This is a genomic window from Enterobacter sp. Sphag1F, assembly GCF_014193275.1.
Taxonomy (GTDB): domain Bacteria; phylum Pseudomonadota; class Gammaproteobacteria; order Enterobacterales; family Enterobacteriaceae; genus Pantoea; species Pantoea symbiotica.
The window spans coordinates 115,344-173,014 of the sequence record NZ_JACHZD010000003.1 but is presented as its reverse complement, the minus strand read 5'-3'; the positions used below and the strand labels follow the sequence as shown (position 1 = coordinate 173,014).

General features: G+C 55.3%; 46 protein-coding genes and 1 riboswitch (2 of these 47 cut by a window edge). Of the genes, 28 read left to right on the top strand and 18 right to left on the bottom strand.

Annotated features, from left to right (window positions below; translation table 11 throughout):
• The 4 genes from carA to folA form a co-directional block, all read left to right on the top strand.
• Positions 1-277: the 3' portion of a glutamine-hydrolyzing carbamoyl-phosphate synthase small subunit gene (gene carA, locus FHW71_RS11585; RefSeq protein WP_179451953.1), read on the top strand. 872 nt of this gene lie to the left of the window's left edge; the window shows 277 of its 1,149 coding nt (coding positions 873-1,149); its start codon lies off the left edge, out of view; its stop codon occupies positions 275-277.
• A 13-nt stretch (positions 278-290) separates the two neighbouring features.
• Positions 291-3,512, top strand: a complete 3,222-nt coding sequence (carB, locus tag FHW71_RS11580) for a carbamoyl-phosphate synthase large subunit (protein WP_008108652.1) — start codon at positions 291-293, stop codon at positions 3,510-3,512.
• 240 nt (positions 3,513-3,752) lie between these two features.
• On the top strand, positions 3,753-4,895 hold the full coding sequence (locus FHW71_RS11575) for an autotransporter domain-containing protein (RefSeq protein WP_179451954.1): 1,143 nt from the start codon (positions 3,753-3,755) through the stop codon (positions 4,893-4,895).
• 285 nt (positions 4,896-5,180) lie between these two features.
• Complete coding sequence (gene folA / locus FHW71_RS11570; protein ID WP_061718145.1) at positions 5,181-5,663, top strand: type 3 dihydrofolate reductase; 483 nt, start codon at positions 5,181-5,183, stop codon at positions 5,661-5,663.
• A 53-nt stretch (positions 5,664-5,716) separates the two neighbouring features.
• Here folA and apaH read toward each other — a convergent pair whose 3' ends face one another.
• From apaH to lptD, 6 genes are read right to left on the bottom strand one after another with little or no spacing between them, the layout of a single operon-like run.
• Positions 5,717-6,586 (bottom strand): bis(5'-nucleosyl)-tetraphosphatase (symmetrical) ApaH, encoded by an 870-nt coding sequence (gene apaH / locus FHW71_RS11565; protein WP_008108649.1) that lies wholly within the window; start codon positions 6,584-6,586, stop codon positions 5,717-5,719.
• 49 nt (positions 6,587-6,635) lie between these two features.
• Positions 6,636-7,013, bottom strand: coding sequence for a Co2+/Mg2+ efflux protein ApaG (gene apaG / locus FHW71_RS11560; RefSeq protein WP_061718143.1), 378 nt, complete (start codon positions 7,011-7,013; stop codon positions 6,636-6,638).
• A 4-nt stretch (positions 7,014-7,017) separates the two neighbouring features.
• Positions 7,018-7,842 (bottom strand): 16S rRNA (adenine(1518)-N(6)/adenine(1519)-N(6))-dimethyltransferase RsmA, encoded by an 825-nt coding sequence (rsmA, locus tag FHW71_RS11555; protein ID WP_061718142.1) that lies wholly within the window; start codon positions 7,840-7,842, stop codon positions 7,018-7,020.
• On the bottom strand, positions 7,835-8,824 hold the full coding sequence (gene pdxA, locus FHW71_RS11550) for a 4-hydroxythreonine-4-phosphate dehydrogenase PdxA (RefSeq protein ID WP_179451955.1): 990 nt from the start codon (positions 8,822-8,824) through the stop codon (positions 7,835-7,837). The genes rsmA and pdxA overlap by 8 nt, the downstream gene beginning before the upstream one ends.
• Positions 8,814-10,109 carry a peptidylprolyl isomerase SurA gene (gene surA / locus FHW71_RS11545; RefSeq protein ID WP_061718140.1) on the bottom strand — a complete coding sequence of 432 codons (1,296 nt, stop codon included), beginning with the start codon at positions 10,107-10,109 and terminating at the stop codon, positions 8,814-8,816. The genes pdxA and surA overlap by 11 nt, the downstream gene beginning before the upstream one ends.
• 54 nt (positions 10,110-10,163) lie before the next feature.
• Positions 10,164-12,545: an LPS assembly protein LptD gene (gene lptD, locus FHW71_RS11540; RefSeq protein ID WP_286176188.1), complete on the bottom strand. Its 2,382-nt coding sequence runs from the start codon at positions 12,543-12,545 to the stop codon at positions 10,164-10,166.
• A 182-nt stretch (positions 12,546-12,727) separates the two neighbouring features.
• On the opposite strand from lptD, the gene djlA reads away from it, so the two are divergent.
• Positions 12,728-13,540, top strand: a complete 813-nt coding sequence (djlA, locus tag FHW71_RS11535; RefSeq protein WP_061718138.1) for a co-chaperone DjlA — start codon at positions 12,728-12,730, stop codon at positions 13,538-13,540.
• 57 nt (positions 13,541-13,597) lie between these two features.
• Here djlA and rluA read toward each other — a convergent pair whose 3' ends face one another.
• The 3 genes from rluA to polB form a co-directional block, all read right to left on the bottom strand.
• On the bottom strand, positions 13,598-14,257 hold the full coding sequence (rluA, locus tag FHW71_RS11530) for a bifunctional tRNA pseudouridine(32) synthase/23S rRNA pseudouridine(746) synthase RluA (RefSeq protein WP_154154246.1): 660 nt from the start codon (positions 14,255-14,257) through the stop codon (positions 13,598-13,600).
• A gap of 19 nt (positions 14,258-14,276) precedes the next feature.
• The gene (rapA, locus tag FHW71_RS11525; protein WP_154154243.1) at positions 14,277-17,183 is read right to left on the bottom strand and encodes an RNA polymerase-associated protein RapA; all 2,907 of its coding nucleotides are present in this window, start codon (positions 17,181-17,183) and stop codon (positions 14,277-14,279) included.
• A 152-nt stretch (positions 17,184-17,335) separates the two neighbouring features.
• Positions 17,336-19,696 carry a DNA polymerase II gene (gene polB / locus FHW71_RS11520; protein WP_179451957.1) on the bottom strand — a complete coding sequence of 787 codons (2,361 nt, stop codon included), beginning with the start codon at positions 19,694-19,696 and terminating at the stop codon, positions 17,336-17,338.
• Positions 19,697-19,960: 264 nt separating this feature from the next.
• Between polB and FHW71_RS11515 the strand changes: the two genes are divergently transcribed.
• The gene (locus FHW71_RS11515; protein WP_008108634.1) at positions 19,961-20,725 is read left to right on the top strand and encodes a DedA family protein; all 765 of its coding nucleotides are present in this window, start codon (positions 19,961-19,963) and stop codon (positions 20,723-20,725) included.
• On the opposite strand, the gene thiQ is transcribed toward FHW71_RS11515, so the two are convergent.
• The 4 genes from thiQ to sgrR all read right to left on the bottom strand — a co-directional run bounded on the left by thiQ (position 20,722) and on the right by sgrR (position 25,819).
• Positions 20,722-21,423: a thiamine ABC transporter ATP-binding protein ThiQ gene (gene thiQ / locus FHW71_RS11510; RefSeq protein WP_061723453.1), complete on the bottom strand. Its 702-nt coding sequence runs from the start codon at positions 21,421-21,423 to the stop codon at positions 20,722-20,724. The two genes, FHW71_RS11515 and thiQ, sit on opposite strands and share 4 nt — an antisense overlap.
• Positions 21,407-22,993, bottom strand: a complete 1,587-nt coding sequence (gene thiP, locus FHW71_RS11505) for a thiamine/thiamine pyrophosphate ABC transporter permease ThiP (protein ID WP_179451958.1) — start codon at positions 22,991-22,993, stop codon at positions 21,407-21,409. Before thiP ends, thiQ begins: the two co-directional genes overlap by 17 nt.
• Positions 22,993-23,979, bottom strand: coding sequence for a thiamine ABC transporter substrate binding subunit (thiB, locus tag FHW71_RS11500; RefSeq protein ID WP_179451959.1), 987 nt, complete (start codon positions 23,977-23,979; stop codon positions 22,993-22,995). The genes thiP and thiB overlap by 1 nt, the downstream gene beginning before the upstream one ends.
• A gap of 47 nt (positions 23,980-24,026) precedes the next feature.
• Positions 24,027-24,122: riboswitch (TPP riboswitch) on the bottom strand.
• Between the two features lie 35 nt (positions 24,123-24,157).
• The gene (sgrR, locus tag FHW71_RS11495) at positions 24,158-25,819 is read right to left on the bottom strand and encodes an HTH-type transcriptional regulator SgrR (RefSeq protein WP_179451960.1); all 1,662 of its coding nucleotides are present in this window, start codon (positions 25,817-25,819) and stop codon (positions 24,158-24,160) included.
• A 255-nt stretch (positions 25,820-26,074) separates the two neighbouring features.
• On the opposite strand from sgrR, the gene FHW71_RS11490 reads away from it, so the two are divergent.
• On the top strand, positions 26,075-27,253 hold the full coding sequence (locus FHW71_RS11490; RefSeq protein WP_179451961.1) for an MFS transporter: 1,179 nt from the start codon (positions 26,075-26,077) through the stop codon (positions 27,251-27,253).
• Between the two features lie 34 nt (positions 27,254-27,287).
• Here the strand turns inward: FHW71_RS11490 and leuD are convergent, their stop codons facing one another.
• The 5 genes from leuD to leuL form a co-directional block, all read right to left on the bottom strand.
• Positions 27,288-27,893, bottom strand: coding sequence for a 3-isopropylmalate dehydratase small subunit (leuD, locus tag FHW71_RS11485; protein WP_179451962.1), 606 nt, complete (start codon positions 27,891-27,893; stop codon positions 27,288-27,290).
• Positions 27,894-27,896: 3 nt separating this feature from the next.
• Positions 27,897-29,303, bottom strand: a complete 1,407-nt coding sequence (leuC, locus tag FHW71_RS11480) for a 3-isopropylmalate dehydratase large subunit (RefSeq protein ID WP_008108626.1) — start codon at positions 29,301-29,303, stop codon at positions 27,897-27,899.
• 4 nt (positions 29,304-29,307) lie between these two features.
• On the bottom strand, positions 29,308-30,399 hold the full coding sequence (leuB, locus tag FHW71_RS11475; RefSeq protein ID WP_008108624.1) for a 3-isopropylmalate dehydrogenase: 1,092 nt from the start codon (positions 30,397-30,399) through the stop codon (positions 29,308-29,310).
• A 2-nt stretch (positions 30,400-30,401) separates the two neighbouring features.
• Positions 30,402-31,964 (bottom strand): 2-isopropylmalate synthase, encoded by a 1,563-nt coding sequence (leuA, locus tag FHW71_RS11470; protein WP_179451963.1) that lies wholly within the window; start codon positions 31,962-31,964, stop codon positions 30,402-30,404.
• Positions 31,965-32,057: 93 nt separating this feature from the next.
• Entirely contained in the window at positions 32,058-32,141 is an 84-nt protein-coding gene (gene leuL / locus FHW71_RS24130; protein ID WP_099686952.1) for a leu operon leader peptide, read from the bottom strand.
• Positions 32,142-32,874: 733 nt separating this feature from the next.
• Here leuL and ilvI point away from each other — a divergent pair.
• The 21 genes from ilvI to secA form a co-directional block, all read left to right on the top strand.
• Complete coding sequence (gene ilvI, locus FHW71_RS11460; RefSeq protein ID WP_008108621.1) at positions 32,875-34,599, top strand: acetolactate synthase 3 large subunit; 1,725 nt, start codon at positions 32,875-32,877, stop codon at positions 34,597-34,599.
• A gap of 2 nt (positions 34,600-34,601) precedes the next feature.
• Positions 34,602-35,093, top strand: a complete 492-nt coding sequence (ilvN, locus tag FHW71_RS11455; protein ID WP_007885011.1) for an acetolactate synthase small subunit — start codon at positions 34,602-34,604, stop codon at positions 35,091-35,093.
• A 197-nt stretch (positions 35,094-35,290) separates the two neighbouring features.
• Complete coding sequence (gene cra / locus FHW71_RS11450; protein WP_061718128.1) at positions 35,291-36,301, top strand: catabolite repressor/activator; 1,011 nt, start codon at positions 35,291-35,293, stop codon at positions 36,299-36,301.
• Positions 36,302-36,793: 492 nt separating this feature from the next.
• Positions 36,794-37,252 (top strand): division/cell wall cluster transcriptional repressor MraZ, encoded by a 459-nt coding sequence (mraZ, locus tag FHW71_RS11445; RefSeq protein ID WP_007885013.1) that lies wholly within the window; start codon positions 36,794-36,796, stop codon positions 37,250-37,252.
• 2 nt (positions 37,253-37,254) lie between these two features.
• Positions 37,255-38,196 (top strand): 16S rRNA (cytosine(1402)-N(4))-methyltransferase RsmH, encoded by a 942-nt coding sequence (gene rsmH, locus FHW71_RS11440; RefSeq protein ID WP_008108618.1) that lies wholly within the window; start codon positions 37,255-37,257, stop codon positions 38,194-38,196.
• Positions 38,193-38,513, top strand: a complete 321-nt coding sequence (ftsL, locus tag FHW71_RS11435) for a cell division protein FtsL (RefSeq protein ID WP_008108617.1) — start codon at positions 38,193-38,195, stop codon at positions 38,511-38,513. Before rsmH ends, ftsL begins: the two co-directional genes overlap by 4 nt.
• A gap of 16 nt (positions 38,514-38,529) precedes the next feature.
• Entirely contained in the window at positions 38,530-40,296 is a 1,767-nt protein-coding gene (locus FHW71_RS11430; protein WP_179451964.1) for a peptidoglycan glycosyltransferase FtsI, read from the top strand.
• The gene (murE, locus tag FHW71_RS11425; RefSeq protein WP_179451965.1) at positions 40,283-41,770 is read left to right on the top strand and encodes a UDP-N-acetylmuramoyl-L-alanyl-D-glutamate--2,6-diaminopimelate ligase; all 1,488 of its coding nucleotides are present in this window, start codon (positions 40,283-40,285) and stop codon (positions 41,768-41,770) included. Before FHW71_RS11430 ends, murE begins: the two co-directional genes overlap by 14 nt.
• On the top strand, positions 41,767-43,128 hold the full coding sequence (gene murF, locus FHW71_RS11420; RefSeq protein ID WP_179451966.1) for a UDP-N-acetylmuramoyl-tripeptide--D-alanyl-D-alanine ligase: 1,362 nt from the start codon (positions 41,767-41,769) through the stop codon (positions 43,126-43,128). The genes murE and murF overlap by 4 nt, the downstream gene beginning before the upstream one ends.
• A complete protein-coding gene (gene mraY, locus FHW71_RS11415) occupies positions 43,122-44,204 on the top strand; it encodes a phospho-N-acetylmuramoyl-pentapeptide-transferase (RefSeq protein WP_008108613.1) in 1,083 nt (360 codons plus the stop codon). The genes murF and mraY overlap by 7 nt, the downstream gene beginning before the upstream one ends.
• A gap of 2 nt (positions 44,205-44,206) precedes the next feature.
• Entirely contained in the window at positions 44,207-45,523 is a 1,317-nt protein-coding gene (gene murD, locus FHW71_RS11410; RefSeq protein ID WP_179451967.1) for a UDP-N-acetylmuramoyl-L-alanine--D-glutamate ligase, read from the top strand.
• A complete protein-coding gene (gene ftsW / locus FHW71_RS11405) occupies positions 45,523-46,737 on the top strand; it encodes a cell division protein FtsW (RefSeq protein WP_008108611.1) in 1,215 nt (404 codons plus the stop codon). The genes murD and ftsW overlap by 1 nt, the downstream gene beginning before the upstream one ends.
• Positions 46,734-47,792, top strand: a complete 1,059-nt coding sequence (murG, locus tag FHW71_RS11400) for an undecaprenyldiphospho-muramoylpentapeptide beta-N-acetylglucosaminyltransferase (protein WP_179451968.1) — start codon at positions 46,734-46,736, stop codon at positions 47,790-47,792. Before ftsW ends, murG begins: the two co-directional genes overlap by 4 nt.
• Positions 47,793-47,861: 69 nt before the next feature.
• Positions 47,862-49,337, top strand: a complete 1,476-nt coding sequence (murC, locus tag FHW71_RS11395; RefSeq protein WP_179451969.1) for a UDP-N-acetylmuramate--L-alanine ligase — start codon at positions 47,862-47,864, stop codon at positions 49,335-49,337.
• Entirely contained in the window at positions 49,330-50,250 is a 921-nt protein-coding gene (locus tag FHW71_RS11390) for a D-alanine--D-alanine ligase (protein ID WP_179451970.1), read from the top strand. The genes murC and FHW71_RS11390 overlap by 8 nt, the downstream gene beginning before the upstream one ends.
• 1 nt (position 50,251) lies before the next feature.
• A complete protein-coding gene (ftsQ, locus tag FHW71_RS11385) occupies positions 50,252-51,091 on the top strand; it encodes a cell division protein FtsQ (protein WP_179451971.1) in 840 nt (279 codons plus the stop codon).
• Entirely contained in the window at positions 51,088-52,344 is a 1,257-nt protein-coding gene (ftsA, locus tag FHW71_RS11380) for a cell division protein FtsA (RefSeq protein WP_007888634.1), read from the top strand. Before ftsQ ends, ftsA begins: the two co-directional genes overlap by 4 nt.
• 71 nt (positions 52,345-52,415) lie before the next feature.
• Complete coding sequence (gene ftsZ / locus FHW71_RS11375; RefSeq protein ID WP_008108602.1) at positions 52,416-53,570, top strand: cell division protein FtsZ; 1,155 nt, start codon at positions 52,416-52,418, stop codon at positions 53,568-53,570.
• A 101-nt stretch (positions 53,571-53,671) separates the two neighbouring features.
• The gene (gene lpxC / locus FHW71_RS11370) at positions 53,672-54,589 is read left to right on the top strand and encodes a UDP-3-O-acyl-N-acetylglucosamine deacetylase (protein WP_007888639.1); all 918 of its coding nucleotides are present in this window, start codon (positions 53,672-53,674) and stop codon (positions 54,587-54,589) included.
• 274 nt (positions 54,590-54,863) lie between these two features.
• Positions 54,864-55,364, top strand: a complete 501-nt coding sequence (gene secM / locus FHW71_RS11365; RefSeq protein ID WP_353620990.1) for a secA translation cis-regulator SecM — start codon at positions 54,864-54,866, stop codon at positions 55,362-55,364.
• A gap of 76 nt (positions 55,365-55,440) precedes the next feature.
• On the top strand, positions 55,441-57,671 hold the 5' portion of the coding sequence (gene secA / locus FHW71_RS11360; protein WP_179451972.1) for a preprotein translocase subunit SecA. It continues 475 nt past the right edge of the window; 2,231 of the gene's 2,706 nt are visible here — the first part of the coding sequence; it begins with the start codon at positions 55,441-55,443; its stop codon lies off the right edge, out of view.

Below are 57,671 nucleotides of genomic sequence, written 5' to 3'. Positions count from 1 at the left end.
CGGCGGCAACCATCCGGTGAAAGATCTCGACAACAATACCGTGATGATCACCGCGCAGAACCACGGTTTTGCGGTGGATGACAGCCAGTTGCCGGCCAATCTGCGCGTGACCCATGTGTCGCTGTTCGACCAAACCGTGCAGGGCATTCATCGCACTGACAAACCGGCCTTCAGCTTCCAGGGACACCCGGAAGCGAGCCCAGGCCCGCACGATGCGGCGCCACTGTTCGATCACTTTATCGAACTGATCGAAGCATACCGTTCTAACGCGAAGTAATCAGGAGCCCACGATGCCAAAACGTACAGACATAAAATCCATCCTGATTCTTGGTGCTGGCCCGATCGTTATCGGCCAGGCATGTGAATTTGACTACTCCGGTGCGCAGGCGTGTAAAGCGCTGCGTGAAGAGGGCTACCGCGTCATTCTGGTGAACTCGAACCCGGCAACCATTATGACCGACCCGGAAATGGCTGATGCGACTTACATCGAGCCGATTCACTGGGAAGTAGTGCGCAAGATTATCGAAAAAGAGCGTCCGGATGCGGTGCTGCCAACCATGGGCGGCCAGACAGCGCTGAACTGTGCGCTGGAGCTGGAGCGTCAGGGCGTGCTGGCTGAGTTCGGCGTCACCATGATTGGTGCGACTGCCGATGCCATTGATAAAGCCGAAGATCGTCGTCGCTTTGATGTGGCGATGAAAAGCATTGGTCTGGGTACCGCACGTTCCGGTATCGCGCACACCATGGAAGAAGCACTGGCGATTACCGAAGTCGTTGGCTTCCCATGCATCATCCGTCCTTCCTTTACCATGGGCGGCACCGGCGGCGGTATCGCTTATAACCGCGAAGAGTTCGAAGAGATTTGCGAACGCGGTCTCGACCTGTCGCCAACCAATGAGCTGCTGATTGATGAGTCGCTGATTGGCTGGAAAGAGTACGAGATGGAAGTGGTGCGTGATAAAAACGACAACTGCATCATCGTCTGCTCGATCGAAAACTTCGATGCGATGGGCATCCACACCGGTGACTCCATTACCGTGGCACCGGCGCAAACCCTGACTGACAAAGAATACCAAATCATGCGTAACGCCTCGCTGGCGGTACTGCGTGAAATCGGTGTCGAAACTGGCGGTTCTAACGTCCAGTTCTCGGTGAACCCGAAAGATGGCCGCATGATCGTCATCGAAATGAACCCGCGCGTATCGCGTTCGTCAGCATTGGCCTCGAAAGCGACCGGCTTCCCGATTGCCAAAGTGGCGGCGAAACTGGCGGTGGGCTTCACCCTCGATGAGCTGATGAACGACATCACCGGCGGCTTGACGCCTGCGTCGTTCGAACCTTCTATCGACTATGTCGTCACCAAGATTCCTCGCTTCAACTTTGAGAAGTTCGCCGGTGCCAACGATCGTCTGACAACGCAGATGAAATCAGTCGGTGAAGTGATGGCGATTGGCCGTACCTTCCAGGAATCGATGCAGAAAGCGCTGCGCGGTCTGGAAGTGGGTGCCAACGGTTTCGACCCGAAAGTCAGCCTTGACGATCCAGAAGCGTTAACGCGCATTCGTCGCGAACTGAAAGATGCCGGTTCTGACCGTATCTGGTACATCGCCGATGCGTTCCGTGCAGGCATGTCAGTTGATGGCGTGTTCAATCTGACCAACATCGATCGCTGGTTCCTGGTGCAAATTGAAGAGCTGGTGCGTCTGGAAGAGCAGGTTGAGCGCGAAGGTGTGAACTCGCTGAACGCGGAATTCCTGCGTGCGCTGAAGCGTAAAGGCTTTGCCGACCTGCGTCTGGCTGCATTGGCGGGCGTATCTGAAGGCGAAATTCGTAAGCTGCGTCAGCAATTTAACCTGCATCCGGTTTATAAGCGCGTTGATACCTGTGCGGCTGAGTTCGCCACCGACACCGCTTATATGTACTCAACCTACGAGGAAGAGTGCGAAGCCAATCCAAACCAGGATCGTGAAAAAATCATGATTCTGGGTGGTGGTCCAAACCGTATCGGCCAGGGCATCGAGTTTGATTATTGCTGCGTGCATGCGGCGCTGGCGCTGCGTGAAGACGGTTACGAGACCATCATGGTTAACTGTAACCCGGAAACCGTATCAACCGATTACGACACCTCTGATCGCCTCTACTTCGAGCCGGTCACGCTGGAAGACGTGCTGGAAATCGTACGCATCGAGAAGCCGAAAGGCGTCATCGTACAGTACGGCGGCCAGACGCCACTGAAACTGGCACGCGCGCTGGAAGCGGCTGGCGTTCCGGTGATTGGTACCAGCCCGGACTCGATTGACCGTGCAGAAGACCGCGAGCGTTTCCAGCAGGCGGTTGATCGCCTGAGCCTGAAGCAACCGGCTAACGCCACCGTTGCCACGCTGGAGCAGGCCGTTGAGAAAGCGGCTGGCATCGGCTATCCGCTGGTGGTGCGTCCTTCTTATGTGCTGGGCGGCCGCGCAATGGAAATCGTCTACGACGAAATCGACCTGAAGCGTTACTTCCAGACGGCGGTTTCGGTCTCTAACGATGCGCCAGTGTTGCTGGATCGCTTCCTCGATGATGCGGTTGAAGTGGATGTTGATGCAATTTGCGATGGCGAACGCGTGCTGATTGGCGGCATCATGGAGCACATCGAGCAGGCGGGCGTGCACTCCGGTGACTCGGCCTGTTCACTGCCAGCTTACACGCTGAGCACTGAAATCCAGAACGTGATGCGTCAGCAGGTGGAAAAACTGGCCTTCGAGCTGAATGTTCGTGGCCTGATGAACGTACAGTTCGCAGTGAAGGACAATGAGGTTTACCTGATTGAGGTGAACCCACGCGCCGCGCGTACCGTACCGTTCGTGTCTAAAGCCACTGGCGTGGCGCTGGCGAAGGTTGCCGCGCGCGTGATGGCAGGTAAAACGCTGGCTGAGCAGGGCGTCACCAAAGAAGTGATTCCACCGTATTACTCGGTGAAAGAAGTGGTGCTGCCTTTCAACAAGTTCCCAGGCGTTGACCCAATCCTCGGCCCAGAAATGCGCTCTACCGGTGAAGTGATGGGCGTAGGTCGCACCTTCGCTGAAGCCTTCGCGAAAGCGATGCTGGGTGCGCAGAGCAACATGAAGAAAACCGGTCGTGCGTTGCTGTCAGTGCGTGAAGGCGATAAGAAACGTATCGTCGACCTGGCAGCAAAACTGCAGAAGTTTGGTTTCGAGCTGGATGCGACGCACGGTACCGCAGTGGTGCTGGGCGAAGCGGGCATCAATCCACGTCTGGTGAACAAGGTGCATGAAGGTCGTCCGCACATTCAGGACCGTCTGAAGAACGGCGAATATACCTACATCGTCAACACCACTGCAGGACGTCAGGCAATTGAAGACTCCAAGCTGATTCGTCGTAGCGCGCTGCAGTACAAAGTGCATTACGACACCACGCTGAACGGCGGCTTTGCCACGGCGATGGCGCTGAACGCGGATCCGACTGAGCAAGTGATTTCGGTGCAGGAAATGCACGCGCAAATTAAATAATCATTGGTTTGATAGTAATAAAGCGGCTCCTGCGGGAGCCGTTTTTTTTGGCCTTTTACCCGCAGCTGAATATCCTTATCTGTAAAAATCCTATTGATTTGACATATGTTTTATCAGTTGATGCGGAAAGGCTTACACCTCGGAATATCCGCACAAATTTATAAATAAGATCCCAGTCAGCGCACCGTACTATTTCGCTCGCTCATCAATAGAGCGCTCACCTTAACTGGGATATAAAAAATGCAAATGCGTGCTTTCACTCTCAGCGCTATTGCTGCGTTACTCGCAGCGGCGCCACTCGCCAGCCAGGCGGAAATTACTTTACTCAAGCAGGATCCACAGGCGGGCGATGCGCTGAGCCGTCTCGACTTCAAAGTGGGCGGCAGTATTCGTCCGCAGTACCTGCATCAGAATGGCGTCAACGACAAGTCATACAAACGTAATGGCTATGACGGCGGATCACGTTTCCGTTTCACCGCCAATTATTACCTGTTCGACGACGTAAGCTGGGTGGGTTACTACGAGCTGGGCGTTAACTTCCCAGCCTGGTGGGGTTGGGACAATCATCATGCGGATGGTGCGAATAACACCTCGCGTCGCCAACTCTATACCGGCTTCAAAAGCGCTACCCTGGGTGAACTCTACTTTGGTCAGCAGAACAGCGTTTACTACGATGTAGTTGGTGCGAAAACCGATATCTGGGATTACGACATGCTGGCCCAGGCACCGGGCAACGGTATCAATGGCGACTACGACGGCTCTTACCGTTCGCGCAAAATGCTGAAGTACAAAAACACCTTCGGCGATGCAGATGTGTATGCGTCTTACCTGTTTGAAGATAATGAATTTCTGCCAGGTAACGGCCTGCGCTATAAGCGTAAAGGCGGCGGTTCGCTGGGCGTGAACTACCACATCACCAAAGATCTGGCTTGGGGCACCGCGTGGAACTACACCCGCGCCGATATCCGTAATCCAGGTAATGGTGACAGCAAACGTTATGACCAGAATATCTATGGCACTGCGCTCAGCTGGACACCGGATAACTGGACGCTGTCAGCCGGTGCCGGTTGGTATGAGAACTTCTCACCAACCAAACGCAACACCGTTAACAACTACTTCGCGGATGACGCGTGGGGCATCGAATACTTTGCTGGCTACAAATTCCCAATCGGTCAGTATGCGGTGAAATCTATTCAGCCTTACTTCATGGGCGACCGTCTGGAGTTCGTCAACGGACGTGACTACAAACGTATCGATAACGGCGTCGGCGTGAGTGCGCAGCTGGATTACGGCTTCCGTGTCGACTACGAATATGTCATCACCTCCAGCACCGACAAGTCACTGGGCAACGTGAACCTGGTGCGTCTGCGCTACGATTTCTAAAGCGTCTCAACGGCTCCTGCGGGAGCCGTTTTCTTTTGTCGCACAGAGTGCGCTTTTCTTTACACTACGATACCGATAATGCGACGTTTCGCGCGGAGTTGTGCCGCCTCGTCAGCAATTTCTGGCTCCTCGCCCCGCTATTGCCGGGAAAGTCGGTGTAAAACTCTGTCCAATAACAAAAGTGCGGTGGCATCGGAGCTTTACGCAAATAGCGGGGTCGGCCTATCGACGAAAGTTTCGCCTTTACGTATGATGGCGCCAATTTTTTCCAGTAGGTCTTTTAACATGATTAGTCTGATCGCGGCACTGGCAGCGGATCGCATTATTGGTATGGAAAACGCCATGCCATGGAACCTGCCAGCAGATTTGGCGTGGTTCAAACGTAATACCCTGAATAAGCCGGTGATTATGGGTCGTCTGACCTTTGAATCGATTGGCCGTCCGCTTCCCGGACGCTTGAACATTGTGGTCAGCAGCCAGCCGGGCAGCCACGAAGGCGTTACCTGGGTGACATCGCTGGAAGAGGCGGTAAAAGCGGCAGGTGATGTTGAAGAGATGATGGTGATTGGTGGTGGACGCGTTTACGAGCAGATGCTGGATCGCGCGGATCGTCTTTACCTGACCCATATCGATGCGGAAGTGGAAGGGGACACGCAGTTCCCGGATTACGAGCCGGACGAATGGCAGTCAACCTTCAGCGAATTCCACGATGCCGATGAGCAGAACTCGCACAGCTACTGCTTCGAAATCCTCGATCGCCGCACGTAGGGTTGCTATTTACCGCGACCAATAAAAAACCCCGCTGAAGCGGGGTTTTTTATTTACGGCGTATCACTTAACGGCGGATGCGCACTCACTGCGCTCTCGGCCATCGCCTGTTCGCGGTTGGATGCCTGCACGTAATACTGTTTGGTTTCCCAATGCAGCAGCGTCAATGTTCCGCCCCAGCAGCAGCCAGTATCCAGCCCAATCACATGTTCCGGTGTGCCTTTACCTTCCAGCGATGCCCAGTGACCAAAGATCTGCGTATAGTCGCTATCGATTTTGCCCGGCACGTTAAACCACGGCTTAAGCGGTGGCGGGGCCGATTCAGGCGACTCTTTGCAGATCATATCCAGCTGGCCATTCGGGAAGCAGAAGCGCATGCGCGTCAGCGCATTGGTGCTAAAGCGCAGTCGCGCCAAGCCGCTGAGCTCTGGCGTCCAGTTGTTTGGCATGTCGCCGTACATCGCATCGAGAAACAGCGGATAGCTATCGCTGGAGAGCACCGCTTCTACTTCACGCGCGCACATCTGCGCTGTCTCCAGATCCCACTGCGGCGTAATGCCCGCATGCGCCATCAACAGCTTTTTCTCTTCATCCACCTGCAACAGCGGCTGACGACGTAACCAGTTGATCAACTCATCGGCATCATCAGCTTCCAGCAGCGGCGTCAGGCGATCTTTCGGCTTATTGCGGCTGATACCGGCAAACACCGCCAGCAAATGCAGGTCGTGATTACCTAGCACGAGGCGCACGCAATCACCCAGCGATTTCACATAGCGCAGCACATCGAGCGAGCCGGGGCCGCGCGCCACCAAATCGCCGGTAAGCCATAAGGTGTCCTGCTGCGGATCGAAATCAACCTGCGCTAACAGCGCACGAAGCTCGTCATAACAGCCATGAACATCGCCAATCAGGTATGTACTCATTGTCAGTCCGATTAAAACGCGCCGCCCGGACGGGCCGGGCGGAGGAGGATTAGTGAATGTGGGTTTGCACCGCGAGTCGGAACACCGGAATCTCGACGTGGAACTCTTCGCCCGCATCATCGACCATCACATAGTGACCTTGCATGGTGCCCATCGGCGTCTCCAGAATCGCGCCGCTGGTGTACTGATACTCGCCGCCGGCAGCAATGTGCGGCTGCTCGCCGACCACACCTTCACCTTGCACTTCAGTCTCGCGACCGTTGCCGTTGGTGATCAGCCAATAGCGGCTGCGCAGCTGTACGTTGCTGCGCCCCAAATTGCGAATGGTGATGGTGTAGGCAAACACGTAGCGATCCTCGTCGGGCAAGGATTGCGACTCCACATACTGACTATGTACATGGATACAGACGCGGGCCAGTTCACTCATGCACTCAACTCTCCGGAGTTTCAGCCTGATGCTTGCTCAACCAGTTTGCCAGTTGGCAATATTGCGCCACAGAGACGTTCTCTGCACGCAGCGAGGCATCGATTTCTAATTGATCCAGCGCACCAGCCGCAAACATATGAGCCAGGCTGTTGCGCAGCGTTTTACGGCGTTTACCAAAGGCTTCAGTGGTAATGCGGCTCAGCAGACGAATATCGCTAACCGGATGCTGCGGTTGCATATACGGTACTAAACGCACCACGGCCGATTCCACTTTCGGTGCCGGCGTGAACGATTCTGGTGGCACTTCGAGCACAGGAATCACCTGGCAATAGTACTGCGCCATCACGCTCAAACGACCGTAGGCTTTGCTGCCCGGACCGGCGACTAAACGATTCACCACTTCTTTCTGCAGCATGAAGTGCATATCTTTAATCGAACCAGTATAGCTGAAAAGGTGGAACATCAGCGGCGTCGAGATATTGTACGGCAGGTTGCCGAACACGCGCAGCGGCTGGCCTTTCTCTTGCGCCAGCGCAGAGAAATCAAAGGTCATCGCATCCTGCTGGAAAATGGTCAGCTTAGGACCGAGGAACGGGTGCGTTTGCAGACGCGCGGCAAGGTCGCGGTCCAGCTCGACTACGGTCAGCTCATCCAGACGTTCACCTACCGGCTCGGTTAATGCGCCAAGGCCGGGGCCGATTTCCACGATAGCTTCACCTTTTTGCGGGTGAATGGCGGAGACGATGCTATCGATAATGTACTGATCGTTCAGGAAGTTCTGCCCGAAACGTTTACGGGCGTAATGCCCCTGATGGACGCGATTATTCATTACTGCTCTTGATCATAGTGATGGCGAGATTAAGCGCCGTGATAAAGCTGCCCGGTTCTGCCTGGCCGAGACCGGCTAATTCAAGCGCGGTGCCGTGATCGACAGAAGTCCGGATAAAGGGCAGGCCAAGTGTGATATTCACCGCGCGGCCAAACCCCTGAAATTTTAGCACCGGTAAGCCCTGGTCGTGATACATCGCCAGAACCGCATCGGCATGTTGCAGGTATTTCGGCTGGAACAGCGTATCGGCTGGCAGAGGTCCGGTGAGTTGGATGCCTTGCTGGCGCAGTTCGTTGAGAGCCGGAATGATGGTATCAATCTCTTCGCGGCCCATATGGCCGCTTTCGCCAGCATGCGGATTAAGGCCGCAGACGAAGATATGAGGATTCGGTAAACCAAACTTCTGCTGCAGATCACGGTGCAAAATGGTGATCACTTCATGCAGCGTGTCGCGGGTAATCGCGGCAGAAACATCTTTCAGCGGCAGATGCGTGGTAGCCAATGCTACGCGCAACTCTTCCGTTGCCAGCATCATCACTACTAAATCGCCACCGGCGCGGTCGGCAAAAAACTCGGTATGACCGGTAAACGGAATGCCGGCATCGTTGATCACGCCTTTATGCACCGGACCGGTAATCAGCGCGGCAAATTCGCCGTTCAGACAGCCGTCACAGGCGCGTGCCAGCGTTTCCAGTACATAGTGGCTGTTCGCAACGTTGAGTTCACCGGCGGTCACCGGCTGAGCGGTATCGACCTGCAGCAGCGTTAGCGTTCCGGCCTGCTGCGGTTGCACTGCTGCAGGTTGATAATCACGCAGCGTCAGCGGCAAACCCAATAAAGCAGCGCGACGGCGCAAAAGCTCGCCGTCGCCGCAGACCACCAATTCAACTGGCCAGTTTTGCTGCGCCAGTTGAACGGTGAGGTCGGGACCAATCCCGGCGGGTTCGCCGGGCGTGATCACCACTCGATAATTACTGACCATTGTTATCCAGAATCTTCACGTAAGCACTGGCGCGCTGTTCCTGCATCCAGGTTTGCGCTTCTTCCGCGAATTTACGATTGAACAGCATGCGATAGGCGCGCTCTTTCTGCGCGGCATCGGTCTTATCAACCTGACGCGTATCCAGCAACTGAATCAAGTGCCAGCCAAATGAGGAGTGAACCGGCTGACTGACCTGGCCTTTCTGCAGCTTCAGCAATGCATCGCGGAATGCCGGATCGTAAATCTCCGGAGATGCCCAACCGAGATCGCCGCCCTGATTAGCTGAACCTGGATCGTCTGAGAACTGTTTGGCCGCTGCGGCAAAAGTGGTTTTGCCACTTTTAATGTCGGCCGCGATCTGTTCGATCTTCGCCTGCGCCTGCGCGTCAGTCAGGATCGGTGACGGCTTCAGCAGAATGTGACGCGCATGAACCTCCGTTACAGAGATGCTTTTGCTTTCGCCACGCAGGTCGTTCACCTTCAGGATGTGGAAGCCAACACCCGAACGGATTGGACCAACGATATCGCCTTTCTTCGCGGTGCTCAGCGCCTGCGAGAACAGCGTTGGCAGTTCTTCGATTTTTCCCCAGCCCATGTTGCCGCCTTTCAGCGCCTGCGGATCGGCCGAGTAAGTCACTGCCAGCTTGCCGAAGTCGGCGCCGCCTTTCAGCTGAGCAACCAATTGGCGAGCCAGCGTTTCCTGGTCGTCAACCTGCTGCTGCGTCGGGTTTTCTGACAGCGGCAGCAGAATCTGGCTGATATTCAGTTCAGTACCTTGCGTGTTCTGCGCGCCGACCTGCGAAGCCAGCGTATCCACTTCCTGCGGCAGGATAGTGACGCGGCGACGCACTTCGTTGTTACGCACTTCGGCAATCGTCATCTCTTTACGGATCTGCGCACGATAAACGTTGTAGTTCATACCGTCGTAGGCCAAACGGCTACGCAGCTGGTCGAGGCTCATGCGGTTTTGTGCGGCAATGTTCTGAATCGCCTGATCCAGTTGCTGATCGTTAATCTGCACGCCCGCTCTTTCACCCATTTGCAGAATGATGGCATCCATGACCTGGCGCTCAAGGATTTGATGACGCAAGGTTTTGTCATCCGGGAGTTGCTGGTTTGCCTGCTGCGCCTGTGATTTCACGGTGCGCATCATGTTATCAACGTCACTTTCCAGTACCACGCCGTTGTTCACGACTGCGGCAACTTTATCAACCACTTGTGGGGCTGCGAACGCAGTGTTAGCGGTAATCGCTACACCAAGAATCAGCATTCTCCAGTTCTTCATACTTTATCCATTGTTGTTTCCGCACTGCGGGAGAGCCTGTCAAACATCACAACATCAGAAAGCGCGCTGGTAAGGAATGATGCCCTGACGCAGCATTTCATTAGTGCCTAAGCCATAGTTGGAACTCAGACCACGCAGCTCAATGTTGAATGAGATTTGGTTGTCATACTTACTGTCGTTGTTTTCCCAACCGTTGATCTTGCGTTCGTAACCCAGACGAATGGCATAGCAGCACGAGCTGTACTGCAGGCCAACCAGCTGTTCAGCCGGACGACTGTTGCGGGTATCGTAGTAATAACCGCCCACCAGTGACCAGGCATCCGCAATCGGCCAGCTGGCAGTGGCGCCAACCTGTGAAATCCCGTTTTTGTAGATCGGGTCAGTCACCAGGTTAGAGTTATTCAGCGCCTGCGCCACGTATTCCGGGCTGCTGTAGCGATAGCTCAGCTGCACCATACGATCGGCATCCTGACGATACTCGACCACTGCATTGCCCTGCGCGACGTTATCAAGACGGGTGTCATATTGCAGACCGCCACGCGCGCCCCAACGATCGCTGATTTTCCAGTAAGTGTCGCCGGCCCAAACGAGGCTGCCGGTGTCATCTTCTTTGTTCGTCTGGTTTACGCCGGTACGAGACGGGGTAAACGAGTAGATTTGACCCACAGAAACGTTAAAACGTTCCACCAGATCGTTATCATAAATACGTGAGGTTACGCCGGTCGCCACTTCGTTAGACGAAGCGATGCGATCGAGGCCGCTGTAAGTACGATCGCGGAACAGGCCAGTGTAGTCGGTTTGCAGCAGCGTCGAGTCGTACGGATAGATATTGCTCTGGTTACGATACGGGATGTAAAGGTACTGAACACGCGGTTCCAGCGTTTGCGTATAGCCTGGTTCCCAGTCCATCGCGCGGTCAAACACTAAGCGGCCATCCACTTTGAACTGTGGCAGCGTACGGTTGACGGAATCGTCAAGGCGTCCACTTGCACCACCGACGTTTGGAATCTCGCCATTATTATAACTATTGATATTCTCTTGCTGGTAATGGGTTGCCAGGAACTTAGCTTCAGTATCAAGGCTTGCCCATCCGTTTGATAGCGGCAGATTTAATGTTGGCTCAATATGCAAACGTGTTGCTTCCGGCATACGGCTATTAACATTAGTGAATTTCACTGCCTGGGCAAAGACGCGACCATCAAACGGCCCCATATCGTTCTGATAAAAGTTCAGATCGAGCTGTGGCATTGCACGATAGACGTTGCTGTTGCTGGTATTGCCAAATACCTGGAAGTCTTTGGTCGAGAGCGTCGCGTCCCAATTGGTATCAGCGTAACCAAAGCTAAATTTCTGCGTGGCATAGCCATCGGTAGAGCTGTAGTACTTCGAGTCGAGATCGTTGAAGTAGTAAGGATCGCTTACCTTGGTGTAGTCAGCGTTGAAGCGCCAGTGTTGATCGTAAACACCTGAATGACGCCAGAAGAATAGCCAGCGATCATCGTTAGTATCATTTTGGACTAAAGGACGAGAGGCTTTATCTTTGTTGTATTGATTGTCCGATTGCAGATAATCCAGTTCCATCAAGCCCGCACCAAACACCGTCAAATAACGGAATTCGTTCTGCAATTGCAGACCACGTTTTTCCATATAGTGCGGCGTGATAGTGGCATCGGCTTGCGGCGCGATGTTCCAGTAATACGGCAGCATGAATTCAAAGCCGTTATTACTGCCGTATTTCGCATTCGGGATCAGGAAACCCGAGCGGCGACGATCGCCAATCGGTAACTGAAGATAAGGGCTGTAGAACACCGGCACATTGCCGAGCTTAAAGCGGGCATTCCAGATTTCCGCGACTTCTTCTTCGCGGTCCTGAATCACTTCGGAACCGACCACGCTCCAGCTGTTGGAGCCCGGCAAGCAGGAGGTAAAGCTGCCGTTTTCCAAAATGGTGTAGCGATTATTGCCGCGCAGTTTCATCTGATCGGCATCGCCGCGGCCCTGACGGCCAACCATCTGATAATCACCGTTCCACACGTTAGTGTCTTTGGTGTTCAGATTTGACCAGGCTTTCGGACCTTTGAGGATGACCTGATTGTCGTCATAGTGCACATTACCCAGCGCATCCACGGTACGAATCGGCGTGGTTTGGCCATCTTGCTGACGCTGATGCAACTGCATTTCGTCGGCGCGCAGGCGGCTATTGCCCTGCTGCACATCGACGTTGCCGGTGAACACCGCATCATTCGGATAGTTGCCTTTGGCTGAATCAGAATGGATGGTGACCGGCAGCGAGTTGGTGTCGCCATTGACCAGCGGGCGGTTGTAACTCGGCACGCCCAGCATGCACTGCGACATCAGATCGTCGGCGAGTGATGACTGGCTATAAAGCGCTGCACCAATCATGGTAGCCAGCAAGGTAGGTATACGTTTTTTCATACGCGGTTTCGATAATTCCATGAAAACTGGCATCATGCCGACAATCCGGTCAGAGACTAACTTACTGCCCGGCGTTGCGCCAGTGTTAATCCTTGTCTGTCCGCGTTGCCGTTAGGCGCTGAGATAAATGACAGGTATGATAATGCAATTTTCAGCCGCAAGCATGGCGAATTGAGGAGTTTATGCGCTACTGGGGAAAAGTAATTGGTCTGGCGCTCGGGATATTTTCCGGGGCAGGCTTTTGGGGCATTGTACTGGGTCTGATCATTGGTCACATGTTTGACAAAGTGCGCAGCGTAAAAGGACAGGGCTACTTCGCCAATAATCAGGCGCGTCAAACTCTGTTTTTCAGTACCACCTTCCAGGTGATGGGCCATTTGACCAAGTCAAAAGGGCGCGTCACCGAAGCGGATATCCAGATTGCTTCCTTATTTATGGATCGCATGCAGCTGCATGGCGATGCGCGTACTGCCGCGCAGCGTGCGTTCCGTGAAGGTAAGCAGAGCGACTATCCATTGCGTAGTAAATTGCGCGAGCTGCGCAGCGCCTGCTTTGGCCGATTTGATCTGATTCGGATGTTTCTGGAAATCCAAATCCAGGCTGCATTCGCCGATGGTTCACTGCATCCCAACGAGCGTCAGGTGCTGTATGTAATAGCTGAAGAGTTGGGCATTTCACGCGCGCAGTTCGACCAGTTCCTGCGCATGATGGAAGGCGGTCAGCAATTTGGCGGCGGCGGTTCTTCACGTGGCGGCGCCTATCAGCAGGCGCAACGCGGTCCAACGCTGGAAGATGCCTGCAGCGTGTTGGGCGTGAAAAGCAGCGATGATGGCACTACAATCAAGCGCGCCTACCGTAAGCTGATGAGCGAGCATCACCCTGACAAGCTGGTGGCGAAAGGTTTACCGCCGGAGATGATGGAGATGGCGAAGCAGAAAGCGCAGGAGATTCAGGCGGCTTACGATTTGATTCGTAAGGAGAAGGGGTTCAAATAATCGTCTTCCAGGACGATTATTTTGTAGGGTCGTCATTTATGACGACCTTTTTTATGGCTAAAATTCCGCCGGCTGCCTGAACGTCATGCTATTGCCAAACGCCGGATGCGTGATCGTCAGCGACTCCGCATGCAGCTGCAAACGCGGCGCCATCGCTAGCGCCTCTTCATGCGCATAAAAGCGGTCGCCAAGAATCGGATGCCCCAGCGCCAGCAGATGCACGCGCAGCTGGTGTGAACGTCCGGTAATTGGCTTGAGCTTGACGCGCGCGCTGTTCGTCGCTTCATACTCCAGCACCTGATACTCGGTTTGCGCCGCTTTGCCGTTCTCAAAACACACCATCTGCTTAGGCCGATTCGGCCAGTCGCAAATCAGCGGCAGATCGATCAAACCCTCTTCTGCCGCTGGATGGCCCCACACGCGCGCCACATAGTATTTAGAGGGCTCGCGCTCACGGAACTGGCGCTTGAGCTCACGCTCAGCCGCTTTATTCAGGGCCACGACGATCACGCCGCTGGTGGCCATATCAAGACGATGCACCGATTCCGCCTGTGGGAAATCACGTTGGATACGCGTCATCACGCTATCCTTATGCTCCTCCAGACGGCCCGGCACCGACAGCAACCCGCTCGGTTTATTCACCACCATAATGTGCTCGTCCTGATACAGAATATGCAGCCAGGGTTCGAGCGGCGGGTTGTAAGCTTCCATCAGCATGATGTCGCGGTCCTGAATATTATTGGTGCGTGACAACGATCAGGCGCAGCGCATCAAGACGCCAGCCTGCATCGCCCAGGCTTTCCAATACCTGCTCGCGATTGCTTTCCAGCGCTTCAACCTCATCATCACGGATGTTGGGGTTAACCGCGCGCAGCGCTTCGAGACGTGACAGCTCAGCGCCGAGCTTCTCTTCGGCTTCCACTTTCGCTGCCGCGATAATCGCCTGCGCTTCTGGCACGATCGCTTTCTCCGCCTGAGTCAGAATCTCATGCACATCTTGCTGCACCGCATTCACCAGCTTGCTGCCGGTATGGCGATTCACCGCATTCAGTTGACGGTTAAAGCTTTCGAACTCAACTTTGCCTGCCAGATTGTTGCCGGCACGATCCATTAGCAAACGCACCGGCGTTGGCGGCAGGAAGCGGGTGAGCTGCAGGCTTTTCGGCGCTTGCGCTTCAACCACATAGATCATCTCGACCAGCAGCGTACCGACCGGCAGCGCCTTATTCTTCAGCAGCGACAGCGCACAGCTGCCGGTATCGCCCGAAAGAATCAGGTCTAGACCGTTGAGGATCAGCGGATGTTCCCAGGTAATAAACTGGGTATCTTCGCGCGACAGCGCCTGGTTGCGGTTAAAGGTCACGGTGCAACCCTCTTCCGGCAGGCCAGGGAAATCAGGTACCAGCATGTGATCGGAAGGTGTCAGCACGATCAGGCTATCGCTGCGGTCTTCCTGATTGATACCGACGATATCGAACAGGTTCAGCGCAAAGTTAACCAGATCGGTATCGTTGTCCTGCTCGCCGATGGCATTCGCCAGCTCCTGAGCCGCATCTCCGCCGTTGGAGTTCAGTTCCAGCAGGCGATCGCGGCCCTGTTCCAGCTGTGATTTCAACGCATCGTGCTGCTTACGGCTTTCGCTGACGAACTCATCGAGCCCCTGCGGATTTTCCGGCGCAGCAAGATATTCAATCAGCTGATTGTACTCTTTGTCATAAATGGCGCGGCCGGTTGGGCAGGTGTGTTCAAACGCATCCAGCCCCTCGTGATACCAACGCAGCAGCACCGCCTGCGCGGTTTTTTCCAGCCACGGCACCAGAATCTGGATGTCATGCATTTGTCCGATACGATCGAGACGGCCAATACGCTGCTCCAGCAGATCCGGATTGAACGGCAGATCGAACATCACCAAACGGCTGGCGAACTGGAAGTTACGGCCCTCAGAACCGATTTCGGAACACAGCAACACCTGTGCGCCATCCTCTTCGGAGGCGAAGAAGGCCGCTGCGCGGTCGCGTTCGATAATCGACAAGCCTTCGTGGAACACGGCGGCGCGGATGCCTTCGCGCTCACGTAATACCTGTTCCAGCTGCAGCGCGGTGGCGGCTTTGGCGCAGATCACCAGCACTTTCTCTTTGCGGTTGCTGGTGAGATAACCCATCAGCCACTCAACGCGCGGATCGAAGTTCCACCACGTGCCGCTATCGCCTTCAAATTCCTGATAAATCTGCTCAGGATACAGCATGTCACGTGCGCGCTCTTCTGCGCTTTTGCGTGTGCCCATGATGCCGGAGACTTTAATCGCGGTTTGATACTGCGCGGGCAGCGGCAGACGAATCTGGTGCAGCTCACGTTTCGGGAAGCCTTTCACGCCGTTACGGGTATTACGGAACAGCACGCGGCTGGTGCCGTGGCGATCCATCAGCATTGAGACCAGCTCTTTACGCGCATCTTCTTTGCCATCGCGATCGCTGTTCGCCACTTGCAGCAGCGGCTCGATATCCTGTTCACCGATCAGATCGTTGATCAGGTTCATCTCATCTTTGCTGATGGCGTGATCGGCCAGCAGCGAGCTCACCGCATCGGCCACCGGACGATAATGCTGCTGCTCTTCAACAAACTGGCCGAAATCGTGGAAACGGTTCGGGTCAAGCAGGCGCAGACGCGCAAAGTGGCTCTCTAAGCCCAGCTGCTCTGGCGTTGCAGTCAGCAGCAGTACGCCAGCGGTTTTCTCTGCCAGCTGCTCGATAACCTGATATTCGCGGCTTGGTGCGTCTTCGCTCCATGCCAGATGGTGCGCTTCATCGACCACCAGCAGATCCCACTCGGCATCGGCCAGCAGTTCAAGACGCTGCTTGTTACGGCGCACAAAATCGAGCGAACAGATAATCAGCTGCTCGGTTTCAAAGGCGTTGTCGCTGTCGTGCTGCGCTTCGGTGTAGCGGTCGTCATCAAACAGCGCAAAGCGCAGGTTGAAGCGACGCAGCATTTCCACCAGCCACTGATGTTGCAGCGTTTCCGGCACCACAATCAGCACGCGCTCGGCACGACCTGCCAGCAGCTGTTGCTGGATAATCATCCCGGCTTCAATGGTTTTACCCAAGCCCACTTCATCCGCCAGCAGTACGCGCGGCGCGTGACGACGGCCAACATCGTGGGCGATGTGCAGCTGATGCGGAATCAGGTTGGTGCGCATACCGCGCAGGCCGCTGATCGGCAGGCGGTATTGCTCGCTGTGATATTTGCGCGCGCGGAAACGCAGCGCAAAGCGGTCCATGCGGTCGAGCTGACCGGCGAACAGGCGATCCTGCGGCTTGCTGAATACCAGTTTGCTGTCCAGCATCACTTCGCGCATGACGACGCCGGTTTCTTCGGTGTCGAGACGCGTGCCGATGTAAGTCATTAAATCGTTTTCGTTGCGGACTTCATCGACGCACATCTGCCAGCCTTCGTAGCTGGTGATGGTGTCACCCGGATTGAAAATCACACGAGTAACCGGAGAATCATTTCGGGCATACAGGCGGTTTTCGCCGGTTGCCGGAAAAAGCATGGTGATCATGCGCGTATCGATCGCGACCACCGTGCCCAATCCCAGTTCACTTTCCGTATCACTAATCCAGCGTTGACCCAGTGTAAAAACCATATATTTTTTGCTCGACTCTCTGACATGCCATAAAGAAGTTCACCTGTACTCAGGCAATACCCAACCGCCAAACGGGTGTTTGGTCAGATTGTGTGTGCGGTGAGAATCAGGAAGGGCGCTATGGTACTGGATGGCAAGGCATTCGTCACCTGTCAAAAAAGCCCCAGCTGCCCAGTAATGAGTGTAGCAAAGTCATCACCGACGAACGGTAAAATGCCGTCAGCCACCGGCTGCAGCTGTTTAGTGACGTAATGATCGTAGTCGAGGGGCGTATTCCGCGCCTCAAGCGGTTCCGGGCCGGCTGTTGCCATCACATAGCGAATTGAGCCGCCATTTTGATACTGCAACGGGCGCTGCAGCTTGCGGTTGTGCTCATCGGCGAGGCGCGCAGCGCGCACGTGTGGCGGCACATTACGCTCATAATCTTTCAGCGCGCGACGCAGGCGTTTTTTATATACCAGCTGATCGTCGAGTTCCCCGGCCAGCAGCTGTGCGACCGTTTCGCGAATGTAATCCTGCCACGGCTCGCCACGGAAAATGCGGCCATAGAGAGTTTGCTGGAACTGCTGCGCCAGCGGCGTCCAGTCGGTGCGCACCGATTCTAGGCCTTTAAACACCAGCCGCTCACCGCCATCACTGCGAATCATGCCGGCATAACGCTTTTTGCTGCCCTGTTCGGCGCCGCGAATGGTTGGCATCAGAAAACGGCTGAAGTGGGTTTCATACTCCAGCTCCAGCGCGCTCTCCAGCCCATAAGTCGATTGCAGATGCTGCTGCCACCAGCCATTAACCTGTTCAGCGAGGTGACGACCAATCGCTGTCGCCTCTGCTTCACTGCGCGCGCCTTTTAGCCAGACGAAGGTGGAATCAGTATCGCCGTAAATGACATCAAAGCCTTCAGCTTCAATCAGCTCGCGCGTTTGCTGCATGATGGCGTGGCCGCGCAGGGTAATGGATGAGGCGAGGCGCGGATCGAAGAAGCGGCAGGCGCTGGTGCCGAGCACGCCATAAAAAGCATTCATGATGATCTTCAGCGCCTGCGACAGCGGTTTGTTGTTGTCGCGCTTGGCGGCTTCACGGCCTTGCCAAATCTGCTCGACAATCGCCGGTAAGCAGTGTGTTTGGCGGGAAAAGCGCGCGTTGCGAAAACCTGGCACCGAATCGGCGTCATCCGGATGCGCCAGGCCTTCGACCAGCCCAACGGGATCGATGAGGAAGGTACGAATAATTGAGGGATAGAGGCTTTTGTAATCCAGCACCAGCACCGAATCGTACAGGCCGGGCCGCGAATCCATCACGTAGCCGCCGGGGCTGGCTTCCGGCGCCACTTCGCCGAGATTCGGCGCCACGAAACCGGCGCGATGCATACGCGGGATATAGAGATGACCAAAGGCCGCCACCGAACCGCCGTGACGATCCACCGCTAAACCGTTCACCGTGGCGCGTTCCAGCAGGAACGGCATGATGGCGGTGTGCTGGAAGATGCGCGTCACCAACTCGCAATCTTTGAGGTTATATTTCGCCAGCGCCGGCTTATCGTTGGCAAAGCGCCAGTTGATCTCCTCCATGCGATCCCATGGATTGTCGATGGCTTTGCCTTCGCCCAGCAGCTGGCGCGACACCGCTTCAAGGCTGAAAGAGGGGAAATCCCAGAAGGCGGATTTGAGCGCGTCGATGCCATCGATAATCAAGCGGCCCGTCGCCTGCGCGAAGAACACGCCGGGTTTGAAGCCGTGCTCGCGCCACTCCAGCGCCTGCTTGTGACGTCCTAAACGCAGCGGAATGCCGTAGCGATCGGCGTGTTTCTGCAATACGCGCAAGTCGAACTGCACTACGTTCCAGCCGATAATCACATCCGGTTCATGCTGCTCAAACCATGCGTTGAGCTGCTCAAGCAGTTGCGGGCGGCTATCAACATAGATCAGATCAAAATCGAGCGTGCTGGCATCGCCGTTGGGCGGACCAAGCATGTAAACCTGGCGCTGACCGCAGCCTTCCAGCCCGATGCAGTAGAGCTCGCCGTGCTGAGTGGTTTCGATATCCAGCGATACCCATTTCAGCTGTGGACGGTAATCAGGATGCGGCTTCAGGCGCGCGTTGACCACGCTGTCGCCGCGCGTTTCACCGCTAAACCACACCGGCGCGGTGATAAAGCGCTCCATCAAATAGCGTTCAGGTGGACGAATATCCGCTTCATACACCGGAATACCGTTTTCACGCAGGCGCTTTTCCAGATTTTGCAGCTGGCGATTGCTGCGACAATAGAGGCCAAACACCGGGCGGCGGCGGAAATCCTTCAGCTCCAGCGTTTGCAGGCGTGTGTGTCGCTCATCGCGGATCAGCGCTTCGGTTTGCGTGCGAAACTCCTCGGGCACAAACGCCACGGATTCCTGGGTAGGTAGCACCAGCCGCTGCGGGCCGCTGTCGGTTGCCAGCCATAGCACCACTTCGCTGCCGGTCGGCGTATCTCGCCAATGTCGGGTAAGCAGAAAACCTGCGCGCGGATCGGTCACGTGAACTCCAGAGAATGAATTGCATGAAGTATAACATGGATGTTTATACAGTGTATTTGGTTCCCTTTTCCAACATCATTCGAATTGCAGGAAGGCGGCAAGTGCGTAAGTCCCCGGGAGCTTACATCAGTAAGTGACTGGGGCGAGCGCACGCAGCCAACGCACCTGCAATTTGAAGGATGACGGAAAAGCCTACAATTCTTGCCTTGACGACCATGAGTATGCTCTGGACAATCCAGCCTCTATATTCCGCAGAGGATATTTATGGAAGCCTGGATTCAACACCTGTTTTCGCAATCGCTGGAGTACGCGCTGATCGCCGTTGCGCTGGTGACTTTCCTTGAGTCGCTGGCCTTCGTGGGATTGCTGTTGCCGGGCACGGTATTAATGGCCAGCCTTGGGGCGCTGGTCGGCAGTGGACAAATTGGTCTTTACCCGGCGTGGGCGGCAGGTTTTGCTGGCTGCCTGATCGGGGATTGGGTTTCGTATGGCATCGGCTGGAAATTTCAGGGGCCGCTGCATCGTTGGAAATACATACAGAAATACAAGGGCTTGCTGGATAAAACCGAACATGCATTGCACCAGCACAGCATGCTCACCATTTTGGTGGGGCGTTTTGTTGGGCCGACGCGTCCGCTGATTCCGCTGGCGGCCGGCATGCTGGAGCTGCCGGTGCGCAAGTTTCTGCCGCCTAACCTGATTGGTTGTATTCTCTGGCCACCCGCTTATTTGATGCCGGGCATTCTGGCGGGCGTGGCGATTGACGTGCCGCAGGCCGCGCAGGGCGGCAGCTTTAAGTGGTTGCTGTTGCTGGTGGCGCTGCTGCTGTGGATCGGTGGCTGGCTGCTGTGGCGCTGGTGGCGCAGCGGAAAAACCGTCGATTGGGCAACGAAATATCTGCCGACTGCGCGCCTGCGCTGGCTGGCTCCGCTGATGGCGGCAATTGGTTTGGGCGCGTTTATCGCTATCCAGTTCCATCCAATGATGCCGATCTTCCGTCACCTGCTGTGGAAAGTCTTCTTCGCTTAACGCGATGTCACGCCAAGGATGGCGGCCGCCTCACTTTCACCACGCACCAAACTCTCAGTGCTGCCATCCCAATAGATGCGCCCATCGACGATCACCAAACTGCGCGGCGCAATTTGCTGAGCATCTTCCAGACTGTGCGACACCATCAATAAGGTGATGTTGCGGCTTTCGCATACCGAACGAACCAGTTGCAGCATCTCGTTGCGCAGCGCCGGATCCAGCGCTGAGAAAGGCTCATCCAGCAGCAAAATCGGCTGATTGCGCAGCAGGCAACGCGCCAATGCCACGCGCTGACGCTGGCCACCGGAAAGTTCGCCAGGCAAACGCGCGAGCATTGTCTGCAGGCCAGTTTGCTCGGCGATAGCCACGACTTGCTGCTGCTGTTCACGCGTCAGTTTCAGGCCCGGATGTAGCCCCAGCGCCATGTTTTGCTGCACCGTCAGATGCGGAAAAAGGTTGTTCTCCTGGAACAGCATGGAAACCGGACGCGCCGACGGCACGCTGTGAGTATGATCGACGTCGTTCATCACCAGCGCGCCTTGATTGATCGGCAAAAAACCGCCAATTAGACTCAGCAAGGTACTTTTCCCCGCGCCGCTCGGACCGAGGATCGCCAGACGTTCACCGGCCTGCGCCGCAAAACTGAAGCGCATCGGCAGATGCTGATAAAGGTAAGTGAGGTTATTCAGTGTCAGCATGGCGACCCGGTAATTTTTCCATCAGAGTAAAGAGTAGCAAGCAGAGCAGCAGCAGCAGTAGCGCAGTGACGGCGCCGTCCGCACCGCGATAGGCGCCAATCTGCTGGAACAGATAGAAGGGCAGCGTGCGGAAATCGGCGCTGCCAAACAGCGCGACCACGCCGAAATCGCCAATCGACAGCACGCAGGCAAACGCCAGCGCCTGAGCAATTGGACGTTTCAGCGCGCGCAGCTCAATCAGCCGCAAACGGTTGAAGCCGGAGATGCCGAGTGAAGCGCAGAGCTGGCTGTAACGGGCGCTGATATCGCGCATCGGATTCTCCAGCACTTTCATGGCGTAAGGGATGGCGATCAGGGCATTAGTAAAGATCACTAAACCATCGGCGCGCTGCGGCAGACCGACGGTGGCGTTGAACAGCAGGAAGAAACCGCTCGCCAGCACAATGCCCGGCATCGCCAGAATTAGCATGCCGCTCATCTCCATCGCCTGCGCCGCTATCACGTTGTGGCGCTGTCGCAGTTCGCGGCTGCTCCACAGCAGCATCATGGTCAGCACCACGCAAAGCAGGCCAGCACCGATGGCGATGCGCAGCGAGGTAAAGGTGGCTTGCCACAGCGCCGCTTGTTGCAGTGCACCGGCGACGCCGCCGCGCAAACCATCGACGATTACCGCCGCCAGCGGCGGTAAAAGCAGCAGCAGCGCCAAGCCAATCAATACAGTATCGCTGATGCGCGCCTGCCATGAATCCTGCGGATCGCGCCAGCCGCGAATGTTCTGGCTGCCGGTGGGAATGGCTTTGCTAAAGCGCTGGCTCAGCAACACCAGCAGCAAACAGCAACCGAGCTGTAACAGCGCCAGCAGCGCCGCGCGGCCCGGATCGTAGTCGAAATTCAGCGCCTGATAGATCGCCAGTTCCAGCGTGGTGGCCTGCGGTCCGCCGCCCAGCGCCAGCACCGTGGCGAAGCTGGCGAAACAGAGCATAAAGATCAGCGCCGCCGTCGGCAGAATCTGACGGCGTAGCCACGGCCATTCCAGCCAGCGAAACAGATTCCAGCCACGCAGGCCAAGCTGGGCGGCGACTTGCCGCTGCTCGCCGGGAATGCTCTCCAGCGCCTGTAACAGCAGGCGCGTCGCCAGCGGCAGGTTAAAGAAGACGTGCGCCAGCAGAATGCCCTGCAGGCCGTACGGTGAAAAGTGGTAGTCAAAGCCAATGGCCGCGCACAGTTGTGCCAGCCAGCCGCTGCGACCATACACGCTGAGCAAGCCAAACACCGCCACCAGCACCGGCAGCACCAGCGTCATGGCGCACAGGCGCAGCAACAGGTTGCGACCGGGAAAACGACGGCGATAGAGGGCGCGGGCCAGCAGGATTGCGGGCAGCACCGACAACAGCGCCGACAACAGCGCCTGCTCAAACGAGAACAGCAGCACATGATGCAGATAACTGTCGTCGAGCAGCGCACGCCAGTCGGTGGCCGGCGCAACCATCACCAATGCGCCAAACGCCAGCAGCGCCACCGCGCACAGCAACAGCGCGATGGCGCTACCGGGAATTAACCAGCCGGGCATTAACGGCTAACGGCGCTTTGCCATGCGCTGATCCACGCGGCGCGATGGTCGGCCACTTCAGTTGGCGTGAATTGCAACGCCTTGGCGGGCACCTGCAAAGCTTGATAACCGGCTGGCAGTTCGCTTTTGATCACCGGATACATCCAGTTGCCGGTGGGAATGGTCTGCTGGAAGGCCGGAGAAACCATAAACTGCATGAACTGCTGCGCCAGCTTGGGCTGTTTGCTGCTGGCGAGCTGCGCGGCAACTTCCACCTGCAAATAGTGGCCTTCGCTAAATTCGGCGGCGGCGTAGTTCTCTTTCTTCTCTTCGATAATGTGATAAGCCGGAGAAGTGGTGTAGCTCAACACCAGATCGCCTTCGCCCTTCAGGAACAGGCCGTAAGCTTCACTCCAGCCTTTGGTGACGGTAACGGTTTTTTGTGCCAGCTTCTGCCATGCGTCAGACGCATTGTCGCCATAGACTTTCTGCATCCACAGCAGCAGGCCAAGGCCCGGCGTGCTGGTGCGCGGATCTTCATAAATCACGCGCCATTTTTCCGGGCTTTCGACCAGTTCTTTCAGGCTTTTCGGCGGATTCTTCAGCTTGTTTTTATCGTAGACGAAGGCGAAGTAGCCATAATCGAACGGGATGAAGGTGTCGTTGTGCCAGCCATCTGGCAACGTTAGTGCCTTGGTATCAACGCTGCTTTTGGCAAACAGGCCGGTTTTCTCTGCTGCCTGCACCAGATTGTTATCCAGCCCCAGCACCACATCAGCTTTGCTGTTTTTGCCTTCCATGCGCACACGATTGAGCAGCGATACGCCATCTTCCAGCGCTACGTACTTCAGTTCGCAGCCGCACTGCGCTTCAAAGGCTTTTTTTACCGCTGGACCGGGGCCCCAATCGGCAGAGAACGAATCGTAGGTGTAAACGGTGAGAACCGGTTTGGCGGCGAAAGCCGGTGCCGCAACCAGCAGCAACACAGGCAAAACTTTGTTTAACACTTTGCGCTCCTTGAGGAGAAGATAAGGTCGAGTCGCAAAGGATCTGAGGAGTGAGACATCTCAAATCCCTACGCCGGTATTAGCCGGATCAGGTTCGACGGGTTTCTCTCAGCCCTGATTTCAAGGCACCCCGTTGAGAACGGCTCATTCTAGACATTTATATGACAGCGCGAAAGGATCACAGCTCCGGCGGCGCAAACCAGGCTGATTTGAAGTCAAACCAGCCGAGCGTATTGAGACGCACGCCGCGCATACTGCGCTGTCCTTCCAGCAGCAGCCAGTGATGGAACAGCGGATGCAGATAGTCGCTGTCGATCAGCTGTTTACTCCAATCCGCCAAGGGTAAATCCTTTTGCCGCCAGCGCGCGGCATCGGCTTGCCAGTCAATGGGGATGCAGTGATGCATCAACGGCAGCTCAAACAGTTGGGCGAACAGCGCGTACTCCAGCGGCAAGGTAAAGTTGACGCTGCCGAGCCAGATGTCACTTTCACCTTCGCCCTCGAACCACTCTTCGTAGCTCACAACGCGGGTGATTAGCTCAACACCTTGCTGCGCCAGCAGCGGTCGCAGCGCGTTGGCGATACCTTCATGCTCAACGTGATGGCTGTACCAGCTCAGCGTCAGTTGGGTTAAACCTGCTGGCTTGTCGGCGGGCGTGAGATCGCGGCGATGGTGCCAGCGTGGCAGCAAGCCATAAGCGGGGAACCAGTAACGCTGATAGCCGACGCCAGCATGATTCAATAAGGCGATTGGATTAAACAGATAACTCACCCAGCGGCGGAAATGCGCATCGCGGCCCAATGCGGAGCGCTGATCGTAAAGCAGAAAGTAGCAGCCTTCTTCCAGACGGCTCTCTTCCGATTTTTCATCGGCGGTTTCGCCTTGCAGTTTGACTCCGGCGTACACCAGTTCATCGCTGATCTCCGGCAGCACCCAAATTGACACATCGTCAATCAGCGCGCGATAGCCAAAGTAATCATCGAAAGCGGCGATCTTCAGCTGCGTTTGCTGATTGCGCACCACGCTGTACGGGCCGGTGCCAATCGGCTGGCGGGCAAACTGACGCAGCGTTGGCCATTCGCGCGGCAGGATCATCGCGCTGACGCTGGCCAGCAGCCATGGCAACCAATCGTCCGGCTGGCTCAGATGGATATCCAGCGTCCAGGGCGCGGGCGAATCCAGTTTACTGATGTGAGAAAACAGCGGCTGGCTGCGCACGCGTTCCAGCGAAGCAATCACATCCTCCATTTCCAGCTCACGACCATGATGAAAACGGATCGCCGGGCGCAGGAAGAAGCGCCACTGCAGCGGCGAGGTTTGCTGCCAGTGATGGGCGATATCGGGTTCGATTTCCCCCTTTTCCTCATTTATGCGCATCAGGCCGTTGAAAATTTGTCGCGCCAGATGGGTTTCCGAGCGGCGCAGCGGCGAACCGGGCAGCAGATTGGGCAGCGGACGGTAATAGAGTACGCGCAGAATGTGTTTGCCCTGGCGGAAGCTGCGACCTAAATGCGCCGCGATCATTTGGCGCACCTGATTTTTATCACCCACCAGCTGCACTAACTGTTCGATGCGATCCTGCTCCAATAGATCCTCAGCACGCTGCTGCTGGAGCGCCAGGCCGGTATAGCAGAAACTCAGCATCGAGCGCTTGCCGCGTCCCGCTTCCGCCTGCCAAATCAGCCAGCCTTCACTCTGCATGGCGTTAAGCAGGTTACGCATATGCCGGCGCGAGCAGTGCAGCAGATCCGCCAGCTCGTTGAGCGTGGTTTCCTGATCCTGCCCCTGACAGCTTTGCCATAAGCGGATGAATTGCTGCTGCAAACGTGATGAGGACATAAAAGGGGAACTCCTTGTCAGAATCGCTCAGTTTTTCCTGCCTCATATTAGAGGCATACTGCACGGTAATGGAAGAGCGGGAGGCATTCAGCAACGAATGGCGCTCTGCCAGCGGTTCCGCCGACGTGGAACCTCTTTCTGAGTAGGGTGCATTTTCACCGCCAGCAGCGCTTTATCTGCTGGCTTTTTTCGTTTTGCTGTAGAATCTTCTACCCTCATTTCTCTACCTTTTTTTATCCGCAAAGGGATTTCTGCATGAAATCGCTGTTAACGCGTCAACGTCGCATCAATCCGGTCTATCTCTCATTTATGGCAGTGTCGTTTATGACCGGCGTGGCCGGTGCGCTGCAGGCGCCGACGCTGAGCCTGTTTCTGACGCGTGAAGTGCAGGTGAGTCCATTCTGGGTCGGCTTATTCTTTACCATCAATGCGATCGCCGGGATTGTGATTAGCCTGCTGATGGCGAAACGCTCCGATAACCAGGGCGATCGCCGCAACCTGATTCTGTTTTGCTGCCTGATGGCGACGCTGAATGCGCTGCTGTTTGCCTTCAATCGCCACTATTTAACGCTGGTGACGCTGGGCGTGTTTTTGTCGGCGCTGGCCAGCGTGTCGATTCCGCAGGTGTTCGCCCTCGCGCGGGAATATGCCGATCAATCAGCGCGCGAAGTGGTGATGTTCAGCTCGGTGATGCGTGCGCAGCTGTCGCTGGCGTGGGTGATTGGGCCGCCGCTGTCGTTTGCGCTGGCGCTCAACTACGGCTTTGTGACGCTGTTTTGCGTGGCGGCGGGGATTTTCCTGCTGAGCATGCTGCTGATCTGGCGTACCTTGCCGTCGGTGCCGCGCGTGGTGGCATCGCCTGAAGAGGTGCTGACGCAGCTGAGCCCGTGGAAAGACAGCCAGGTGCGGTTGCTGTTTATCGCCTCCGTCACCATGTGGGCGTGCAACACCATGTATATCATTGATATGCCGCTGTATATCAGCTCTACGCTTGGCCTACCGGAGAAGCTGGCGGGATTGCTGATGGGCACTGCCGCCGGGCTGGAGATTCCAATCATGCTACTGGCCGGGCATTACGCGCGGCGCACCGGCAAACGCAAACTGATGCTGCTGGCGCTGGCGGCGGCGATTGTGTTTTATCTCGGATTGGTGATGTTCCAGTCGCGTACTGCATTGATGGTGCTGCAACTATTCAACGCTGCCTTTATCGGCATCATCGCCGGGATTGGCATGTTGTGGTTCCAGGATTTAATGCCGGGCCGCGCGGGTGCGGCGACGACGCTATTCACCACCTCGATTTCCACCGGCATGATCATCGCTGGCATCATTCAGGGCACCATGAGCGAGCGCTTTGGTCATGAGTCGGTTTACTGGCTGGCGTTGGGACTGGCGGTGTTAGCGTTGGGATTGGCGTCGCGCGTGCGGGATGTATAAAGGAGAAGGGCGACATCACGTCGCCCTTGTTGCCTTAGCGTAAGAACGCGGGCTGATTGGTTTCGTAGCTGGAGATTGACGCTTCGTGTTGCAGCGTCAGGCCAATGCTGTCGAGACCGTTGATCATGCAGTGACGGCGGAAGCTGTCGATTTCGAAGCTATATGTCTTATCGTCTGCAGTAACAGTTTGCGCTTCCAGATCCACGGTGAAGCTAACGCCCGGCTGCGCAGCGACCAGTTTGAACATCTCATCCACTTCTTTATCACTCAACTTCACCGGCAGCAGCTGGTTGTTGAAGCTGTTGCCATAGAAGATGTCGGCGAAGCTTGGCGCGATCACCACATGGAAACCGAAGTCGGTCAGCGCCCACGGCGCGTGCTCACGCGATGAGCCGCAGCCAAAGTTCTCACGCGCCAGCAAAATGCTGGTGCCTTTGAACTCAGGTTTGTTCAGCACAAAGCTGGCGGTTGGCACGGTGCCCGCATCATCTTCAAAACGCCAGTCGTGGAACAGGTGCGCGCCAAAACCGGTGCGCGTCACTTTCTGCAGGAACTGCTTAGGAATGATGGCATCAGTGTCGACGTTGGCCGCATCCAATGGCGCCACAATTCCGCTGTGTTGAGTAAATTTGTTCGCCATGGTTTACGCTCCCTGAGTCAATTCACGAATGTCGGCAAAACGACCGGTCACGGCAGCCGCAGCGGCCATCGCCGGGCTCACCAGATGCGTACGTCCACCGCGGCCCTGACGGCCTTCAAAGTTACGGTTGCTGGTTGATGCGCAACGTTCGCCCGGATTGAGGCGGTCATTGTTCATTGCCAGACACATCGAGCAACCCGGTAAACGCCATTCAAAACCGGCTTCGAGGAAGATTTTGTCCAGACCTTCAGCTTCGGCTTGTGCTTTCACCGGACCGGAACCTGGTACCACCATCGCTACTACGCCCGGTGCCACTTTGCGACCTTTAGCAATCGCAGCAGCGGCACGCAGATCTTCAATACGTGAGTTGGTGCAGGAACCGATAAACACTTTATCGATCGCCACGTCAGTCAGTTTGATGCCTGGCTGCAGATCCATATACGCCAGCGCTTTCTCAGCAGAAGCGCGCTCAACCGGATCGGCAAAGGATTGTGGATTCGGGATCGCTTGATCAACCGCCATCACCTGGCCTGGATTGGTGCCCCAGGTCACTTGCGGGGCGATATCTTCGGCGTGCAGCGTGACGATGCTGTCGAATTTGGCATCGCTGTCGGACTTCAGCGTGCGCCAGTAAGCGACAGCTTGTTCCCACTGCTCGCCCTTCGGCGCGAACTGCTTGTCTTTGAGGTAAGCGAAAGTGGTGTCATCCGGCGCAACCAGGCCCGCTTTAGCACCCATTTCAATCGCCATGTTACACAGCGTCATACGGCCTTCCATGCTCAGCGCTTCGATCGCTGGGCCACAGAATTCGACAACGTGACCGGTACCGCCAGCGCTGCCGGTTTTACCGATGATCGCCAATACGATGTCTTTGGCAGTGATGCCCGGCGCAGCTTCGCCCAGCACTTCAATCTTCATGGTTTTCGCGCGGCCCTGTTTCAGGGTTTGGGTGGCAAACACATGCTCAACTTCGGAAGTACCAATACCGAATGCCAGTGAACCGAACGCGCCGTGGGTGGCGGTGTGGGAATCGCCGCACACGATGGTCATGCCCGGCAACGTCATGCCTTGCTCTGGCCCAATCACGTGCACGATGCCCTGGAACGGGTGATTCAGGTCATACAGCTGAATGCCGAACTCAGCACAGTTCTTGATCAGCTCTTGCATCTGAATACGCGCCATCTCGCCAGACGCATTAATATCTTTGGTCTGCGTCGAAACGTTGTGATCCATGGTGGCGAAGGTTTTCGACGGCTGGCGCACTTTGCGGCCGTGCGCGCGCAGGCCATCAAAGGCCTGCGGTGACGTCACTTCATGGATCAGATGGCGATCGATATAGAGTAACGGGGTTTCGTTAGGCGTTTCGTGGACGACATGTGCATCAAATAACTTCTGGTATAAGCTTTTCATTTTATTATTTTTCCTCGGCGATGAAACCGGCAATGATGCTGCCCATCTCATCTGTGCTCACGGCCTTGCCGTCACCGGCCAAATCACGGGTACGATAACCCGCTTCCAACGCGCGGCTGACAGCGCGTTCAATGCTTGCGGCTGCTTCATCCGCATTCAGGCTGTAACGCAGCAGCAGTGACAGCGACAGAATTTGCGCAATCGGGTTGGCAATGTTCTGACCGGCGATATCCGGTGCGGAACCGCCCGCTGGCTCAAACAGGCCAAAACCTTCTTCGTTCAGGCTGGCAGAAGGCAGCAAGCCCATCGAACCGGTAATCATCGCGCATTCGTCTGACAGGATGTCGCCAAACAGGTTAGAACACAGCAGCACGTCAAACTGTGATGGATCTTTAATCAGCTGCATGGTGGCGTTATCGATATACATGTGGCTCAACTGCACATCCGGATAATCTTTTGCCACTTCGTTGACAATCTCGCGCCACATCACGGAAGTCTGCAACACGTTGGCTTTATCGATTGAGGTAACGATGTTGCGGCGCTTACGCGCTGATTCAAACGCGATACGCGCAATGCGCTCGATTTCGAAACGGTGATAAACCTCAGTATCGAAAGCGCGCTCATGTGGGCCGCTGCCTTCACGGCCTTTCGGCTGACCGAAGTAGATGCCGCCGGTCAATTCACGCACGCACAGGATGTCGAAACCGCGCTCGGCGATATCGCTGCGCAGCGGGCAGAACGCTTCCAGACCTTTATACAACGCCGCAGGGCGCAGGTTGCTGAACAGCTTGAAGTGCTTACGCAGCGGCAGCAGCGCGCCGCGCTCAGGTTGCTGTGCAGGCGGCAGATGTTCCCATTTCGGGCCTCCTACCGAACCAAACAGAATCGCATCCGCTTGCTCTGCGCCAGCAACGGTAGCCGGTGGCAGCGGTTCACCATGACGATCGATGGCGATACCGCCAACATCATATTCGCTGGTGGTGATACGCATGTCGAAACGCGTACGAATTGCGTCGAGAACTTTCATGGCCTGCGCCATCACTTCCGGACCAATTCCGTCGCCTGGCAATACCGCGATATGAGAAGACTTAGACATAGTTACACCGTTTCCTTCTGATCTTTAAATTTACGCTGCAGTTCTTTTTCCACCTGCTTAGCACGCCAAATATTGTTCAACGCGTTCACCATCGCTTTCGCCGATGATTCGACGATATCGGTCGCCAGGCCAACGCCGTGGAATTTACGACCGTTGTAGTTGACCACGATATCGACCTGACCCAGCGCGTTCTCGCCGTGGCCTTTTGCCGTCAACTTGTAGTTGATCAGTTCGGCTTCAAAGCCGGTGATGCGGTTGATCGCCTGATAAACCGCATCAACCGGACCGTTACCGGTTGCGGCGTCCGCTTTGGTCTCTTCACCGCAGCCTAACTGCACGGAGGCCGTCGCGGTCACGCTTGAGCCGGTCTGCACGTTGAATTCGTTCAACTGGAAATATTCTGGCTCTTCGTTCTGCTTGTTAATGAAGGCTAACGCTTCCAGATCGTAATCGAAGACTTGGCCTTTCTTGTCGGCCAGCTTCAGGAAGGCGTCGTACAAGGTGTCGAGGTTGTAATCAGACTCTTTGTAACCCATCTCTTCCATGCGGTGTTTCACCGCTGCGCGGCCAGAGCGGGAAGTCAGGTTCAGCTGGATTTTGTGCAGGCCGATAGATTCCGGCGTCAGGATTTCATAGTTTTCGCGGTTCTTCAGCACGCCATCCTGGTGAATACCGGAAGAGTGGGCGAAGGCGTTAGAACCGACCACCGCTTTGTTGGCTGGAATCGGCATGTTGCAGATTTGGCTAACGGTTTGGCTGGTGCGGTAGATTTCCTGATGATTGATGTTGGTGTGGACATTCATGATCTGCTGGCGGGTTTTGATCGCCATGATCACTTCTTCCAGCGCACAGTTACCGGCGCGCTCACCTAAACCGTTTAATGTGCCTTCAACCTGACGCGCACCGGCCAATACTGCGGCGATGGCGTTGCCGGTCGCCATACCCAAATCGTCATGGGTATGAACGGACAAGATGGCTTTATCGATGTTGGGAACGCGAGCCTCCAATTGGCCAATGATGTTGGCGTATTCGCCTGGCAAGGTGTAGCCAACGGTGTCCGGGATGTTGATGGTGGTTGCACCGGCATTGATCGCGGCTTCAACCATGCGGCACAAATCGTCGATTGGCGTACGACCGCCATCTTCACAGGAGAACTCAACGTCGTCGGTGTAGTTGCGAGCGCGTTTGATCATGTGCACCGCGCGTTCAATCACTTCCGGCAGCGTGCTGCGCAATTTGGTGGCGATGTGCATCGGCGAAGTCGCGATGAAGGTGTGAATACGGAACGCTTCAGCCACACGCAGTGATTCGTATGCGGCGTCAATGTCCTTCTCAACGCAGCGTGCCAGTCCGCAGACGCGGCTGTTTTTAATGGTACGAGCGATGGTTTGTACGGATTCAAAATCGCCTGGAGAGGAAACGGGGAAGCCCACTTCCATCACATCCACGCCCATACGTTCCAACGCCAGAGCGATTTGCAGTTTTTCTTTAACACTCAGGCTGGCCTGTAAAGCCTGTTCGCCATCACGCAGAGTGGTATCGAAAATAATAACTTGCTGGCTCATCGTAATCTTCCTTATGCATTAACGTTGCCGGTGCTACGAGCATAAAAAAACCCGCGCATTGGCGCGGGTTTCTTAAACTTCAGCAGGTTCGAATCAGTTATTGATTCCGCCCACGAGTCTACCGCGCAAACTGGATGCGTTTAGTAGTAGACCGAGTAGGCGGAAAGAATGAAACATGATTCAAACCTCGTAAATTTTTGGATGCACATATTGGTACTGGAATTGACGTGTGAAGTCAACCTTAAGTGCAAGGGTATTTCTGTGAGGTAAGAAGGGAGATGTGCTGTGATTTTTCAGCTGCGCAGAGCAATGGCATTAATTAGTAACAGGATAGGTGAATCCCTCCATTTAAAAAATCGTTTAGAAAATAGAATTTATTTTAACTGATTGATAATTATTGCCTTATGTCAACAATGCACATTGCTGGTAAAACAAGATTAGGCTTGTTGTTAAGAACAATATGATGTGAACAGGCCGTTTTATAGCTAATCACGCCAGAAAGTAATTATCACAAAAGATTGTGGACTGAGTGGTCAGGCAATATGAAAATCATATTTCTTAGAACACGCTGCAAATAATCTCTAAACCAGCATTTTCCTCTGTGGTTATGACAAAGCATTAGTTTAATCCTCGCAGGCAATAATCACGCATCAGTGCCTTTATTGCCGGATTGGGCGCGACGTGGCGTCCTGGCGTTTGCAGGTCGGGTTGTCTGCGGTTATGGTAATCGACCTACTCTTAAAAGAATTAACTCAAGTAGATTCCCTGTACCTGGAAGGCGGACAGAACGCCGCCTTCTGAGCATAAACATAAGGTTTTGATCTTAATTGGCGATCGGGGGCCGGATATCAGTGGCGTGCGGGAAACGCGAACGTCAGTGGATTCAGTCCCTCAAGCCTGGAGGCAGAAAATGGAGATGTTGTCAGGAGCCGAAATGGTCGTCCGTTCGTTAATCGATCAGGGCGTTAAGCAGGTATTCGGTTATCCGGGCGGAGCGGTGCTCGATATTTACGATGCGCTGCAAACGGTCGGTGGTATTGACCACGTATTGGTCCGTCATGAACAAGGCGCGGTACACATGGCCGATGGCCTTGCGCGTGCGACCGGTGAAGTGGGCGTGGTGCTAGTGACTTCCGGTCCGGGCGCCACCAACGCGATTACCGGTATTGCAACCGCCTATATGGATTCGATCCCGATGGTGATTCTGTCGGGTCAGGTGCCTTCGTCACTGATTGGTTACGATGCGTTCCAGGAGTGCGACATGGTCGGCATCTCCCGTCCGGTGGTGAAGCACAGCTTCCTGGTGAAAAACGCCGAAGAGATCCCAACCGTGCTGAAAAAGGCCTTCTGGCTGGCAGCCAGCGGTCGTCCGGGGCCGGTGGTTATCGATCTGCCAAAAGACATTCTTAACCCAGCTAACAAATTGCCATACGTCTGGCCGGAAACGGTGAGCATGCGCTCTTACAATCCGACCATTCAGGGCCATAAAGGACAGATCAAGCGCGCGCTGCAAACGTTACTGGCAGCACACAAGCCGGTGATTTACGCCGGCGGCGGGGCGATTATGTCGGGCTGCGAAGCAGAATTGCTGCAGCTGGCTGAGCAACTGAATATTCCGGTGACAACCTCGCTGATGGGCTTGGGCGTGTTCCCTGGCACGCATCGTCAGTGCATCGGCATGCTGGGTATGCACGGCACTTACGAAGCCAACATGACCATGCACAACGCCGATCTGATTTTCGGTATTGGCGTGCGTTTTGACGACCGCACCACCAACAATCTGGCGAAGTACTGCCCGAACGCTACCATCATGCATATCGATGTCGATCCAACGTCGATCTCCAAAACCGTTAGCGCGGACATTCCGATTGTCGGCGATGCGAAGCAGACGTTGGCGCAGATGTTAGAGCTGCTGGCGCAAAGCGATGCGAAGCAGGAGCTTGATAGCCTGCGCGACTGGTGGCAGACCATTGAAGGCTGGCGTGGCCGCAAGTGTCTGGAATTCGATCGCACCAGTGACAAAATCAAGCCGCAGGCTGTCATCGAAACCATCTGTCGTTTGACCAAAGGCGAAGCTTACGTCACCTCTGACGTCGGTCAGCATCAGATGTTTGCCGCACTTTATTACCAGTTCGACAAGCCGCGTCGTTGGATCAACTCCGGTGGCTTGGGCACCATGGGCTTCGGCTTGCCTGCTGCGCTGGGCGTGAAGATGGCGCTGCCGGATGAAACGGTTATCTGCGTGACCGGCGATGGCAGTATTCAGATGAACATTCAGGAGCTGTCGACCGCGCTGCAGTACGATTTACCGGTGCTGGTATTGAACCTCAACAACGGCTTCCTCGGCATGGTTAAGCAGTGGCAGGACATGATTTATTCCGGCCGTCACTCGCAGTCTTACATGCAATCGCTGCCTGACTTCGTGCGTCTGGCGGAAGCTTATGGTCATGTGGGTATCTCCATTGCGCATCCTGCGGAGCTTGAAGAGAAGCTGCAGCTGGCATTGGATACGCTGGCGAAAGGCCGTTTGGTATTTGTGGATGTAAATATTGACGGCAGCGAGCACGTTTACCCGATGCAAATTCGTGGTGGTTCGATGGATGAGATGTGGTTGAGCAAAACGGAGAGGACTTAATTATGCGTCGTATTTTATCTGTTCTGCTGGAAAACGAATCCGGCGCATTGTCCCGAGTAGTGGGACTGTTCTCTCAACGTGGTTACAACATCGAAAGCCTTACTGTCGCGCCAACCGATGATCCGACCTTGTCACGCATGACGATTCAAACGGTTGGTGACGCGAAAGTGCTGGAGCAGATCGAGAAGCAGCTGCACAAGCTGGTGGACGTGTTACGTGTCAGCGAGCTGGGGCAGGGCGCTTACGTTGAGCGTGAAATCATGCTGGTGAAAATCCAGGCCAGCGGTTACGGCCGTGAAGAAGTGAAGCGCAGCGCGGAAATTTTCCGTGGTCAGATTATCGATGTCACGCCAACGCTTTACACGGTTCAGCTGGCAGGCACCAGCGATAAACTCGACGCGTTTCTTAACACCGTTCGCGACGTAGCAGAAATTGTTGAAGTGGCTCGTTCAGGAATCGTGGGTGTATCGCGCGGCGATCGCGTAATGCGTTAATCACCTTAAGTAACGATTTCATCTGATTCTAACCCGGCGAAATGCTGGGTTTTTTTATTTTATGCGCTTATCCAGGATGCGAGAGAAAAGCGGTTGCTCGGCGTAGTGTTCTGCGGTTAGATGTTACAAATGTTTTACCCATAGCTACTCTGCGGATATTTTCGCCAGCGCTGGCTTATCAGAATTAAGGTGTCACCGTGAAACTGGATGAAATTGCGCGCCTGGCAGGCGTGTCGCGCACCACGGCCAGCTATGTAATCAATGGCAAAGCGCGGCAGTATCGTGTCAGCGAAAAAACCGTCGAGAAAGTGATGGCGGTGGTGCGTGAACACAACTATCACCCGAATGCCGTCGCGGCTGGGCTGCGTGCCGGACGCACGCGTTCAATTGGTCTGGTGATCCCTGATTTGGAAAACACCAGTTACACGCGCATTGCCAACTATCTGGAACGTCAGGCGCGTCAGCGCGGTTATCAGCTTTTGATTGCCTGCTCGGAAGATCAGCCGGACAACGAAATGCGCTGCATCGAGCATCTGTTACAGCGTCAGGTTGATGCCATCATCGTTTCAACTTCTCTGCCGCCAGAGCATCCGTTCTATCAGCGTTGGATCAACGATCCTTTACCGATTATCGCGCTGGACCGCGCGCTGGATCGTGAACACTTTACCAGCGTAGTCGGTGCCGATCAGGATGATGCGCAGGCGCTGGCGGCTGAATTGCGTCAGCTACCGGTGAAAAACGTGCTGTTCCTTGGGGCGCTGCCGGAATTGTCGGTGAGTTTCCTGCGTGAACTCGGCTTCCGCGATGCGTGGAAAGACGACGAACGGCCCATTGATTACATCTATTGCAACAGCTTCGATCGTGCCGCCGCTGCCACGCTGTTTGAGAAGTACCTCGAAGATCATCCGATGCCAGAAGCGCTGTTCACCACGTCGTTTGGGCTGCTGCAGGGCGTAATGGACGTTACGTTGAAGCGTGATGGCCGCCTGCCAACCGATCTGGCAATTGCCACCTTTGGCGACCACGAATTGCTGGATTTCCTCGAATGTCCGGTACTGGCGGTGGGGCAGCGTCATCGCGACGTGGCTGAGCGCGTGCTGGAACTGGTTTTGGCCTCGCTGGATGAACCGCGTAAACCGAAACCGGGTTTAACCCGCATTCGTCGTAATTTATTCCGCCGCGGACAATTAAGCCGCCGCGCTAAATGAAATGTTGGGCAGTTCGCTGCCCAGCGTTAATTTAACCTGCAGATATTTCCTGCGAACCTTCCGGCGTAAATAAGCGTAAATAATCGCCAATCCAGCTAACAATTTAACCTTGCTGACTTTTCTTAATTGTTTACATCTCCAGCAGCGAGGCGTAGCAGAGCTGGCGCGATGATGCTGGGCTTCCTTTCAGAAATCCCCTAAAATGCCGCCGTCGTCGCAGATTGCAGGGCAAATATAATTCCGCGTAAAAGCGCTTTATTTTTCGCCATTTTACAATGTGCGAAAATTTTTATTCAATTATTCATCAGGTTAATTTTTTATTTTGCGAATCCATGTCGATTAATTCCCTCACTGATTAATTTCACCCGATGTAAATAGTGATATTCACTTGCCGTTGCGGCTTGACAAGGATTTCATCGGCTCCGTAAACTCGTTTCGTGGTAAAAAGTGGGATAAAGTGGTGAAAACGGGTGATTGAGGGGTAAGGCTGGCATGTTCCGTGGAGCAACGTTAGTCAATCTCGACAGCAAAGGACGATTAGCAGTACCAACGCGCTATCGTGAATTGCTTGTCGCAGAGTCTCAGGGGCAAATGGTATGCACCATTGACCTCCACCAGCCATGCCTGCTGCTTTATACCCTGCCCGAATGGGAAATAATTGAGAAAAAGCTGTCTCGCTTATCCAGCATGAATCCAGCCGAGCGTCGCGTACAGCGACTGCTGTTAGGACATGCCAGTGAATGCCAGATGGATAATGCGGGTCGTTTGTTGTTGGCGAACACGTTACGCCAACACGCCGGCCTGACCAAAGAAGTGATGCTGGTTGGACAGTTCAACAAGTTTGAGCTGTGGGATGAACAGACCTGGTATCAACAAGTTAAGGATGATATTGACACAGAACAGTCGGCTCAGGAGCCTTTATCTGAGCGGTTGCAGGACTTGTCGCTATAGCTATGCAGGAAAATTTCAAACACACCACAGTGCTGCTGGATGAGGCGGTAAACGGCCTCAATATCAGGGAAGACGGCATTTATATCGATGGCACTTTTGGTCGCGGCGGTCACTCGCGCTTAATCCTTTCTCAGCTTGGCGAGAAAGGGCAACTGATAGCGATTGATCGCGATCCGCAAGCGATAGCCGCAGCCGCTGAGATAAACGATCCGCGTTTTTCGATCGTGCACGGACCGTTTTCGGCATTAGCGGAATACGTCGAAGAGCGCGGGCTGACTGGCAAGATCGATGGCGTTCTACTCGATCTGGGCGTCTCTTCACCGCAATTGGATGATGCCGAGCGCGGTTTTTCCTTCATGCGTGATGGGCCGCTGGATATGCGTATGGACCCAACGCGCGGGCAATCAGCCGCTGAATGGCTGATGAGCGCGGAAGAGGCAGATATCGCTTTCGTGATCAAAACCTACGGTGAGGAGCGTTTCGGTAAACGTATTGCGCGTGCCATCGTTGAGCGCAACCGTGAACAGCCGATGACGCGCACTAAAGAGCTGGCAACGGTGATTGCCGCCGCGATGCCCGTCAAAGACAAATTTAAGCATCCGGCAACGCGTACTTTTCAGGCGATTCGTATCTGGATCAACAGTGAGCTGGAAGAGATCGATACCGCGCTGAAAGGGGCATTATCGGTTCTCGCGCCAGGCGGCAGGTTGTCGATCATCAGCTTCCACTCACTGGAAGATCGCTTAGTGAAGCGCTTTATGCGCGATCAGAGCCGCGGTCCGCAGGTGCCAGCAGGCATTCCGATGACCGAGTCGCAGCTCAAAGCTTTAGGCGGACGTGAACTGAAAACGCTGGGCAAGCTGATTCCTGGTGAAGCTGAAGTGAACGAAAACCCACGTGCGCGCAGTTCGGTATTACGTATCGCGGAGCGAACGGCGTCATGATTGGCAACGAGCGCCACAGCTTACCCGGTGTTATCGGTGGAGACCTGCTGCGATTTGGCAAGATCCCGCTGTTGCTGCTCATAGCAGTGCTGGTGTCTTCGGTGATCGTCGTGACCACCACGCACAAGACGCGCCTGTTAACGGCGCAGCGTGAACAGCTGGTGCTGGAGCGTGATGCGCTCGATATCGAATGGCGCAACCTGATTCTTGAAGAGAACGCACTGGGCGATCACAGCCGCGTAGAGCGGATAGCAACCGATAAACTGCAAATGCAGCATGTTGATCCTTCGCAGGAAAATATTGTGGTGCAGAAATAAGGAATCGCAGAACTCAATGAGTGGCGCAGGCAAAACGCTGAAGTTAAAAAAACAAGAAGATAAGGCCAGCTTTGTAAGCTGGCGCTTTGCGTTACTGTGCGGGTGCATTTTACTGGCGCTGGGCGGACTGCTGTCGCGCGTAGCATGGCTGCAGGTGATCAACCCTGACAAGCTGGTGAAAGAGGGCGATTTGCGTTCGCTGCGCGTGCAATCGGTGCCAACCGCGCGCGGCATGATCAGCGATCGTGCCGGTCGTCCACTGGCGGTGAGCGTGCCGGTAAATGCGATCTGGGCCGATCCGAAAGAGCTGACTGAACACGGTGGCGTCTCGCTGGATAGCCGCTGGAAAGCGCTGTCTGATGCGTTATCGATTCCTCTTGATCAACTCGCTGCACGCATCAACGCCAACCCGAAAGGGCGCTTTGTCTATCTGGCACGCCAGGTAAATCCGGCGATTGGCGAGTACGTGAAAAAGCTTAAGCTGCCGGGCATCTATCTGCGTGAAGAGTCGCGCCGCTACTATCCGGCGGGCCAGGTTACCGCACACCTGATTGGTTTCACCAACATTGATGGTCAGGGCATCGAAGGCATAGAAAAGAGCTTCGACAAATGGCTGACTGGCGCACCGGGCGAACGTACGGTGCGTAAAGACCGCAACGGCCGCGTCATTGAAGATATCTCCTCGGTAGACAGCCGCGCCGCGCACAACCTCACGTTGAGCATTGATGAACGTCTGCAGGCGCTGGTGTATCGCGAACTGAACAACGCCGTAGCGTTCAACAAAGCCGAATCAGGCACCGCCGTGCTGGTGGATGTGAACACCGGCGAAGTGCTGGCGATGGCGAACAGCCCCGCTTACAACCCGAATAATCTCAGCAATACGCCGAAAGACGTGATGCGTAACCGCGCTATTACCGACATCTTCGAGCCAGGTTCCACCGTGAAACCGATGGTGGTGATGACGGCTTTACAGCGCGGTGTGGTGAAAGAGAACAGCGTACTGAACACTGTGCCGTACCGCGTCAATGGTCATGAGATCAAAGACGTGGCGCACTACAACGAATTGACCCTTACCGGGGTTTTACAGAAGTCGAGTAACGTCGGGGTTTCACGTTTGGCGTTAGCGATGCCCTCCTCAGCACTCGTAGATACTTACGCGCGCTTTGGGCTGGGTAAACCGACCAATTTGGGGCTGGTCGGGGAAAGTAGTGGCTTATACCCTCAAAAACAACGGTGGTCTGACATAGAGAGGGCCACCTTCTCTTTCGGCTACGGGCTAATGGTAACGCCGTTACAGTTAGCGCGAGTCTACGCAACCATTGGCAGTTACGGCATCAATCGCCCGCTGTCGATCACCAAAGTTGACCCGCCGGTAGCGGGTGAGCGCGTTTTCCAGGAAGACCTGGTGAAAACGGTGATGCACATGATGGAAAGCGTTGCGTTGCCTGGCGGCGGTGGGGTTAAAGCCGCCATTAAGGGCTATCGCATTGCCATCAAAACCGGTACCGCCAAGAAGGTTGGACCGGATGGACGTTACGTCAACAAATACATTGCTTATACCGCAGGCGTTGCGCCTGCCAGCCGTCCTCGTTTTGCGCTGGTGGTGGTGATCAACGATCCCCAGGCCGGTAAATATTATGGTGGTGCGGTTTCTGCACCGGTGTTTGGCGCCATCATGGGCGGCGTGTTGCGTACCATGAATATCGAACCTGATGCGCTGCCGACAGTTGATAAGAACGAGTTGGTGAAGAATAGAAGTGAGGAATCAAGTGACAGATCGTAACCTGCGCGACTTACTGGCCCCGTGGGTGCCGGGTGCGCCGGCGCGTCCACTCCGTGACATGACACTAGATAGCCGTGCTGCGGCTTCTGGCGATCTGTTTATCGCCGTGGCGGGCCATCATGCTGATGGACGTCGTTTTATTCCGCAGGCTATTGCACAAGGTGTAGCGGCAGTGATTGGCGAAGCCGAAGGTGAAGCCAGCGATGGAGATATCCGTGAGATGCATGGCGTCCCGGTTATCTACCTGGCGCAGTTGCAGCAGCGTCTCTCTGCACTGGCCGGACGCTTTTATCAGCAGCCTGCAAGCAAACTGAAATTGATTGGTGTTACCGGCACCAACGGTAAAACCACCACCACGCAACTGATGGCGCAGTGGGCCAATTTGCTGGGTGAAACCGGCGCAGTGATGGGCACCGTTGGCAACGGCCTTTACGGTCAACTGGTGGCCACCGAAAACACCACCGGTTCTGCGGTGGATGTGCAGCATGTTCTGAATGATTTAGTCGGGCAGGGCGCAACCCTGACGGCGATGGAAGTCTCCTCACACGGTTTGGTGCAGCATCGCGTTGCAGCCTTGCCGTTTGCGGCCGCAGTGTTTACTAATCTGAGCCGCGATCACCTCGATTATCACGGTGATATGCAGAGCTATGAATCGGCTAAATGGTTGCTGTTCTCTGAGCATCAAGTCGCTGAAGCCATCATCAATGCTGATGATGAAGTGGGCCGTCGCTGGCTGGCGAAATTGCCGGATGCGGTGGCGGTCACCATGGAAGACAATCTGCAATCGGGCTGTCATGGCCGCTGGCTCAAAGCCACGGCGGTGGATTATCACGATGGCGGTGCGCACATCCAGTTCAGCTCCAGCTGGGGCAACGGCGAGTTTGATAGCCGCCTGATGGGGGCTTTCAACGTGAGCAACTTGTTGCTGGCGTTGGCTACGCTGCTGGCGCTGGAGTATCCGCTTGATGCGCTGGTCGCCACGGCGCCGCAGCTGCAGCCGGTGTGTGGTCGCATGGAAGTGTTTACAGCGCCAGAAAAACCTACCGTGGTTGTCGATTACGCTCACACGCCAGATGCGCTGGAAAAAGCGCTGGAAGCGGCGCGTCTGCACTGCAAAGGTCAGTTGTGGTGCGTGTTTGGCTGCGGTGGCGATCGTGACAAGGGCAAACGTCCACTGATGGGCGCGATTGCTGAGCAATTCTCCGACATCGTGGTGATCACCGACGATAATCCGCGCAGCGAAGAGCCGATGGCGATTGTGAATGACATTCTCACCGGCTTGCTCGATCCGGGCCGTGCGCGCGTGGTTTCCGGTCGTGCGCAGGCGGTCACCAACGCCGTGATGCAAGCCGGCGCGGATGACATCGTGTTGGTGGCCGGAAAAGGTCACGAAGATTATCAAATCATTGGCAACCGTCGTCTGGATTACTCCGATCGCGACACCGTCGCCCGTTTGTTGGGGGTGATGGCATGATTCCCGTTTCTCTCAACACGCTGGCTGAAATCAGCGGCGGTCAATTGCATGGTGCGGACTTAACAATTACCGATGTCACCACCGATACACGTAAAGTCACCGCCGGCAGCCTTTTTGTGGCGCTGGTGGGTGAACGTTTTGATGCTCACGATTTCGCTAACGATGCCATTGCTAACGGCGCGCAGGCGCTGCTGGTAAGTAAGCTGCTGAAGGTTTCTGTACCGCAGGTAGTTGTTGCTGATACGCGCATTGCTTTCGGGCAACTCGCTGCGTGGGTACGCCAACAGGCGAAAGCGCGCGTGGTCGCCTTGACCGGTTCATCCGGCAAAACCTCGGTGAAAGAGATGACCGCCGCGATTCTGCGTCAGTGCGGCGAAACGCTCTACACCGCAGGCAACCTGAACAACGACTTCGGCGTACCAATGACGCTGCTGCGTCTCACCAAAGAACATGCTTATGCGGTGATCGAACTGGGTGCCAACCATCAAGGTGAGATTGCATACACCACCGATTTGGTGCGTCCAGAGACCGCTCTGGTTAATAACCTGGCCGCCGCCCATCTGGAAGGCTTTGGTTCGCTGGCCGGTGTGGCGAAAGCCAAAGGCGAGATTTTTGGCGGCTTGCCGGTACACGGCACCGCGATCGTCAACGCCGACAGCAACGATCTGGTCAACTGGCAATCACAGTTTGTGGATAAAACCCTGTGGCGTTTCTCGCCGCAGCCGATGGCTGATGCAGAGTTCCGCGCCAGTGAAATCGTGCTGCGTGCCGATGCCACGCTGTTCACGCTGCATACGCCACGCGGTGATATCGCCGTGGAGTTGCCGCTGCCAGGCCGTCATAACATCGCAAATGCGTTAGCCGCTGCAGCGCTGGCGTTGTCGGTGGATGCGCCGCTAACGGCGATTCAAACAGGTCTTAAAACCTTGCAACCTGTTCCTGGTCGACTATTCCCGATTCGTCTGGCGGCCAATCAACTGCTGCTGGATGACAGCTACAACGCCAACGTTGGTTCTATGACGGCTGCCGCGCAGGTGCTGGGCGATATGCCGGGTTACCGCGTGATGGTGGTGGGCGATATGGCTGAGCTGGGCGATGAAGCAGAACTGTGTCATCGCCAGGTGGGCGATGCGGCCAAAGCAGCAGGCATTGATTGCGTGCTGAGCACCGGAACTCTGAGCCAGTTGATTGGCGAAAACAGCGGCAAATGCGAGCATTTCGCCACTAAAACCGCGCTGACTGAACGTTTACGCACATTGCTGTCCGAACATCAGGACATCACTATTTTGGTTAAAGGTTCACGTAGTGCCGCCATGGAGCAGGTAGTACAGAGCTTACAGGAGAAAGGAACATGCTAGTCTGGCTGGCCGAACATCTGGTCGCATTTTATTCCGGCTTTAACGTCTTCTCGTATCTGACGTTTCGCGCCATTGTCAGCCTGCTGACCGCCTTGTTCATTTCTCTGTGGATGGGTCCGCGCCTGATTGCCTGGCTGCAGAAACTGCAGATCGGCCAGGTGGTACGTAACGACGGTCCAGAATCACACTTCAGCAAGCGTGGCACGCCAACCATGGGCGGCGTGATGATCCTCACCTCTATCACCATCTCGGTGCTGATGTGGGCCTATCCGTCCAATCCATACGTCTGGTGCGTACTGGTGGTACTGGTTGGTTTTGGCATCATCGGCTTTGTGGATGACTATCGCAAAGTGGTGCGCAAAGACACTAAAGGGCTGATCGCGCGCTGGAAATACTTCTGGATGTCGGTGATTTCGCTGGCCGTTGCATTCGCGCTGTTTATCGCCGGTAAGGATACGCCTGCGACGCAGCTGGTGGTGCCGTTCTTCAAAGACATCATGCCGCAGCTGGGACTTTTCTACGTGGTGCTGGCCTACTTCGTGATTGTCGGTACCGGCAACGCGGTTAACTTAACGGACGGCCTTGATGGCTTAGCCATTATGCCAACGGTGTTCGTGGCAGCAGGCTTTGCGCTGGTGGCGTGGGCGACCGGTAACGTCAAGTTTGCCGAATATCTGCACATTCCTTATTTACGGCACGCGGGTGAATTGGTGATTGTCTGCACCGCGATTGTCGGAGCCGGACTCGGATTTTTGTGGTTCAACACCTATCCAGCGCAAGTGTTCATGGGCGATGTCGGCTCACTGGCGCTGGGCGGCGCGCTCGGCACTATCGCCGTGCTGCTGCGTCAGGAATTCTTGCTGTTAATCATGGGCGGCGTGTTTGTGGTCGAAACGCTGTCGGTGATTCTGCAGGTGGGATCGTTCAAGCTGCGCGGTCAACGCATTTTCCGCATGGCGCCGATTCACCATCACTATGAATTGAAAGGCTGGCCGGAGCCGCGCGTCATCGTGCGCTTCTGGATTATTTCGCTGATGCTGGTGCTGATTGGCCTGGCAACGCTGAAGGTACGTTAATCATGGCTGACTATCGGGGCAGAAAAGTCGTCATCATTGGATTAGGCATTACTGGCCTCTCCTGTGTTGATTTCTTCCTCGCGCAAGGCGTAACGCCACGCGTGATGGATACCCGTGTCTCGCCGCCGGGGCTGGACAAGCTGCCAGCCTCGGTGGAGCGCTATGTTGGCGGTATTAATAGCGATTGGCTGCTGGCGTCCGATCTGATTATCGCCAGCCCAGGCATCGCGCTGGCGCATCCTGCATTGAGCGAAGCCGCCGATGCCGGGATTGAAATCATCGGCGATATCGAGCTGTTCTGCCGTGAAGCGCAGGCACCGATTGTGGCGATTACCGGTTCGAACGGCAAAAGCACCGTGACGACGCTGGTAGGTGAAATGGCGCGTGCCGCAGGTTGGCAGGTGGGCGTGGGCGGCAACATCGGTTTGCCGGCGCTAACGCTGTTGAAATCGCCAGCACAGCTTTATGTACTCGAACTCTCCAGCTTCCAGCTGGAAACCACACACAGCCTGAAAGCGGCCGCCGCGACGATCCTTAATCTCACCGAGGATCATATGGATCGCTATCCGCTGGGCATGCAGCAATATCGTGCCGCCAAGCTGCGCATTTACGAAAACGCCAGCGTCTGCGTAGTGAATGCTGACGATGGCATGACCATGCCGGTGCGCGGTGTTGATCAGCGCTGTGTGAGCTTCGGCATCAACCTTGGCGATTATCATCTTAATCAGCAGCAAGGCAGCACCTGGCTGCGAGCGAAGGGCGAGAAAGTCCTGAACACCGATGAGATGACCCTGGTAGGCCAACACAATTACACCAACGCGCTGGCAGCGCTGGCATTAGCCGATGCGGTGAACATCCCGCGCGCTTCCAGCCTGAAAGCCTTAACCACCTTTACCGGCCTGGCGCACCGCTTCCAGTTGGTGCATGAAGCCAATGGCGTGCGTTGGATCAACGACTCCAAAGCCACCAACGTTGGCAGCACCGAAGCGGCGCTTAACGGCCTACAGGTAAAAGGCACTTTGTGGTTGCTGCTGGGCGGCGACGGCAAATCGGCTGATTTCAGCCCGCTGACGCGCTATCTGCAAGGCGACAACGTGAAGCTGTTCTGTTTTGGTCGCGATGGCGATGCGTTAGCGGCACTGCGTCCGGAGATTGCCACGCGCACAGAAACCATGCAGCAGGCGATGACGCAAATTGCCGCACAGGTAAAAGCGGGCGATATGGTGCTGTTATCACCGGCCTGCGCCAGCCTTGACCAGTTCCGGAATTTTGAACAGCGCGGCGATCAGTTCGCGCAACTGGCGAAGGAGTTGAGCTGATGCGCATTCCTGGAGCTGGTATCGCCAATTATCTGTCAGTGCGCCTGCGCGATTGGGTGATGGGCGCGCGCGACAATGATGATGCGCCGGTGGTGCTGTATGACCGCACGCTGCTGTGGCTGACCTTTGGTCTGGCGCTGATCGGTTTTGTGATGGTGACGTCGGCGTCGATGCCGGTTGGCCAACGTCTCAACGAAGATCCGTTCTACTTTGCCAAGCGTGATGCATTCTATATTGCTTTGGCCTTCGGCATGGCGCTGGTGACCTTACGCATCCCGATGGATTTCTGGCAGCGCTACAGCAACGTGATGCTGATGGTTTCAGTGGTGATGTTGCTGATCGTGTTGGTGGTCGGTAGCTCGGTGAACGGTGCATCGCGCTGGATTGCCCTTGGCCCGCTGCGTATTCAGCCGGCTGAGCTCTCGAAGTTGACGCTGTTCTGCTATCTCGCCAGCTATCTGGTGCGCAAAGTAGAAGAGGTGCGTAACAACTTCTGGGGCTTCTGTAAGCCGATGGGCGTGATGGTGGTGCTGGCCGTGCTGCTGCTAGCGCAGCCGGACCTCGGTACCGTGGTTGTGCTGTTTGTTACCACGCTGGCGATGCTGTTCCTCGCCGGGGCGAAAATGTGGCAGTTCCTGGCGATCATCGGCTCCGGCATTTTCGCCGTGGTGCTGCTGATCATCGCGGAACCGTACCGTATGCGCCGTGTAACCTCCTTTTGGAACCCATGGGAAGATCCGTTCGGTAGCGGCTACCAGCTAACGCAATCTTTGATGGCGTTTGGGCGCGGTGAGTTCTGGGGACAGGGCTTAGGCAACTCGGTGCAGAAACTGGAATATCTGCCGGAAGCACATACCGACTTTATCTTCTCCATCATCGGTGAAGAGTTGGGTTATGTCGGTGTGGTTTTAGCGCTGTTGATGGTATTCTTCGTCGCTTTTCGCGCGATGTCGATTGGTCGCCGTGCTCTGGAGATCGATCAGCGCTTCTCAGGCTTCCTCGCTTGCTCAATTGGCGTGTGGTTTAGCTTCCAGGCGCTGGTTAACGTCGGTGCGGCTGCGGGCATGCTGCCGACCAAAGGTCTGACATTGCCGCTGATCAGTTACGGTGGTTCGAGTCTGATCATCATGTCGACCGCCATCGTGTTTTTATTGCGCATAGATTATGAAACGCGCCTGGCGAAAGCGCAGGCGTTTACCCGAGGTGCTCGATGAGTGGCAAACGGCTGATGGTCATGGCAGGCGGTACTGGCGGGCATGTGTTCCCCGGTCTGGCCGTTGCCCATCACCTGATGGAACAAGGCTGGCAGGTTCGCTGGCTGGGAACCGCTGACCGAATGGAAGCGGATTTGGTGCCGAAACACGGCATTGAAATTGATTTTATCCGCATCAGCGGTTTACGCGGTAAAGGCGTGAAAGCGCAGTTGCTGGCACCGGTGCGCATCTTCAATGCCTGGCGCCAGGCGCGTCGCATCATGAAGAGCTGGCAGCCGGATGTGGTGCTGGGCATGGGCGGCTATGTTTCAGGTCCCGGTGGTTTAGCGGCGTGGAGCTGCGGTATCCCGGTGGTGCTGCATGAGCAGAACGGCATTGCCGGACTGACCAACAAGTGGCTGGCGAAAATCGCCACCAAAGTGATGCAGGCGTTTCCCGGTGCGTTTCCAAATGCTGAAGTGGTTGGCAATCCGGTGCGTACCGATGTGTTAGCGCTGCCGTTACCGGCAGAACGTCTGAGCGCACGTTCCGGCCCGATTCGCGTGCTGGTGGTTGGCGGCAGCCAGGGCGCGCGCATCCTCAACCAAACCGTGCCGCAAGTGGCCGCAGAGTTGGGCGAAGCGATTACGGTTTGGCATCAAACCGGTAAAGGTGGACTGGGAACCGTGCAGCAGGCTTACCGCGCAGCGGGCCAGCCGCAGCACAAAGTCACCGAGTTTATCGATGACATGGCCGAAGCTTACGCCTGGGCCGATGTGGTGGTGTGCCGTTCGGGCGCATTGACGGTGAGCGAAGTGGCCGCCGCAGGTTTACCGGCGATTTTCGTGCCGTTTCAGCACAAAGATCGTCAGCAGTACTGGAATGCGTTGCCGCTGGAAAAAGCGGGCGCAGCCAAAATTTTCGAGCAGCCGCAATTTACCGCAGCTGTGGTAGCGGACACGCTGCGTCACTGGGATCGCACCACATTGTTGGCGATGGCAGAAAAAGCCCGTCAGGTCGCGATTCCCGATGCAACCGAGCGGGTTGCAAATGAAGTGGTGCGCGTCGCGAAGTAATTAATCGGCCAGTTGATTTGGCCCGTACCTTTAGCAGGTACAAACGGGAAAAACAGGTAATTGAAACAGATGAATACACAACAATTGGCAAAACTGCGTTCTATTGTGCCCGAGATGCGTCGCGTCCGGCACATTCACTTTGTCGGCATCGGTGGTGCTGGCATGGGCGGTATTGCCGAGGTGTTGGCGAACGAAGGCTATCACATTAGCGGTTCTGATCTGGCACCGAACGCGGTGACACAGCATCTGGCGGCGCTGGGCGCGACGATTTATTTCAACCATCGTCCGGAAAACGTCACCGATGCCAGCGTTGTCGTGGTGTCTACGGCTGTGGCGCAGGATAACCCTGAGCTGGTTGCCGCACGTGAGCAGCGTATTCCCGTGATTCGTCGCGCTGAGATGTTGGCAGAACTGATGCGTTTCCGTCACGGCATTGCCGTTGCCGGTACGCACGGTAAAACCACCACCACCGCGATGGTGACCAGCATTTACGCGGAAGGCGGACTGGATCCGACCTTCGTTAACGGTGGATTGGTTAAAGCCGCAGGTACGCATGCGCGCCTGGGCAGCAGCCGTTACCTGATTGCAGAAGCAGATGAAAGTGATGCGTCCTTCCTGCATCTGCAACCGATGGTGGCGATTGTCACTAACATCGAAGCGGATCACATGGACACCTATCAGGGTGATTTTGAGAACCTGAAGCAGACGTTCATTAACTTCCTGCACAACCTGCCGTTCTACGGACGCGCGGTGATGTGCGTGGATGATGCGGTGATTCGTGACCTGATTCCGCGCGTAGGTCGTCAGGTGACAACCTATGGCTTCAGCGATGACGCGGATGTGCGTATCGAGAATTATGAGCAGCGTGGCGCACAAGGGCACTTCACCATTATTCGTCAGGATAAGCCGGTGCTGAAAGTGACGCTGAACGCGCCGGGCCGTCATAACGCTCTGAACGCGGCTGCCGCGGTAGCTGTCGCCAGCGAAGAAGGTATTGAAGATAACGCGATTCTGGCCGCGCTTGAGAGCTTCCAGGGCACCGGACGCCGCTTTGACGTGCTGGGCGAGTTCGATACCGCCGCCGTTAACGGTAATCCAGGCAGCGCGATGCTGGTCGACGATTACGGTCATCATCCCACCGAAGTGGATGTCACCATCAAAGCCGCACGTGCAGGCTGGCCTGACAAGAAGCTGGTGATGGTGTTCCAGCCGCATCGTTATACGCGCACGCGTGACCTGTTTGATGATTTCGCTAATGTGCTGTCGCAGGTGGATGTGTTGCTGATGCTGGATGTCTATCCGGCGGGTGAAGCCGCGATTCCGGGCGCTGACAGCCGTTCGCTGTGCCGCGCGATTCGTAACCGAGGCAAGGTTGATCCGATTCTGGTCTCTGAGCATGACGCGCTGCCAGACGCGCTGGCACCGTTGCTGTCGGGCGATGATCTGGTGATCGTCCAGGGCGCAGGAAACATCGGCAAGATTGCCCGCAAGCTGGCCGAAAACGAATTGCAGCCTGCCGTTAAGACGGAGGCGCGCCATGACTGAGAAGGTTGCAGTATTAATGGGCGGCACCTCGGCAGAGCGCGAAGTTTCGCTGATGTCCGGTGCGGCAGTGCTAGCCGGACTGCGTGAAATGGGCATTGATGCGCATGCGGTCGATACGCGTGACGTGTCGGTGCTGGATCTGAAACAGCAGGGTTTCGCTAAAGCGTTTATTGCTTTGCACGGCCGTGGTGGTGAAGACGGCACGCTGCAAGCGGTGCTGGAGTTCCTGCAACTGCCCTATACCGGCAGCGGCGTGATGGCTTCCGCCATCACAATGGACAAACTGCGCAGCAAATTGCTGTGGCAGGGCAGGGGATTACCCTCAGGCAAATTTGTCTGGCTGACGCGTCAGCAGCATGAGCAAGGTTTAGACGCCGATATCACCGTCGCTATTGAGGCGCTGGGCTTACCGCTGTTTGTGAAGCCAAGCTGCGAAGGTTCTAGCGTGGGTATCAGCCGCGTGAACCATGCGGATGCATTACCCGCAGCGCTTGAAGAAGCCTTTCGCCATGATGATGACGTACTGATCGAAGCTTTTCTGAGCGGCGCGGAGTACACCGTGGGCATCGTGGGTGAGCAAATTCTGCCTTCCATCAGAATTAAAACCGCCAGCGAGTTCTATGACTATGAAGCTAAATACATTTCTGACGATACTGAATACTTCTGCCCGAGCGGATTAAGCGCCGAGCAGGAAGCAGAATTGCAGACGTTGGTGTGGTCAGCCTGGCGCGCATTGGGTTGCAGCGGCTGGGGTCGTGTCGACGTGATGGCTGACGGTGAGGGTAACTTCCAACTGCTGGAAGTGAATACTTCGCCTGGCATGACCAGCCACAGTTTAGTGCCGATGGCCGCGAAGCAAGCGGGATACAGCTTCCCGCAGCTGGTAGCGCGTATTCTGGAGCTAGCTGACTGATATGTCTCAGGCGGCGATACGAGTACGCAATCGCGAACCTCAGGAGCGGATACGCTCCGGGCGTAGCAACGGTGCGCGACTGTTTGGCATGGTGTTCCTGCTGATTGTGCTGGGCATTATGGTGGCGGGCGGTCTCGTGGTGCTGAAGTGGATGAATGACGCGTCACGCTTGCCGTTATCGAAGCTGGTGGTGACCGGGCAAACCCACTACACCACGCATGACGATATTCGCCAGGCCATTTTATCGCTTGGCGCGCCGGGAACCTTCATGTCGCAGAACGTGGATATCATCCAGCAGCAGATTGAGCGTTTACCCTGGATTAAGCAGGTCAGTGTGCGCAAGCAGTGGCCTGATGAGCTGAAGATAAATCTGGTGGAGTACGTTCCCGTGGCACGCTGGAACGACTCACACATGGTGGACGCCGATGGCGTCTCCTTCAGCGTCCCGGCCAGTCACGTTGGCAAAGAAGCGTTGCCAATGCTGTACGGCCCGGAAGGCAGTGAAAACGAGGTGTTAGCCGGCTATCACACCATGAGTGATGTGTTAAAGGCTAACAAGTTTACCCTGAAGGTCGCGTCGATGACGGCGCGGCGCTCGTGGCAATTAGTGACCAGTGACGATGTGCGCATCGAATTAGGTCGCAGCGATACCATGAAGCGTCTGAACCGTTTTATTGAGCTTTATCCGGATTTGCAGCAGCAGGGCCAGAGTCAGAACCAGCGCATCACGTATGTTGATTTGCGCTACGATTCAGGCGCCGCAGTCGGTTGGGCCGCTGCACCGATAGAGCCACAGGACAGTAATCAGCAACAGAACCAGGCACAGGCTAAACCACAATGATCAAGGCAACGGACAGAAAACTGGTAGTAGGACTCGAAATTGGCACCGCAAAGGTGTCCGCCCTGGTTGGGGAAATTCTGCCCGATGGTATGGTCAATATTATTGGGGTGGGCAGTTGCCCGTCTCGTGGCATGGATAAAGGCGGCGTAAACGATCTGGAGTCGGTGGTGAAATGCGTACAGCGTGCCATCGATCAGGCTGAATTGATGGCGGATTGCCAGATTTCATCGGTCTACCTTGCTTTATCGGGCAAACATATCAGTTGTCAGAACGAAATCGGGATGGTTCCGATTTCGGAAGAGGAAGTGACTCAGGATGATGTAGAGAACGTGGTGCATACGGCGAAATCCGTTCGCGTACGTGATGAGCATCGTATCCTGCATGTCATTCCGCAGGAATATGCCATCGATTATCAGGAAGGCATCAAGAATCCAGTGGGACTTTCCGGCGTGCGTATGCAGGCGAAAGTACATTTGATCACCTGCCACAACGATATGGCAAAAAATATTGTCAAAGCCGTTGAACGTTGTGGCCTGAAAGTTGACCAATTGATTTTTGCCGGCCTGGCATCCAGTTTCTCAGTGTTGACAGAAGATGAACGTGAGCTGGGCGTCTGTGTTGTTGATATCGGTGGCGGTACAATGGATATCGCTGTCTATACTGGCGGCGCATTGCGTCATACCAAAGTGATTCCTTATGCCGGGAACGTGGTAACCAGCGATATCGCCTACGCTTTTGGTACACCGCCGACCGACGCAGAAGCGATTAAAGTGCGTCACGGTTGTGCATTGGGCTCGATTGTCGGCAAAGACGAAAATGTCGAAGTGCCGAGCGTAGGTGGACGTCCACCGCGTAGCCTGCAGCGTCAAACGCTGGCTGAAGTGATCGAGCCGCGTTACACCGAACTGTTGAATCTGGTCAACGACGAGATTCTGCAATTACAGGAGCAGCTGCGCCAGCAAGGCGTGAAACACCATCTGGCGGCCGGTATCGTGCTGACCGGTGGTGCGGCGCAGATTGAAGGTTTGGCAGCCTGCGCACAGCGCGTGTTCCACACGCAAGTGCGCATCGGACAGCCGCTTAACATCACCGGCCTGACAGATTATGCGCAGGAGCCGTATTACTCTACGGCAGTTGGCCTGCTGCATTACGGCAAAGAGTCACACATGAACGGTGATGCAGAAACGGAAAAACGTGCTTCAGTGGGCAACTGGTTTAAACGAATCAACAGCTGGCTGAAGAAAGAATTTTAATTTTTGAAAAAGGAGATCATGCTGGCAATGTTTATGATCTCCAGGCGACAGGCACATAACGGAGAGAAATCATGTTTGAACCTATGGAATTAACCAATGACGCGGTGATTAAAGTCATCGGCGTCGGCGGTGGCGGTGGCAACGCCGTAGAGCACATGGTACGCGAGCGTATCGAAGGTGTGGAATTCTTCGCTGTAAACACCGACGCGCAAGCGTTGCGTAAGACAGCGGTCGGCCAGACGATCCAGATCGGGACCAATATCACTAAAGGTCTTGGTGCAGGTGCAAACCCAGAAGTGGGTCGTAACTCTGCAGAAGAGGATCGCGAAGCACTGCGTGCTGCGCTGGATGGTGCAGACATGGTGTTCATCGCAGCAGGCATGGGCGGCGGTACCGGTACCGGTGCAGCGCCAGTTGTGGCTGAAGTGGCAAAAGATTTGGGTATCCTGACTGTTGCGGTGGTGACTAAGCCATTCAACTTTGAAGGCAAAAAGCGTATGGCTTTTGCTGAGCAGGGTATCGCAGAACTGTCGAAGCATGTCGATTCACTGATCACTATTCCAAATGACAAGCTGCTGAAAGTTCTGGGTCGCGGTATCTCTTTGTTGGATGCGTTCGGCGCAGCTAACGACGTATTGAAAGGCGCAGTGCAGGGTATCGCTGAACTGATTACGCGTCCTGGCCTGATGAACGTCGACTTCGCGGACGTGCGTACCGTGATGTCAGAAATGGGTTACGCCATGATGGGTTCAGGCGTGGCATGTGGTGAAGACCGTGCAGAAGAAGCGGCAGAAATGGCGATCTCTTCTCCACTGTTGGAAGACATCGATCTGTCTGGAGCGCGCGGCGTGCTGGTCAACATCACTGCGGGCTTCGACCTGCGTCTTGATGAGTTCGAAACCGTGGGTAACACCATCCGCGCCTTCGCATCTGACAACGCAACCGTAGTTATCGGTACTTCTCTGGATCCAGAGATGAACGATGAACTGCGTGTGACTGTGGTTGCAACTGGCATCGGCATGGATAAGCGCCCGGAAATCACTCTGGTGACCAACAAACCGGCCACTCAGCCAGTGATGGATCATCGCTACCAGCAGCACGGCATGGCGCCGCTGCCGCAGGAGCAGAAACCGGCTGCGAAAGTGGTAAATGACCAACCGGCGGCATCCAGCAAAGAACCCGATTACCTTGATATTCCAGCCTTCTTGCGTAAGCAGGCAGACTAAGAATATCCCGAGAATTGGGATTCTCCGCTCTTTGTGCTAAAGTATTCGCCCGCTGGTAATTTATACTGGCGGTCGGACAGGTAATATTGCGAGATAAAGCGATGATCAAACAAAGGACATTAAAACGTATTGTTCAGGCGACTGGTGTCGGTTTACATACCGGCAAGAAAGTCACACTGACGTTACGCCCTGCGTCGGCTAACACCGGGGTCATCTATCGTCGCACTGACTTGAATCCACCGGTAGATTTCCCGGCTGATGCAAAATATGTGCGCGACACCATGCTGAGTACTTGCCTGGTGAATGATGAAGGCGTGCGTATTTCAACAGTTGAACATCTGAACGCCGCATTGGCGGGCTTAGGCATTGACAACATTATTGTTGAAGTTGATGCACCGGAAATCCCGATTATGGATGGCAGTGCCGCGCCTTTTGTCTATCTGCTGATGGACGCAGGCATCGAAGAGCTGAACAGCGCGAAGAAATTCGTGCGCGTTAAGCAAACGGTGCGTGTGGAAGATGGCGATAAGTGGGCCGAGATCAAACCGTATAACGGTTTCTCACTCGACTTTACTATCGACTTCAAACATCCAGCGATTGACTCAAGCTCGCAGCGTTACCAGCTCAACTTCTCGGCTGAGAACTTTGTTCGCCAAATCAGCCGTGCGCGCACTTTTGGCTTTATGCGTGAAATCGAATATCTGCAGTCTAAAGGCCTGTGCCTGGGCGGTAGTTTAGATTGTGCGATTGGCCTCGATGATTTCCGCGTATTAAACGAAGACGGTCTGCGCTTTGAAGACGAATTTGTTCGTCATAAAATGCTCGATGCGATCGGCGACCTGTTCATGTGCGGCCACAATGTTATCGGCGCGTTTACCGCCTTTAAATCGGGCCATGCGTTGAACAACAAGTTGCTGCAAGCGGTTCTGGCTAAGCAGGAAGCCTGGGAATGGGCAACCTTCGAAGATGAAGCTGAACTGCCGCTGGCATTCAAAGCACCAAATTTAGTTCTGGCGTAAGTCAGACATAAAACGGCAGGTTTCGCTGACACCCTCTCCGGTCAGTTGAACCTGCCGTTTTTTATTGCCTCGCTTTTAATCCTGCCAAACCGATCTCAATTCGCTGTAGTGAGTGGCGAAACCCTGTACAAAAAAACGTGAATTCCGCCGAAGCCCCTTTAATCACTGGTGTCGAAGCCCCACATAAGTGCTATCATCTGGCGCTCATATAAGCTGGGTAACGCTAATTTTGGCGACCGCTTTATCACTTTATTCAATGCATTGTGGACGGATTGTGATCGGGATTTTCTCACGCTGGCGACAATTAGGCAGACGCTATTTCTGGCCACATCTCCTGTTGGGGATGGTGGCGGCCAGTCTAGGTTTGCCTGCCTGCGCGCAAAATGCTGAGCCCAAAGCAAATGATTCGCCGATCAGCAGCTTGTTTGTCGGCAATGTTGTCCACTTTGATCATCTAATTCGTCTGCAGGAAAGCGCGCGTCGACCTAACTTCAACGTCGATTACTGGCACCAGCATGCGATTCGCACGGTTATTCGCCACCTTTCGTTTAGCATGACGCCGCCCGCTCAGGCCGAGGCCGATCAAGCTGTGCCGCTGGCGGCACAAAAGCTGGCGCTGATTGGTTCGCTTCAGGCGCTGCTGACTTCTCCCGCGCAAGCGCTAACTGTTGTTGAGCCGCAACAAAACCTGCGCCACAACGAACCACAAATCCATTCCTCTGCTGATTGGCAGGCTGCTATTCATGGCATCCGCGCCGGGCCTTTCATTGCTTAACTGCTAACGTTTTTTCCACATCCTGTATCAGATTTTGCAGTCCGTGAGACCACGGCTGAATTGAGAAAAATTTATCATGTTAATCAAATTGTTAACTAAAGTGTTCGGCAGCAGCAATGATCGTACTCTGCGCCGTATGCGTAAAATCGTAGATGTCATCAATAAGATGGAGCCGGATTTCGTTAAGCTCTCTGACGATGAACTGAAAGCGAAAACTGACCTGTTCCGTGAGCGTCTGAAAAAAGGCGAGAGCCTTGAAAGCCTGATCCCAGAAGCCTTTGCCACCGTACGTGAAGCGAGTAAACGCGTATTCGGTATGCGTCACTTTGATGTGCAGCTGATTGGCGGCATGGTGCTCAACGAGCGCTGCATCGCAGAAATGCGTACCGGTGAAGGTAAAACCCTGACCGCGACCTTGCCCGCTTACCTGAACGCATTGAGCGGCAAAGGCGTGCACGTTGTTACCGTCAACGACTATCTGGCGCAGCGTGACGCCGAAAATAACCGTGCGCTGTTTGAATTCCTTGGCCTGACCATCGGTATCAACCTGCCAAACATGCCAGCCGTGGCGAAGCGTGCAGCTTATGCCGCTGACATCACCTACGGCACCAATAACGAATACGGCTTCGACTACCTGCGCGACAACATGGCGTTCAGCCCGGAAGAGCGCGTGCAGCGTAAGTTGCATTACGCATTGGTGGATGAAGTCGACTCAATCCTGATCGATGAAGCACGTACGCCACTGATCATCTCTGGTCCGGCGGAAGACAGTTCTGAGCTGTATACCAAAGTTAATAAGATCATCCCGCATCTGGTGCGTCAGGAAAAAGAAGACTCTGAAACCTTCCAGGGCGAAGGTGATTTCTGGGTCGATGAAAAAGCGCGCCAGGCACACATGAGCGAGCGCGGTCTGGTAAAAGTTGAAGAGCTGCTGGTTAGCCAAAACATCATGGTAGAAGGCGAGTCACTCTACTCACCGACCAATATCATGTTGATGCACCACGTTACTGCGGCGCTGCGTGCTCATGCACTCTTCACTCGCGATGTTGATTACATCGTTAAAGATGGCGAAGTGGTCATCGTTGATGAGCACACCGGTCGTACCATGCAAGGTCGCCGCTGGTCAGATGGTCTGCATCAGGCGGTTGAAGCGAAAGAAGGCGTGGAAATCCAGAACGAAAACCAGACGCTGGCTTCCATCACCTTCCAGAACTACTTCCGTATCTACGAGAAACTCGCCGGTATGACCGGTACCGCGGATACTGAGGCATTCGAATTCAGCTCCATCTACAAGCTCGACACAATCGTGGTGCCAACTAACCGTCCGATGGTGCGTAAAGATATGGCCGATCTGGTCTACATGACTGAGAAAGAGAAGATCGACGCCATTATCGAAGACATCCGTGCCTGTACCGCCAAAGGGCAGCCGGTGTTGGTGGGTACCATTTCGATTGAAAAATCGGAAGTCGTTTCCAACGAACTGACGCGCGCGGGCATCAAGCACAGCGTACTGAACGCCAAATTCCACGCCAGCGAAGCGGATATCGTTGCTCAGGCGGGTCAACCTGCAGCGGTTACCATCGCAACCAACATGGCCGGTCGTGGTACCGATATCGTGCTGGGCGGTAGCTGGCAGGCTGAGCTTGCCGCGATGGACGAGCCAACCGAAGAACAGATTCAGGAGATGAAAGAGGCGTGGAAACTGCGTCACGATGCGGTGCTGGCTGCGGGCGGTCTGCACATCATTGGTACTGAGCGTCACGAATCTCGCCGTATCGATAACCAGCTGCGTGGTCGTGCGGGTCGTCAGGGTGATGCTGGTTCTTCACGCTTCTACCTGTCGATGGAAGATGCATTGATGCGTATCTTTGCTTCAGATCGCGTATCGAACATGATGCGTAAACTGGGCATGAAGCCAGGCGAAGCAATTGAACATCCATGGGTGACCAAAGCGATTGCCAACGCTCAGCGTAAAGTAGAAAGCCGCAACTTCGATATTCGTAAACAGCTACTGGAATACGATGACGTTGCTAACGATCAGCGTCGCGCCATCTACAGCCAGCGTAACGAACTGCTGGATGTGTCTGATGTGTCTGAAACCATCAACAGCATTCGTGAAGACGTCTACAAAACCACCATTGATACCTACATTCCGCCGCAGTCACTGGAAGAGATGTGGGATGTTGCCGGTCTGGAAGAGCGTCTGCGTAACGACTTTGATCTGAATCTGCCTATTGCTGAGTGGTTGGATGAAGAGCCTGATCTTCATGAAGAGACGCTGCGCGAACGCATCATGACTCACGCTGC

Coding starts and splice junctions, on each gene's coding strand:
- carB (WP_008108652.1), top strand. CDS start 291: ATGCCAAAACGTACAGACATAAAATCCATCCTGATTCTTGGTGCTGGC.
- FHW71_RS11575 (WP_179451954.1), top strand. CDS start 3,753: ATGCAAATGCGTGCTTTCACTCTCAGCGCTATTGCTGCGTTACTCGCA.
- folA (WP_061718145.1), top strand. CDS start 5,181: ATGATTAGTCTGATCGCGGCACTGGCAGCGGATCGCATTATTGGTATG.
- apaH (WP_008108649.1), bottom strand. CDS start 6,586: ATGAGTACATACCTGATTGGCGATGTTCATGGCTGTTATGACGAGCTT.
- apaG (WP_061718143.1), bottom strand. CDS start 7,013: ATGAGTGAACTGGCCCGCGTCTGTATCCATGTACATAGTCAGTATGTG.
- rsmA (WP_061718142.1), bottom strand. CDS start 7,842: ATGAATAATCGCGTCCATCAGGGGCATTACGCCCGTAAACGTTTCGGG.
- pdxA (WP_179451955.1), bottom strand. CDS start 8,824: ATGGTCAGTAATTATCGAGTGGTGATCACGCCCGGCGAACCCGCCGGG.
- surA (WP_061718140.1), bottom strand. CDS start 10,109: ATGAAGAACTGGAGAATGCTGATTCTTGGTGTAGCGATTACCGCTAAC.
- lptD (WP_286176188.1), bottom strand. CDS start 12,545: ATGAAAAAACGTATACCTACCTTGCTGGCTACCATGATTGGTGCAGCG.
- djlA (WP_061718138.1), top strand. CDS start 12,728: ATGCGCTACTGGGGAAAAGTAATTGGTCTGGCGCTCGGGATATTTTCC.
- rluA (WP_154154246.1), bottom strand. CDS start 14,257: ATGCTGATGGAAGCTTACAACCCGCCGCTCGAACCCTGGCTGCATATT.
- rapA (WP_154154243.1), bottom strand. CDS start 17,183: ATGGTTTTTACACTGGGTCAACGCTGGATTAGTGATACGGAAAGTGAA.
- FHW71_RS11515 (WP_008108634.1), top strand. CDS start 19,961: ATGGAAGCCTGGATTCAACACCTGTTTTCGCAATCGCTGGAGTACGCG.
- thiQ (WP_061723453.1), bottom strand. CDS start 21,423: ATGCTGACACTGAATAACCTCACTTACCTTTATCAGCATCTGCCGATG.
- thiP (WP_179451958.1), bottom strand. CDS start 22,993: ATGCCCGGCTGGTTAATTCCCGGTAGCGCCATCGCGCTGTTGCTGTGC.
- sgrR (WP_179451960.1), bottom strand. CDS start 25,819: ATGTCCTCATCACGTTTGCAGCAGCAATTCATCCGCTTATGGCAAAGC.
- FHW71_RS11490 (WP_179451961.1), top strand. CDS start 26,075: ATGAAATCGCTGTTAACGCGTCAACGTCGCATCAATCCGGTCTATCTC.
- leuD (WP_179451962.1), bottom strand. CDS start 27,893: ATGGCGAACAAATTTACTCAACACAGCGGAATTGTGGCGCCATTGGAT.
- leuC (WP_008108626.1), bottom strand. CDS start 29,303: ATGAAAAGCTTATACCAGAAGTTATTTGATGCACATGTCGTCCACGAA.
- leuB (WP_008108624.1), bottom strand. CDS start 30,399: ATGTCTAAGTCTTCTCATATCGCGGTATTGCCAGGCGACGGAATTGGT.
- leuA (WP_179451963.1), bottom strand. CDS start 31,964: ATGAGCCAGCAAGTTATTATTTTCGATACCACTCTGCGTGATGGCGAA.
- leuL (WP_099686952.1), bottom strand. CDS start 32,141: ATGTTTCATTCTTTCCGCCTACTCGGTCTACTACTAAACGCATCCAGT.
- ilvI (WP_008108621.1), top strand. CDS start 32,875: ATGGAGATGTTGTCAGGAGCCGAAATGGTCGTCCGTTCGTTAATCGAT.
- ilvN (WP_007885011.1), top strand. CDS start 34,602: ATGCGTCGTATTTTATCTGTTCTGCTGGAAAACGAATCCGGCGCATTG.
- mraZ (WP_007885013.1), top strand. CDS start 36,794: ATGTTCCGTGGAGCAACGTTAGTCAATCTCGACAGCAAAGGACGATTA.
- rsmH (WP_008108618.1), top strand. CDS start 37,255: ATGCAGGAAAATTTCAAACACACCACAGTGCTGCTGGATGAGGCGGTA.
- ftsL (WP_008108617.1), top strand. CDS start 38,193: ATGATTGGCAACGAGCGCCACAGCTTACCCGGTGTTATCGGTGGAGAC.
- FHW71_RS11430 (WP_179451964.1), top strand. CDS start 38,530: ATGAGTGGCGCAGGCAAAACGCTGAAGTTAAAAAAACAAGAAGATAAG.
- murF (WP_179451966.1), top strand. CDS start 41,767: ATGATTCCCGTTTCTCTCAACACGCTGGCTGAAATCAGCGGCGGTCAA.
- mraY (WP_008108613.1), top strand. CDS start 43,122: ATGCTAGTCTGGCTGGCCGAACATCTGGTCGCATTTTATTCCGGCTTT.
- murD (WP_179451967.1), top strand. CDS start 44,207: ATGGCTGACTATCGGGGCAGAAAAGTCGTCATCATTGGATTAGGCATT.
- ftsW (WP_008108611.1), top strand. CDS start 45,523: ATGCGCATTCCTGGAGCTGGTATCGCCAATTATCTGTCAGTGCGCCTG.
- murG (WP_179451968.1), top strand. CDS start 46,734: ATGAGTGGCAAACGGCTGATGGTCATGGCAGGCGGTACTGGCGGGCAT.
- murC (WP_179451969.1), top strand. CDS start 47,862: ATGAATACACAACAATTGGCAAAACTGCGTTCTATTGTGCCCGAGATG.
- FHW71_RS11390 (WP_179451970.1), top strand. CDS start 49,330: ATGACTGAGAAGGTTGCAGTATTAATGGGCGGCACCTCGGCAGAGCGC.
- ftsQ (WP_179451971.1), top strand. CDS start 50,252: ATGTCTCAGGCGGCGATACGAGTACGCAATCGCGAACCTCAGGAGCGG.
- ftsA (WP_007888634.1), top strand. CDS start 51,088: ATGATCAAGGCAACGGACAGAAAACTGGTAGTAGGACTCGAAATTGGC.
- ftsZ (WP_008108602.1), top strand. CDS start 52,416: ATGTTTGAACCTATGGAATTAACCAATGACGCGGTGATTAAAGTCATC.
- lpxC (WP_007888639.1), top strand. CDS start 53,672: ATGATCAAACAAAGGACATTAAAACGTATTGTTCAGGCGACTGGTGTC.